General features: G+C 64.3%; 44 protein-coding genes (1 of these 44 running past the window's edge). 21 read left to right on the forward strand and 23 right to left on the reverse strand.

Annotated elements, in window-relative coordinates:
* Both WD006_RS15880 and WD006_RS15885 read right to left on the reverse strand, forming a co-directional pair.
* Positions 1-1,804: the 5' portion of an MFS transporter gene (locus tag WD006_RS15880; RefSeq protein ID WP_011515923.1), read on the reverse strand. It extends 101 nt beyond the left edge of the window; the window shows 1,804 of its 1,905 coding nt (coding positions 1-1,804); the start codon lies at positions 1,802-1,804; the stop codon falls past the left edge of the window.
* Positions 1,805-1,895: 91 nt separating this feature from the next.
* Complete coding sequence (locus WD006_RS15885) at positions 1,896-2,351, reverse strand: CBS domain-containing protein (RefSeq protein ID WP_011515922.1); 456 nt, start codon at positions 2,349-2,351, stop codon at positions 1,896-1,898.
* A 230-nt stretch (positions 2,352-2,581) separates the two neighbouring features.
* On the opposite strand from WD006_RS15885, the gene WD006_RS15890 reads away from it, so the two are divergent.
* From WD006_RS15890 to WD006_RS15900, 3 genes are read left to right on the forward strand one after another with little or no spacing between them, the layout of a single operon-like run.
* Entirely contained in the window at positions 2,582-3,883 is a 1,302-nt protein-coding gene (locus WD006_RS15890) for an O-acetylhomoserine aminocarboxypropyltransferase (protein ID WP_029308144.1), read from the forward strand.
* Entirely contained in the window at positions 3,883-4,698 is an 816-nt protein-coding gene (locus WD006_RS15895; protein ID WP_029308145.1) for an alpha/beta fold hydrolase, read from the forward strand. The genes WD006_RS15890 and WD006_RS15895 overlap by 1 nt, the downstream gene beginning before the upstream one ends.
* 33 nt (positions 4,699-4,731) lie before the next feature.
* Complete coding sequence (locus WD006_RS15900; RefSeq protein WP_011515919.1) at positions 4,732-5,049, forward strand: DUF962 domain-containing protein; 318 nt, start codon at positions 4,732-4,734, stop codon at positions 5,047-5,049.
* A gap of 138 nt (positions 5,050-5,187) precedes the next feature.
* Here WD006_RS15900 and WD006_RS15905 read toward each other — a convergent pair whose 3' ends face one another.
* The gene (locus tag WD006_RS15905) at positions 5,188-6,531 is read right to left on the reverse strand and encodes a YihY family inner membrane protein (protein WP_011515918.1); all 1,344 of its coding nucleotides are present in this window, start codon (positions 6,529-6,531) and stop codon (positions 5,188-5,190) included.
* 93 nt (positions 6,532-6,624) lie between these two features.
* On the opposite strand from WD006_RS15905, the gene wrbA reads away from it, so the two are divergent.
* Genes wrbA through WD006_RS15920 form a run of 3 tightly spaced genes read left to right on the forward strand, consistent with a single transcriptional unit; the run spans position 6,625 to position 9,085 of the window.
* Entirely contained in the window at positions 6,625-7,218 is a 594-nt protein-coding gene (gene wrbA, locus WD006_RS15910) for an NAD(P)H:quinone oxidoreductase (RefSeq protein ID WP_029308146.1), read from the forward strand.
* Positions 7,215-7,655 carry a DUF2069 domain-containing protein gene (locus WD006_RS15915; RefSeq protein WP_035832864.1) on the forward strand — a complete coding sequence of 147 codons (441 nt, stop codon included), beginning with the start codon at positions 7,215-7,217 and terminating at the stop codon, positions 7,653-7,655. Before wrbA ends, WD006_RS15915 begins: the two co-directional genes overlap by 4 nt.
* Before the next feature lie 5 nt (positions 7,656-7,660).
* Positions 7,661-9,085, forward strand: coding sequence for an FAD-binding oxidoreductase (locus WD006_RS15920; protein ID WP_011515915.1), 1,425 nt, complete (start codon positions 7,661-7,663; stop codon positions 9,083-9,085).
* A gap of 52 nt (positions 9,086-9,137) precedes the next feature.
* On the opposite strand, the gene WD006_RS15925 is transcribed toward WD006_RS15920, so the two are convergent.
* The 6 genes from WD006_RS15925 to WD006_RS15950 form a co-directional block, all read right to left on the reverse strand.
* Entirely contained in the window at positions 9,138-9,419 is a 282-nt protein-coding gene (locus WD006_RS15925; protein ID WP_231138490.1) for an ArsR family transcriptional regulator, read from the reverse strand.
* A gap of 8 nt (positions 9,420-9,427) precedes the next feature.
* Positions 9,428-10,855 carry a PLP-dependent aminotransferase family protein gene (locus WD006_RS15930; protein ID WP_029308148.1) on the reverse strand — a complete coding sequence of 476 codons (1,428 nt, stop codon included), beginning with the start codon at positions 10,853-10,855 and terminating at the stop codon, positions 9,428-9,430.
* Positions 10,856-10,910: 55 nt separating this feature from the next.
* Positions 10,911-11,783: a formate dehydrogenase accessory sulfurtransferase FdhD gene (gene fdhD / locus WD006_RS15935; RefSeq protein ID WP_029308149.1), complete on the reverse strand. Its 873-nt coding sequence runs from the start codon at positions 11,781-11,783 to the stop codon at positions 10,911-10,913.
* 14 nt (positions 11,784-11,797) lie between these two features.
* The gene (locus tag WD006_RS15940) at positions 11,798-14,104 is read right to left on the reverse strand and encodes an FdhF/YdeP family oxidoreductase (RefSeq protein WP_029308150.1); all 2,307 of its coding nucleotides are present in this window, start codon (positions 14,102-14,104) and stop codon (positions 11,798-11,800) included.
* 165 nt (positions 14,105-14,269) lie between these two features.
* Positions 14,270-15,181, reverse strand: coding sequence for an amino acid ABC transporter substrate-binding protein (locus WD006_RS15945; RefSeq protein WP_029308151.1), 912 nt, complete (start codon positions 15,179-15,181; stop codon positions 14,270-14,272).
* Positions 15,182-15,185: 4 nt separating this feature from the next.
* A complete protein-coding gene (locus WD006_RS15950) occupies positions 15,186-16,478 on the reverse strand; it encodes a dicarboxylate/amino acid:cation symporter (protein ID WP_011515909.1) in 1,293 nt (430 codons plus the stop codon).
* Positions 16,479-16,927: 449 nt separating this feature from the next.
* On the opposite strand from WD006_RS15950, the gene WD006_RS15955 reads away from it, so the two are divergent.
* The 13 genes from WD006_RS15955 to WD006_RS16015 all read left to right on the forward strand — a co-directional run bounded on the left by WD006_RS15955 (position 16,928) and on the right by WD006_RS16015 (position 35,751).
* Positions 16,928-20,062: a multidrug efflux RND transporter permease subunit gene (locus WD006_RS15955; protein WP_029308152.1), complete on the forward strand. Its 3,135-nt coding sequence runs from the start codon at positions 16,928-16,930 to the stop codon at positions 20,060-20,062.
* Between the two features lie 139 nt (positions 20,063-20,201).
* Complete coding sequence (locus tag WD006_RS15960; protein ID WP_011515907.1) at positions 20,202-20,702, forward strand: sigma-70 family RNA polymerase sigma factor; 501 nt, start codon at positions 20,202-20,204, stop codon at positions 20,700-20,702.
* Between the two features lie 96 nt (positions 20,703-20,798).
* Positions 20,799-21,815: a FecR family protein gene (locus WD006_RS15965; RefSeq protein ID WP_029308153.1), complete on the forward strand. Its 1,017-nt coding sequence runs from the start codon at positions 20,799-20,801 to the stop codon at positions 21,813-21,815.
* A 164-nt stretch (positions 21,816-21,979) separates the two neighbouring features.
* The gene (locus tag WD006_RS15970; protein WP_029308154.1) at positions 21,980-24,427 is read left to right on the forward strand and encodes a TonB-dependent receptor; all 2,448 of its coding nucleotides are present in this window, start codon (positions 21,980-21,982) and stop codon (positions 24,425-24,427) included.
* 99 nt (positions 24,428-24,526) lie between these two features.
* A complete protein-coding gene (gene sbnA, locus WD006_RS15975; RefSeq protein WP_011515904.1) occupies positions 24,527-25,552 on the forward strand; it encodes a 2,3-diaminopropionate biosynthesis protein SbnA in 1,026 nt (341 codons plus the stop codon).
* Positions 25,549-26,616, forward strand: coding sequence for a 2,3-diaminopropionate biosynthesis protein SbnB (sbnB, locus tag WD006_RS15980; RefSeq protein ID WP_011515903.1), 1,068 nt, complete (start codon positions 25,549-25,551; stop codon positions 26,614-26,616). The genes sbnA and sbnB overlap by 4 nt, the downstream gene beginning before the upstream one ends.
* Entirely contained in the window at positions 26,613-28,382 is a 1,770-nt protein-coding gene (locus tag WD006_RS15985; protein ID WP_029308156.1) for an IucA/IucC family protein, read from the forward strand. Before sbnB ends, WD006_RS15985 begins: the two co-directional genes overlap by 4 nt.
* A gap of 2 nt (positions 28,383-28,384) precedes the next feature.
* Positions 28,385-29,572, forward strand: a complete 1,188-nt coding sequence (locus tag WD006_RS15990) for an MFS transporter (protein ID WP_011515901.1) — start codon at positions 28,385-28,387, stop codon at positions 29,570-29,572.
* Positions 29,559-31,385 carry an IucA/IucC family protein gene (locus tag WD006_RS15995; RefSeq protein WP_029308157.1) on the forward strand — a complete coding sequence of 609 codons (1,827 nt, stop codon included), beginning with the start codon at positions 29,559-29,561 and terminating at the stop codon, positions 31,383-31,385. The genes WD006_RS15990 and WD006_RS15995 overlap by 14 nt, the downstream gene beginning before the upstream one ends.
* A 5-nt stretch (positions 31,386-31,390) precedes the next feature.
* Positions 31,391-33,244 (forward strand): IucA/IucC family protein, encoded by a 1,854-nt coding sequence (locus tag WD006_RS16000; RefSeq protein ID WP_029308158.1) that lies wholly within the window; start codon positions 31,391-31,393, stop codon positions 33,242-33,244.
* The gene (locus WD006_RS16005) at positions 33,232-33,996 is read left to right on the forward strand and encodes an HpcH/HpaI aldolase family protein (RefSeq protein WP_029308159.1); all 765 of its coding nucleotides are present in this window, start codon (positions 33,232-33,234) and stop codon (positions 33,994-33,996) included. The genes WD006_RS16000 and WD006_RS16005 overlap by 13 nt, the downstream gene beginning before the upstream one ends.
* Before the next feature lie 38 nt (positions 33,997-34,034).
* Positions 34,035-35,228, forward strand: a complete 1,194-nt coding sequence (locus WD006_RS16010) for a type III PLP-dependent enzyme (protein ID WP_011515897.1) — start codon at positions 34,035-34,037, stop codon at positions 35,226-35,228.
* A 154-nt stretch (positions 35,229-35,382) separates the two neighbouring features.
* Positions 35,383-35,751, forward strand: coding sequence for an STAS/SEC14 domain-containing protein (locus WD006_RS16015; protein ID WP_029308160.1), 369 nt, complete (start codon positions 35,383-35,385; stop codon positions 35,749-35,751).
* A gap of 58 nt (positions 35,752-35,809) precedes the next feature.
* On the opposite strand, the gene WD006_RS16020 is transcribed toward WD006_RS16015, so the two are convergent.
* The 4 genes from WD006_RS16020 to WD006_RS16035 all read right to left on the reverse strand — a co-directional run bounded on the left by WD006_RS16020 (position 35,810) and on the right by WD006_RS16035 (position 40,416).
* Positions 35,810-38,026 carry a TonB-dependent receptor gene (locus WD006_RS16020; RefSeq protein ID WP_234710852.1) on the reverse strand — a complete coding sequence of 739 codons (2,217 nt, stop codon included), beginning with the start codon at positions 38,024-38,026 and terminating at the stop codon, positions 35,810-35,812.
* A 103-nt stretch (positions 38,027-38,129) separates the two neighbouring features.
* Positions 38,130-38,492, reverse strand: coding sequence for a DUF3325 domain-containing protein (locus WD006_RS16025; protein ID WP_029308162.1), 363 nt, complete (start codon positions 38,490-38,492; stop codon positions 38,130-38,132).
* Entirely contained in the window at positions 38,489-40,117 is a 1,629-nt protein-coding gene (locus WD006_RS16030; RefSeq protein ID WP_029308163.1) for a PepSY-associated TM helix domain-containing protein, read from the reverse strand. Before WD006_RS16030 ends, WD006_RS16025 begins: the two co-directional genes overlap by 4 nt.
* Positions 40,117-40,416, reverse strand: a complete 300-nt coding sequence (locus tag WD006_RS16035) for a DUF3649 domain-containing protein (protein ID WP_029308164.1) — start codon at positions 40,414-40,416, stop codon at positions 40,117-40,119. The genes WD006_RS16030 and WD006_RS16035 overlap by 1 nt, the downstream gene beginning before the upstream one ends.
* Before the next feature lie 358 nt (positions 40,417-40,774).
* Between WD006_RS16035 and WD006_RS16040 the strand changes: the two genes are divergently transcribed.
* The gene (locus tag WD006_RS16040; RefSeq protein WP_029308165.1) at positions 40,775-42,961 is read left to right on the forward strand and encodes a TonB-dependent siderophore receptor; all 2,187 of its coding nucleotides are present in this window, start codon (positions 40,775-40,777) and stop codon (positions 42,959-42,961) included.
* Between the two features lie 65 nt (positions 42,962-43,026).
* On the opposite strand, the gene WD006_RS16045 is transcribed toward WD006_RS16040, so the two are convergent.
* From WD006_RS16045 to zigA, 6 genes are read right to left on the reverse strand one after another with little or no spacing between them, the layout of a single operon-like run.
* Positions 43,027-44,424: a dihydroorotase gene (locus WD006_RS16045; RefSeq protein WP_051723150.1), complete on the reverse strand. Its 1,398-nt coding sequence runs from the start codon at positions 44,422-44,424 to the stop codon at positions 43,027-43,029.
* Between the two features lie 57 nt (positions 44,425-44,481).
* Complete coding sequence (locus WD006_RS16050) at positions 44,482-45,042, reverse strand: hypothetical protein (RefSeq protein ID WP_008650594.1); 561 nt, start codon at positions 45,040-45,042, stop codon at positions 44,482-44,484.
* 19 nt (positions 45,043-45,061) lie between these two features.
* Positions 45,062-45,625 (reverse strand): 6-pyruvoyl trahydropterin synthase family protein, encoded by a 564-nt coding sequence (locus tag WD006_RS16055; RefSeq protein ID WP_029308167.1) that lies wholly within the window; start codon positions 45,623-45,625, stop codon positions 45,062-45,064.
* Positions 45,626-45,652: 27 nt separating this feature from the next.
* On the reverse strand, positions 45,653-47,071 hold the full coding sequence (gene cysS / locus WD006_RS16060) for a cysteine--tRNA ligase (RefSeq protein WP_029308168.1): 1,419 nt from the start codon (positions 47,069-47,071) through the stop codon (positions 45,653-45,655).
* Entirely contained in the window at positions 47,068-47,997 is a 930-nt protein-coding gene (gene folE2 / locus WD006_RS16065; protein ID WP_029308169.1) for a GTP cyclohydrolase FolE2, read from the reverse strand. The genes cysS and folE2 overlap by 4 nt, the downstream gene beginning before the upstream one ends.
* Positions 47,998-48,057: 60 nt before the next feature.
* Entirely contained in the window at positions 48,058-49,251 is a 1,194-nt protein-coding gene (zigA, locus tag WD006_RS16070) for a zinc metallochaperone GTPase ZigA (protein ID WP_029308170.1), read from the reverse strand.
* Positions 49,252-49,593: 342 nt separating this feature from the next.
* Between zigA and WD006_RS16075 the strand changes: the two genes are divergently transcribed.
* The gene (locus WD006_RS16075; protein WP_152567231.1) at positions 49,594-49,890 is read left to right on the forward strand and encodes a hypothetical protein; all 297 of its coding nucleotides are present in this window, start codon (positions 49,594-49,596) and stop codon (positions 49,888-49,890) included.
* 30 nt (positions 49,891-49,920) lie between these two features.
* Here WD006_RS16075 and WD006_RS16080 read toward each other — a convergent pair whose 3' ends face one another.
* The 4 genes from WD006_RS16080 to adhP all read right to left on the reverse strand — a co-directional run bounded on the left by WD006_RS16080 (position 49,921) and on the right by adhP (position 54,803).
* Positions 49,921-51,072: a BamA/TamA family outer membrane protein gene (locus WD006_RS16080; RefSeq protein WP_011515883.1), complete on the reverse strand. Its 1,152-nt coding sequence runs from the start codon at positions 51,070-51,072 to the stop codon at positions 49,921-49,923.
* Between the two features lie 255 nt (positions 51,073-51,327).
* Entirely contained in the window at positions 51,328-52,488 is a 1,161-nt protein-coding gene (locus WD006_RS16085) for a BamA/TamA family outer membrane protein (RefSeq protein WP_029308171.1), read from the reverse strand.
* Positions 52,489-52,497: 9 nt separating this feature from the next.
* A complete protein-coding gene (locus WD006_RS16090) occupies positions 52,498-53,547 on the reverse strand; it encodes a hypothetical protein (protein ID WP_029308172.1) in 1,050 nt (349 codons plus the stop codon).
* Positions 53,548-53,774: 227 nt separating this feature from the next.
* A complete protein-coding gene (gene adhP, locus WD006_RS16095) occupies positions 53,775-54,803 on the reverse strand; it encodes an alcohol dehydrogenase AdhP (RefSeq protein WP_011515880.1) in 1,029 nt (342 codons plus the stop codon).
* Positions 54,804-54,937 lie beyond the last annotated feature (134 nt).

Consider the following 54,937-nt stretch of genomic DNA (forward strand, 5'->3'; position numbering starts at 1 on the left):
TCAGGATGCCGCGCCGGAACGGACGGGTCATCGCCGGCGCGCCCTTGCGCGAGAAGAAGCTGCCCCAGAGCCCGCGCAACGCCATCGGCACCACCGGCACCGGCGTTCGCTCAATGATCTGGCGCACACCGCTCTTGAACGGATTGACGTCGCCAGTGGCTGTGATCTTGCCTTCGGGGAAGATGCAGACGAGGTCGCCTTCGGCCAGCGCGGCCGCCACGGTATCGTAGGCGCGCGCCAGCATCTCCGGATCTTCGTGCGCGGGCGCAATCGGAATCGCCTTGGCCTGCCGGAAGAACCACGACAGCAGCGGCACCTTGAAGATGTTGTGGTCCATCAAGAAGCGCACGGGTCGGGGGCTGGCCGCCATCAGCACCACCGCATCGGCAAAGCTGACATGGTTGCAAACCAGCACTGCCGCCCCCTCCTCCGGGATGCGTTCGGCGTTGATGCGGCGCAGGCGGTAGATCGTATGCACCAGCACCCAGGCGACGAAACGCAGCAGGAACTCGGGCACCAGCGTGTAGATATAGATCGCCACCACGGCGTTGAGCAGCCCCACCACCAGGAACAGTTGCGGAATGGTGTAGCCGGCCTGGGTCATGTACACACCCAGCAGCGAGGCGCCAATCATGAAGAAGCTGTTCAGGATGTTGTTGGCCGCGATGATCCGCGCGCGGTGCGTGGGCGCGGACCGGCTCTGGATCAGCGCATAGAGTGGCACGCTGTAGAAGCCACCGAACATCGCCACGCCGAACAGATCCACCAGCACACGCCAGGAGCCCGGCTGAGCCAGGAAGCCGGGGATGCCGTTCAGCGAGGCACCGGCGGCTAGCCCGTGCGACGCCAGGTACAGATCGACGGCGAACACCGTCATGCCGATCGAGCCGAACGGCACCAGGCCGATCTCCACGTGACGCCCGGACAGCCGCTCGCACAGCAGCGACCCGGTGCCGATCCCGATCGAGAACACGGCCAGCAGCAGCGTCACCACGTTCTGATCGCCGCCCAGCACGTCCTTGGCGAAGCTGAAGAACGAGGTCAGGAACGTGGCCCCGAGGAACCAGAGCCACGAAATACCGAGCAGGCTCAGGAACACCACGCGGCGCTCGCGCGCGAGCATAAGGTTGCGCCAAGTCTCCGTGAACGGGTTCCAGTTGATGCGGAGGTCCGGCTGCGGAGCGGGCGACAGGGGGATGCCCTGCGACACCGTCCGCCCCGCCACGGCGATAGCCACACAGGCGATACCGACATACAGCGGACCGATCACGGTGCCATCGCCACGCGCGATGCCGGCCATCTCGCCGCCAAGCAGCGTGCCGAACAGAATGGCCACGAACGTGCCCATTTCCACCAGACCGTTGCCGCCGACCAGTTCGGTCTGGTCCAGATGCTGCGGCAGATAGGCGAATTTGACCGGGCCGAACAGGGTCGAATGCAGCCCCATCAGGAACGTGCCGAGGTACAGCAGTGTGGCGCTGTGCAGGTAGAAGCCGGCCAGCCCGACCAGCATGATCGCGATCTCCAGCGACTTGACCAGCCGGATCAGCTTCGATTTCTCGATCTTGTCGGCAATCTGGCCGCTCGTGGCGGAAAACAGCACGAACGGCGCGATGAAGATCGCCGAAATCAGGAATGCCGCGCTGTGGGGGTCGACACCCTCGAACAGCGTGGCATGGTAGGTAACCAGGGAAGTGAAAGCGACCTTGAAGACGTTGTCGTTCATCGCCCCAAGGAACTGCGTCCAGAAGAACGGCGCAAACCGGCGCGCGCCAAGCAGGCGAAACTGGCTTTGTTGGCTCATGAGCAGCGTTTCTTATTGACCCCGGTTACCCGCCGGGGCATCAGGCCGCCGCCATCATACCTGCAGGGGGCGCCAGGACTGCCGGGTGGGCTCAGCTGGCGCGCTCTTCCTTCTCTTCGGGCCAGTCGCGGATATAGGCCTTGAGCATCTTGTTCTCGAAGCTCTGCTCTTCCACCACGGATTTGGCTACGTCGTAGAACGAGATCACGCCCATCAGTGTGCGATTGTCGAGTACCGGCAGATAACGGGTGTGGCGCTCCAGCATCATGCGGCGCACTTCGTTGACGTCGGTCTCGGGGGTGCAGGTCAGCGGCGCGTCGTCCATGACCTTGCGGATGCTGTGGGTGCCCAGCGTGCCGTTGTTGGCCGCCATCGTCTCGATGATCTCGCGGAAGGTCAGCATCCCGACGAGATCGCCGTATTCCATCACCACCAGCGAGCCAATGTCGTGTTCGGCCATCGCCTGGACGGCCTGCATCAGTGGCGTATCCGGCGTGACGGTAAAGAGCGTGTTGCCCTTGAGCTGCAGGATATCGCTGACTTTCATGATGGTGTCTCCGCTGCTTTGCGTATTGCTGTGCCTGATGGTATTCAGGCTGGTTTCGTGAGGGGCGCGCCCGATGGTCGATCCTAGCCCAAACCGCCGTCTCAAGTAAAGCGAGCGCGGCTTCCAGCGCCCGTCCCGCCGTGGATTCCCGGGTTACGCATGTGGCGTATGGTGCTACGATGCCGGACGGAGACAACCACCCATGGCTCGGCAAACCGAGCCTTTTCACCATGTCCGGTACCCGCTTTGACACGCTGGCCCTGCACGCCGGCGCCGCGCCCGACCCCACCACCGGGGCCCGCGCCACACCGATCCATCTGACCACATCCTTCGTATTCCGCGACAGCGAGCACGCCGCATCGCTGTTCAATATGGAACGCGCCGGACACGTCTATTCGCGCATCAGCAACCCCACGGTCGCCGTGTTCGAGGAGCGCGTGGCCGCTCTGGAGAACGGCGCGGGCGCCATCGCCACGGCCTCGGGCCAGGCCGCCCTGCACCTGGCCGTGGCCACGCTGATGGGCGCCGGCTCCCATATCGTGGCGTCCACCGCGCTCTATGGCGGGTCTCACAACCTGCTGCACTACACGCTGCGCCGCTTCGGCATCGAGACCACCTTCGTCAATCCGCGCGACATCGACGCCTGGCGCGCCGCGATCCGCCCCGAGACGAAGCTGCTCTTCGGTGAAACACTGGGCAACCCCGGCCTGGACGTGCTCGACATCGCCACCGTGGCCCAGATCGGCCAGGAACACGGCATTCCGCTGCTGGTGGATTCGACGTTCACCACGCCCTACCTGCTGCGCCCGTTCGACCACGGCGCCGGGCTGCTCTACCACTCGGCCACCAAGTTCCTGGGCGGCCATGGCACGACGATCGGCGGCGTGCTTTCAGAAGGCGGCACGTTCGATTTCCAGGCCTCGGGCCGCTTCCCGGAACTGTCCGAGCCGTACGAGGGCTTCCACAACATGGTGTTCACCGAGGAAAGCACGGTAGCGCCATTTCTGCTGCGCGCGCGGCGCGAGGGCCTGCGCGACTTCGGCGCCTGCATGAATCCGATGGCTGCCTGGCAGTTGCTGCAGGGCATCGAGACGCTGCCGCTGCGCATGAGTCGCCACGTCGACAACACGCGGCGTGTGGTGCAGTTCCTGGCCAGCCACCCGATGGTCGAGTCGGTGGCGTATCCGGAGCTCGAATCTCACCCTGACTACGAACTGGCCAAGCGCCTGCTGCCGCGCGGCTGCGGCGCGGTGTTCAGCTTCAACCTCAAGGCCGACCGCACCGCCGGCCAGCGCTTCATCGAAAGCCTGTCGCTGTTCTCGCACCTGGCCAACGTGGGCGATGCACGCTCCCTGGTGATCCATCCGGCGTCCACCACCCACTTCCGCATGGACGCCGCAGCGCTGCGCGCGGCCGGCATCGGCGAAGGCACGATCCGCCTGTCGATCGGCCTGGAGGATCCGGACGACCTGATCGACGACCTGAAACGCGGCCTCAAGGCCGCCGAGAAGGCCATGGGAGGGAAAGCCTGATGGAACTGAAACTCTCCGGCCACAAGGCCTACGCCTACACCGGCGGCAAGCCGTTCGACCCCGCCCTGCCCTGCGCCGTCTTCGTGCACGGTGCGCAGAACGATCACAGCGTCTGGGGGCTGCAGACGCGCTGGTTCGCCAATCACGGCTTCTCGGTGCTGGCCGTCGACCTGCCCGGACACAATCGCAGCGAAGGCGCGCCGCTGACGTCGGTCGAGGACATGGCCGACTGGGTGATGGCGCTGGTCGCGGCAGCCGGCGTGAAGGCGCCGGCACTGGTGTTCGGCCACAGCATGGGCTCCCTGATCGCGCTCGAATGCGCGGCGCGGCACCCCCAGGCGGTGCGCGCGATCGGCCTGCTGGCCACCGCCTATCCGATGAAGGTGTCCGACGCCCTGCTCGACGCCGCCCTGAACCGCGAGGGCGATGCCATCGCGATGGTCAACCAGTGGTCGATCTCGAGCCTTGCCAGCAAGCCCTCCTCCCCCGGCCCGGGCGCGTGGATGCACGGCGGCAGCCAGCGTCTGATGGAGCGGATCTCGGCGCGCAATCCCGGGGCGCATGTGTTCCATACCGACTTCTCGGCGTGCAACGGCTACGCGCATGGTGAGGAAGCCGCAGCGGCGGTGGCATGTCCGGCGCTGTTCGTGGTGGGGACCAAGGACATGATGACGTCGCCCAAGGCAGCCCAGGCCCTGGCCGGCAAGATGAAGAACGCCAGGATCGTCACGGTGCCGAGCGGACACGCCATGATGGGAGAAAAGCCCGACGAGGTGCTGGACGCGCTGGCGGGATTCGCGAAGACCGCCCGCTAGGAAACACTAGAAAGAAAAAAACAGGAGACTGCCATGGCCCATGCCCACACCAAGGAATTCACCAGCTTTTCCGATTTCTACCCGTTCTACCTGAACGAGCACCGGAACCGCACCTGCCGCCGCCTGCATTTCGTCGGATCGACGGTCGCGCTGGCCTGCCTCGTGACGCTGCTGGCCACCGGCAATGCGTGGTGGCTGCTGGCGGCCCTGGTGTCGGGCTATGCGTTTGCCTGGGTCGGGCACTTCGGCTTCGAGAAGAACCGCCCGGCCACGTTCAAGCACCCGTTCTACAGCCTGATGGGCGACTGGGTCATGTACGCGGACATCCTGCGCGGCAAGATCAGGTTCTGAACGGCTGTCCTGCCACCCAAAAACGGAAGCCGTATAGGGATGAAGCGCAGCCGTTCTGGCTTGACGCGGGGCCGCAAACAGTACCGGTGGTACGGCAAGGCCCCGCAACGACGCCAGAATCAATCTGAAAACGGTTTCCTAGACCTGTCCGTGCCAGCCCGGCGGGACGACTTCCACCACCTTGCGATCGCGGTGGCCCGTTTCCTCGTTCGCGGCCGCCCCGGCCGTCTGCTGGCGGAACACCGCGTCCAGCGTCTGCTCGAGTTGCGGATTCTCCAGGATCGACCGCAATGCCTCCGCCCCCTGCATCTGTTGGGCCAGCGCCGTGCGCGGCAGGCGTGCCATGTTCAGCACCAGCCTGTCGTGCAGCGTGCGCAGCGTGACCTGCGACGGATCGCAGAGCAACGCCCAATGCGCCTGACCCCGATCCTGCTGGAGCTTGCCCACCAGATGCATGGCCTTGAGCTTGGTCAGCAGGCCGGAGAGATAGTCGGCCTCCATCCGCAGCTTGCGACCCATATCCAGTTCGCCAACGCTGCGCGGCACCTCGTCCCGCGCGCGGTACAGCAGATACAGGATGCCAAGCGCGTCGAAGAATTCGCTACCCGCGAACGTCCGCCGACGCCAGTGTCCCTCGCGGATCACCGGCAGGTTGGCCGCAATCGTCGCGCCGAGCAGCGTCACCAGCCAGCTCACATACATCCACAGCAGGAACAGCGGCAGCACGGCGAAGGTGCCATACACGGCCGTGTAGGTGGGGATATGGGTGATGAAGTAGCCGAAGCCGCGCTTGGCCACTTCAAAAGCGACGGCCGCCACGATGCCGGCGACAATCGCATCGCGCCACTCCACGTAGGCATTGGGCACCGCCATGTAAAGAAAGGCAAAGGCGAGCGCAGAGAGCAGCACCGGCACCAGGCTGATCACGAACCCGACGCCAAACGGCAGGTTGCCGACGTAACCCATCGAGACCGACATCAGGTACGAACTGACGGAAAGGCTCGCGCCGATCAGCACCGGCCCGAGCGTCAGCACGGCCCAGAACACCAGCACCCGTTGCGCGAATGGCCGGCGCCGCCTGACGCGCCAGATCGCGTTGAGCGCGTCCTCGACGGTCAGCATTGTCAGCACGGAAGTCACCATCAGCCCGGCCAGGCCCAATGCCGTCAGGCCACGCGCGCTGCGGGAGAACTGTCCGATATAACGCGACACCGAATCGCTGATATTGCCGCCCGGAATCAGGTTCTGGAACAGGAACATCTCGATCTGGCCGCGAAAATCCCGGAACACCGGAAACGCGGCAAGCAGCGCGAAAGCAACGGTCAGCACCGGTACCACGGCCAGCACGGTCGTGAATGTCAGGCTGGCCGATACCTGGGGCAGGCGGTCCTCGCCGGCGCGGCGCAACGCATAGCGGGCAAGTGCACGCACTTTCTGCAGGTTCCACTCCCTGCGCAGGCGGGCGATGCGTACAGCGGTCATGCGGGGGCTTTCTCCTCGATGGGATGATGGCAAACTCTCGCAAATATAATACGCGCAATGCACTTGCGCCGACCGCGCCCCGCCAATCCATCCATGACCGACATTCTCGTCCTTTACTACAGCCGCCACGGCGCCACCCGCAAACTCGCCGAACTGATCGCCCGCGGCATCGACAGTGTGCCCGGCGCCCAATCCCGCCTGCGCACCGTCCCGCCGGTTTCCACGGTCTGCGAGGCCACTGCGCCGGACATCCCGCCCGAAGGCGCCCCGTATGCCGAACTGCGCGACCTCGAGGAATGCGCCGGCCTGGCGCTGGGCAGCCCGACGCGCTTCGGCAACATGGCCGCGCCGATGAAGTACTTTCTCGACGGCACCGTCGCCCAGTGGCTTTCCGGCGCGCTGACTGGCAAGCCCGCCTGCGTGTTCACGTCGACGGGCAGCCTGCACGGCGGCCAGGAGACCACACTGCTCTCGATGATGCTGCCGCTGCTGCACCACGGCATGTTGATCGTCGGCCTGCCCTACGCCGAGTCCGGCCTGATGACCACCACGGCGGGCGGCACGCCCTACGGCCCGAGCCATTACGCCCACGTGGACAATCAAGGCCCGATCACCGAGCAGGAAGCATCGCTCGCCACCGCGATGGGCCGCCGCCTGGCAGAAACCGCACTGAAGCTGGCGCGATGAACTCACCGGACACCCATCGGGACGGCTCCCCCGACGCCCTGCACAACCCGGCGCTCTGGAGCCTGAGCCTGGCCAGCCTGATCGCCCTGATGCTGCTCTGCATCGCATGGGAGTGGTTCCTGGCGCCGTTGCGTCCGGGTGGTTCCTGGCTGGTCTTGAAATTCGTGCTGCTGCTGCCGGTGCTGCGTGGCGTGCTCGCACGCAACCGCTATACGATGCAGTGGTCGTCGATGCTGATCCTGCTCTACTTCACCGAGGGCATCGTCCGCGCGACCAGCGACCGAGCCCCGTCTTCCTGGCTGGCCTGGGGCGAGGTGGCGCTGACGCTGCTGTTCTTTTTCAGCACGATCCTCTACCTGCGGCCCTTCAAGCGGCGCGCCAAGGCATTGGCCAAAACAGCGACCAAGACGGCAACCAAAACGCAATCCAACCACTGACTGCCATGCACTCCGATTCCTTCCTCGATCTTTGCCGCGCAGCCATCGGTTCGCAGAACGTGCTGACCGACCCGGCCGACAAGGCACCCTACCTGACCGACTGGCGCCGCCGCTACACCGGTGACGCGCTGGCCGTGCTGCGTCCCGGCTCGACCGAGGAAGTCGCGGCGGTGATGCGTGCCTGCCATGCGCACAAGCTGGCCGTGGTGCCCCAGGGTGGCAACACAGGCCTGTGCGGCGGCGCCACCCCCGAACCCGGCGATGCTGCCGCGCGTGGCACGGTGGTGCTGTCCCTGCAGCGCATGAACCGCGTGCGGCAGGTCGACCCGCTCAATAACACGATCACCGTCGAGGCCGGCGTGATCCTGCAGCAACTGCAGGAGGCCGCGCAGACACACGGCCGGCTGTTCCCGCTCTCGCTGGCGGCCGAAGGCAGCTGCACGATCGGCGGCAACCTGTCGACGAACGCCGGCGGCACCGCCGTGCTGCGCTACGGCAACACGCGCGAACTCTGCCTGGGGCTCGAGGTCGTGAACATCAAGGGCGAGGTCTGGGATGGCCTGCGCGGCCTGCGCAAGGACAATACCGGCTATGACCTGCGCGACCTGTTCATCGGCGCCGAAGGCACGCTCGGCATCATCACCGCCGCGGTCATGAAGCTGTTTCCGGCGCCGCGCGCGCGGGTCACCGCGCTGGCCGCCGTTGAAAGCCCACGCGCCGCGCTGGCGCTGCTGGCCATCGCGCAATCGCACGCGGGCGCCATGCTGACCGGTTTCGAGTTGATGTCCGCGATGTGCATGGATCTGGTGACGAAGCACTACCCGCAGTTGCGCTACCCGTTCACCGCCCATCATCCGCAACTCGTTCTGCTGGAACTGTCCGACAGCGAGAGCGAAGAACACGCGCGGACGATCTTCGAAAAAATGATGGAGGTAGCGTTCGAAGCCGGCGTGGTCAAGGATGCCGTGGTGGCCGAATCGGTACAGCAGTCACGCGATTTCTGGAACCTGCGCGAACACATTCCGCTGGCGCAGGTCGAGGAAGGCAAGAACATCAAGCACGATATCGCCGTGCCGATCTCGCGCGTGGCGGACTTCATCGAGACCACCGACACGCTGCTGCAAGACGCCTTCCCCGGCGCGCGCATGGTCACGTTCGGCCATCTTGGCGATGGCAACTTGCACTACAACGTGTCGCCGCCGGTCGGCGTGGATCATGATCAGTTCCTGTCGCACCAGGATGCGATCAACCTGATCGTCCACAACAGCGTGCATGTCCACAACGGCTCGATCTCGGCCGAACACGGCCTTGGCCAACTCAAGCGCGAGGAGAACCGCCGCTACAAGAGCGAGGTGGAACTGGCAATGATGCGGGCCATCAAACAGGCGCTGGATCCGCAAGGGTTGATGAACCCCGGAAAGGTGGTTTGAGGGTTCGGGCGGGGCATGGCAACCACATGCCCCACATGCCCCACATGCCCCGTCAGTGCGGCATCCCCCCGTCATCCCCCTCGAACAACGCCCCGCACAACGCCTCGCCCTCCTCCGTCAGCCGCGCCGCGCCCCGGCCATCCTCTTCCAGCGTCATCACCGCCAGTCCCGCGTCGGACAGTTGCGTCAGCACCCGCCTCAGCACGCTCATCTGCGCCTCGGCCCGCTTGCTGAGTCGCGCCAGCGACAGGTCGCCGCCGGCTTCCCGTGCATGTTCCCAAAGCGCGCGGAGGATCGCCTCCAGCACCGGGTCGATGCCATTCTGTTCGTTCACGTCATCGCTCATATTGCCTCCCGCGCCTGCAATGTTGCCACCAGCTTGCCGAGCGTAACGACGGCCGCCTCCATGTCTGGCGTCCATGCGCTGCTGTAGTTAAGTCGGATGCAGTTGGCATAGGTCGGCACCGGCGAGAAGATGTGGCCGGGCGCCACCGTGATGCGTCGCTCCAGCGCCGCGTGATAAAGGGCCATCGCGTCCACCTCCTCCGGCAACTCCACCCACAGCACATACCCGCCAGCAGGGCGCGATACGCGCGTGCCCGGCGGAAAGAAGCGACGCACCGCCGCCGCCATGATGTTGGCCTGCTGCGCATAGGCCTTGCGCACGCGCCGCAGATGAAAGTCATAGCCGTCCTTGCGCAGGAACTCGGCGATGGCCAATTGCGGAATCGTCGAGGTGGTCAGCGTGTTCAGGAACTTGAGCCGCTCCACCCTCTCCCGGTACCGTCCCGGCAGCGCCCAGCCGATGCGGTACGAATTGGTCAACGTCTTCGAGAACGACGAGCAATGCAGCACGATGCCGGCCCTATCGTAGGACTTGAGCGAGGTCGGATGCACGTCACCGTAAAACAGCTCGCCATAGACGTCGTTCTCGATCACCGGAATATCGCGCGCAGTCAGCAATTCCACCAGCGCCTGCTTGCGTTCGTCCGGCATCTGGAAGCCAAGCGGATTCTGGAAATTCGGCATCACCATGCACGCGGCCACGGGGCGCTCGTCGAGCAGCTTCGCCAACGCCTGCACATCGATGCCTTCCACGGGATCGGTCGCCACTTCCACGGCACGCATCCCCAGCCGCTCGATCGCGTGCAGCATCGCGTAGTACGTTGGCGATTCCACGGCGATGGTGTCGCCCGGCTTTGCCACGGCCTGCAGGCACAGGTTGATGGCCTCGGTGGCGCCGATCGTAACGATCACCTCGTTCGGATCGACAGCCAGCCCGTTCTCCAGATAACGGCGCGTGATCTGGCGAATCAGTGGCGGCGCGCCCGGCGGCAGGTCGTCGAGCACGCTCCACGTGTCGTAGCGCTTGGCGATGGCATTGGCGTACTGCGTGATGCGCTGCCACGGGTAGAGCCGGGGGTCGGGATATGGCGAGCCGAGCGGCACCGCGTCATCGACACGAATCGAGCGCAGCGTCGACAGCACGAGCGCGCTCACATCCACCGCCGAAGGGCGTGCCGCGGGTCGGGTCGGGAGCAGGTCGATCGGTGGCTCGCCGGGCCGGGCACGCACGAAGTAGCCCGATTGCGGCCGGCTCTCCAGAATGCCGCGCGATTCCAGCAGCAGATACGCACGCACGACCGTGGTGATGCTCAGGCGATGATGCTGCGCCGCCTGCCGCACCGAGGGGATCTTCTCGCCCGGAAGCAGTACGCCTTGCTGGACCAGCGCCTCGATATCGGCCGCAAGTTTTTCGTAGAGAGTCACACCGCCAACCTTTCGCCAGTAATTTCCGATCTGGCTGGCGGTGCCCGGCCGGGCGTCAGCCCGGTACCGCCAGCGGCTCAGATCGTAATACGAAACCCTCGTTCTCTGCTGGCGCCGTGTACTCGACGAAACCGTCCTCGCGGCAGAAACTCAGCAGGCGCAGGCCGGCCTGCGCGGCAATGCGGATGGCCAGCGACGTCGGCGCGGAAATCGTGGCCAGCATCTGGATGCGCATTCGCGCGGTCTTGCGCACGAGTTCATAGCTGGCGCGGCTGGACAGCAGGACAAAACCGTCGCCGAACGTCGTGCGGGTACGGGCCAGATGGCCGATCAGCTTGTCCAGCGCATTGTGGCGACCCACGTCCTCGAACACGGCAACGACGTCGCCCTGCGCGTCGCACCATGCAGCCGCGTGAACGCCTCCGGTGGCGGCCATCAGCACCTGTCGCGCCTGCAATGCGTCGGTGGCGCGACGGAGCATCGCAGGCGTCGGTTCAATCCGTCGCGCGGGCACGCCAACCGGCGTCGGCTCCAGATCGAGCAGCGCCAGGCTTTCGGTTCCGCACACGCCGCAGCCAGTACGCCCGGCCAGCGTGCGTCGGTGCGCGCGCAACGCCATGAACGCACGCTGGCCGATCTCGATACGCACCTCGATGCCGTCGCAACCCGGCTCGATCTCGATGTCGCGGATCTCGGCAACGCTGTCGACGATCCCCTCGGTCAGCGAGAAGCCAATCGCGAACGCCTCCAGATCAAGCGGCGTGGCCATCATCACGGCGTGCGAGATGCCGTTGTAGACCAGCGCGACCGGCACTTCTTCCGCCACGTCATCGATCTCGGGAACGGTGTGGCCACCGGTGTGGCGCCCGGTGTGGCGCCGGATCTCGCGCTCGACGTAGCCGGCCTGCCCATACTCGCCTTCCACCATGCTCCTGCCTCCGGTCAGCCCGCGCGCCGCAACAGCACGGGGATCGATTTCGAAGTCGGGGTGCCGGATCGGTCGCCAATGCTCTCCAGCGGCACCAGTGGATTGGTCTCCGGATAGTACGCGCCGAGGCAACCCTCTGGAATGTCGTAATCGACCAGACGGAAATCCTGCACGTGGCGCGTCACGCCGTCTTCCCAGACGCTCGTGATATCGACGTGCTCGCCTTCCGCGAAGCCCAGCCGCGCGCGGTCCGCGGGATGGATGAACACCACGCGGCGCAGCCCGTACACGCCGCGATAGCGATCATCGAGCCCGTAGATGGTGGTGTTGTACTGGTCGTGCGAACGCGTGGTCATCATGACCATCATGTCGTCGCCGTAGCGGGCGCGGGCGCGCTTGATCGGCGTGTCCTTGTCGATGGCATGCACCAGGAACTGGGCCTTGCCCGACGCGGTCTTCCAGACGCGGTTGCGCGATGCCGGGGTCAGATGAAAGCCACCCGGATGCGCCACGCGCTCGTTGAAGCGCTCGAAGCCCGGAATCACCTTTTCGATCGCGTCGCGGATGCGTGCATAGTCCTGCGCGTACCAGCGCCAGTCGACCTTGTCCGAGCCGAGCGTGGCGTCGGCCATGCGCGCCACGATGGCGGTCTCCGACAGCAGGTGCGGCGATGCCGGCTTGTTCATGCCGTACGAGAGGTGAACCATGCACACCGAGTCCTCGACTGTCACGCCCTGCGGCACGCCGTTCTGCTCGTCGATCTCGGTGCGGCCCAGCGTCGGCAGCAACAGCGAATCCTTCCCGATCACCAGATGGCTGCGGTTGAGCTTGGTGGCGATATTGACCGTGAGATCGCACTGGCGCAGCGCCTCCCACGTGCGGGGCGTATCGGGTGTGGCGATCGAAAAATTCCCGCCCAGACCCACGAACACCTTGACCTTGCCAGCCAGCATCGCGTTGATCGCGGCCACCACGTCCTGCCCGTGGGCGCGCGGCGGCTCGAAATCGAACGCGGCGCCAAGGCGGTCCAGGAAAGCGTCGTCGGGCTGCTCCTCGATGCCCATCGTGCGGTCGCCCTGCACGTTCGAGTGGCCGCGTACCGGCATCAGGCCCGCGCCGGGCCGGCCGATGTTCCCACGCAGCATCATCACGTTCGACAGCAACTGGATCGTGCGCACCGATTCCTTGTGCTGCGTCAGTCCCATGCCCCAGCAGGCAATCGTGCGTTCGCTGTGGACATAGACGTCGGCCAGCGCATCGATGTCCGCGCGCGTCACGCCGGACTCCGCGACGATATCGGCCCAACTCTCGGCGCGCAGATCCGCAGCGAAGGCATCGAAATCGGCGGTGTGCTCGCGGATGAAATCCACGTCAACCACACGCTTGCCGCCCGTGGCGATGGCCGCGTCGTCGAGCTCGATCACACGCTTGCCCAGGCCCTTGAGCAGCGCGAAGTCACCAGCCAGCTTCGGGCGAACGAACATCGTGGCGATCTTCGTACTGCCGCCGGTGAGCATCTCGCTGACGTGCTGAGGACTCGTAAAGCGCTGCAGGCCGCGCTCCTTGAGCGGGTTGATCGAGACGATCGTGGCGCCGCGCTTCGCCGCATCGCGCAACTCGTTGAGCATGCGCGGATGGTTGGTGGCGGGATTCTGGCCGAACACCATGATCGTGTCGGCAAGCTGGAAGTCGTCGAGCACCACCGTGGCCTTGCCCACGCCAACCGTCACCGGCAGGCCACGGCTGGTGGCCTCGTGGCACATGTTCGAGCAATCCGGGAAGTTGTTCGTCCCGTACATCCGCACGAACAACTGGAACAGGAAGGCGGCCTCGTTGCTGGCACGGCCCGAGGTATAGAACGTGGCACGGTCGGGGTCGTCCAGCCGGCGCAGATGATCGGCGATCAGGCGAAATGCTTCGTCCCAGTCCACCGGCACGTACTTGTCGGTGGCGGCGTCATAGCGCACCGGGTGCGTCAGGCGACCATGCTGCTCGAGCTCGTAGTCGGACTGCCGCATCAGCTCGGTAACCGTGTATTGCGCGAAGAACGCATTGGTCACGCGTTTGCTGGTGGCCTCGGCCGCCACGGCCTTGACGCCGTTCTCGCAGAATTCGAAGGTCGACGCGTGCTGACGGTCCGGCCAGGCGCAGCCTGGACAGTCGAAGCCGTCCGGCTGGTTCTGCTTGAACAGCGTCTTGTACTTGCCGCCGGCAACCTTCTCCTTGACGAGGTTGATGGCGACCTGCTTGAGCGCGCCCCAGCCGGCGGCCGGGTGCGTATAGGGGGCAACATGGCCCTTTTCGGGCGTCGGGGTAGTCATCGGGGGGGGGCGACTTTTGCTGCAATGCACGAGAGACTAGGCCCTCGATGTGACGCCCGTGACGTACAGAATTACCCCACCAGGAAGAGTACAGTTTGCGCCATCGCGCCGCACCAATCTAGAACTGTGCTTATCAAAACCGCATAAGTGCGCAAATCCGCATATTTATTCCGGTCGCTCCGGTGTAGCGTCGATAATGCCCTCCAGCTCCGCGCTCATCGGAATACCCAGCCGCTCCCCGGTCGGCAACTTGTTCATGAACCATTGCTTGTAGAGCCGCTCCATGTCGCCCGAGGTGATCACGTCGCGCACGGCCTTGCCCACCAGCGTCGCGAACTGCGGATCGTTCTTGCGCAGCATGATCCCGTACGGGTCATACGAAATGAAGTCGCGCGTGATGATGAACTTCTTGCCGGCGCCGTAATGGGCCAGAAAGCCATACAGCAGCACATCGTCGCCGGCGTAGGCATCGGCGCCGCCTCGACTCAACACCGCGAATGCGTCGGCATGGTCGCGCACGCGGATCAGGTTGATGTTCAGGTCGAAGCGCTTCGACAACTGCGCGACGGCCTGCTCGTTGGTCGTGCCCGCCGTGACCACCACGGTCTTGCCCTTCAGGTCGCGAAACGACTTGATCGGTGACGCGCGCGGCACCATCAGCTTGGTGCCAGCGATAAAGATCACCGGGGAGAACGCCACGGTCTGCATGCGCTCGGCGTTGCGCGTGGTCGATCCGCATTCGAGATCAATCTTGCCCGAGGTAATCGCCTCGAATCGGTTCTCCGATGTCACCGGCACCCACTTCACGGCCAGTTCGCGGCCCACCTCTTCGCTAGCGGCCTGCACGATCTCCGTGCAGATGTCGATCGAGTAGCCGATGGGCCGGCTGGCCTGGTTCAGGTACGAAAACGGCAGCGACGACTCGCGATAGCCGATCACCAGCGTGCCGGTGTCCTTGGCTTTCTTGAGCGTGCCGCTCAACACGGTGGCGTCCTGGGCCACGGCCAGCGTCGCGCCAAACGTCGCGACCAGCCCCAGCCACAGTGCGGCCAGCATTCCCGGCAAACGCGCCGCCATGATGTCAGGCCTCCGCCGTGCTCGCATCGTCCGCGGCGATCGCGCTCTCGGTCTCGGCAACCGGCCCGGATGACAGCTGCCCTTCCCACTTGGCCACCACAGCGGCGGCGATCGAATTGCCGACCGCGTTGGTCGCCGACCTGCCCATGTCGAGGAACTGGTCCACGCCCATAATCAGCAGCAAACCCGCCTCCGGAATGCCGAACTGGTTCAGCGTGGCGGCGATCACCACCAGCGAGGCGCGCGGCACGCCGGCCATTCCCTTCGAAGTCAGCATCAGCAGCAGCAGCATCGTGATCTGCGTGCCCAGCGGCAGGTGGATGTCATACGCCTGCGCAATGAACAGCACAGCGAACGTGCAGTACATCATTGAACCGTCAAGGTTGAACGAATAGCCGAGCGGCAGCACGAAGCTCGAGATCTTGCGATCGACACCGAAACGGTCGAGCGAATCGAGCAGCTTCGGATAGGCCGCTTCGGAGCTCGCCGTCGAAAACGAAATCAGGAACGGCTCGCGGATGAGCCGGATCAGCGTGAAGACGCGGCTACCGAGGAAAATGTAGCCGGCCAGCGCCAGTAGCGCCCAGAGCACGAACAGCGACAGGTAGAAGCTGCCCATGAACTTGGCGAAGGTCACCAGGATGCCGAGCCCCTGCGTGGTCACCGTGGACGCAATCGCCGCAAACACCGCGATCGGTGCCAGCCACATCACCGCGCCGGTGATCTTGAGCATGATCTGCGCGAGGTCGTCGATCACGCCGGCCATGCGCGCGCCACGTTCGCCGAGCATCGAGATCGCGGTGCCGAAGAAGATCGAGAACACCACGATCTGCAGGATCTCGTTGTTCGCCATCGCCTCGCCCACCGATTTGGGCACCAGATGGGTGACGAAGTCCTTCAGCGTGAAGGCGTTGGTTTTGAGGTTGGTCGCGGAGCCCACGTCGGGCAACGGCAGGCCGATGTTGTGGCCCGGCGCCAGCACCGTCGCCATGATCAGGCCAAGGGTCAGCGACACCAGCGACGCGGTAATGAACCACGCCATCGCCTTGCCGCCCACCCGCCCCACAGTGCCCGCATCCCCCATATGGGCGATGCCGATCACCAGCGTAGAGAACACAAGTGGCGCGATGATCATCTTGATCAGCCGCAGGAACACATCCGTGATGAGCGAGATGTACCCGGCCACTTCCTTGGCCATCTTCGGGTCGGGAAACGCGATGTAGCACGCATAGCCAACGGCGGCGCCCAGGATCATCGCAATCAGAATCCAGGTCGTGATATGGGACTTCGTGCTCATGACATCTCCTTTGGGGGGGCGGCCATACGGATGTCCTGCGTGTCCTGCGTGTCATACATGCCGTGCCAGCCTGCATGTCCTGCGTCTGCGCCAGCACTCTAGGTAACGATAGGACGTGCCGGTGCAATTCCGCAAACCCGGAAAACACCTGCGCGTCCAGATGACCCATCGCGCGTCATGGCTCGATTGCGACGCCCATGCGCCATGTATATAATCCGCCACACTCGCCCCCGCATCCATCGTTGCCGGAGCGTCATACCGACAAGCGCGCGCAGCGCCACCCGGCTGAGCCACCGGGCCGCGCGGACCGTGCCCCCGGGCCTTGCCGGCCCGCGTGCCGCCTATTTCTTCCGGCGGCCGATTTACATACCTACCTAACCCACGCCGAACCTCGGTGCGCCGCCGCATAGGCGGAGCAATGACCCGGCGTCAGCAGTCGCACGTCATACATGGCGCAATTCTTCCTTCGCCGACCCGCCTTCGCGTGGGTGCTGGCAATTCTGACCATGGTTGCGGGGCTCGTTGCCCTGAACAGCATTCCGGTGGCCCAGTACCCGGCGGTGGCCCCACCGACGGTCATTCTCTACGCCGACTACCCGGGCGCCACCGCGCGCACGGTGGAAGACCGCGTCACGGCCGTGCTTGAACAGCAGATGCATGGGATACCGGGGCTGCTCTATATCGACTCGAGCAGCGAGGCCGGCACGGCCACGGTCACCATCGGCTTCCGGCAAGGCACCGATCCGCAACTCGCGCAGGTGAACGTGCGCAACCGCGTGTCCCAGGCCGAGCCGCTGCTGCCCGAAGTGGTGCGGCGCGGCGGGGTCTATGTCGATCAGGCCAGCGCCAGCCCGTTCATGTACGTATCGCTGATCTCGAAGACAGGCACGATGTCCGAGACCGCGCTGGCCGACTATGCCGCCGGCACGGTCCTGCCCATGCTGCGGCGGCTGCCCGGCATCGGCAAGGTGGAGGCATACAGCGCCGAGTACGCGCTGCGCGTCTGGTTCAATCCCGACCAGCTCAATGCCTATGGCCTGACCACGGCCGATGTGGAAGCCGCAATTCGCGCGCGCAACGGCAGCGTCACGCCGGGCCAGCTTGGCGGCGCGCCATCGAAGCCCGGGCAGTCCTACCAGGCGGTCGTGCGTCCGCCTGCGCCGTTGGCTGACCCCGAAGCGTTCGGCCGCATCGTGCTGCGCTCGGCCGCCGATGGCTCCGCCGTGTTGCTGCGCGACGTGGCGCGCGTGGAGATGGCCGCAGCCGACTATCGCTACAGCTCCACGCTCAATGGCCGCGAGGCCGCCTCGATGGGCCTGAAGCTCGCGGACGGCGCCAACGTGCTGGCCACTTCGCGCACGGTCCGGGACGCGCTCGACGAGGCCGCCAAGGCCTTCCCGGCTGGCGTGGCGTATGACATCTCGTACGACACCGCGCACTTTGTTCAGAGCTCGATTTCGCGCGTGCTGATGACGCTGGCCGAGGCCACGGTGCTGGTGTTCCTGATCCTGTACCTGTTCCTCGGCAACCTGCGGGCCACGCTGATCCCGTGCATCGTCGTGCCGGTGTCGCTGCTCGGCACGGTGGCATGTCTCTACGCGTTCGGGCTGTCGCTGAACGTGATCACGCTGTTCGGCGTGGTGTTGGCTATCGGCATCCTGGTGGACGATGCGATCGTTGTGGTCGAGAACGTCGAGCGGATCATGCGCGAGGAAGGCGTCGATGCCTTTACCGCCGCGTCGCGTTCGATGCGCGAGGTCTCGGGCGCGCTGCTCGCGGTGACGGTGGTGCTCTGCGCCGTGTTCGTGCCGATGGCCTTCCTGGGCAGCGCCGTGGGGGTGATCTATCGCCACTTCGCCATGACACTAGCCATCTCGATCGCGTTCTCGCTGTTCTTCGCGCTGTCGCTGGCGCCTGCGATGTGTGCTTCGCTGCTACGCCACGGCGCCCAGCCCGCACGCGGGCCGCTAGCGTGGTTCGAGCATCGCTTCACCGCGTTCACCACGCGCTATGCCGGCTGGGTGCAGCGGCTTCACCAACGCCGCCTGCGGTGGCTGGCGGTCTATCTGGCCATGGCCGCGGTCTGCGCGGTTGGGCTCTGGCAACTGCCGAGCGGCTTTCTGCCCGAAGAGGACACTGGTGAACTCGTGATCGACGTGGAACTGCCGCCGGGCAGCACCCAGGCGCAGACGCGGGAGACCATCGCGCAACTGGAACAGTGGATGAAACAGGAGCGCCTGCCGGTCAAGACGTCGTTCGCGCTGCTCGGCTGGAACAGCGGCGGCTCTGGCGAGCAACGCGCCAGCGTGTTCCTGTCGCTCGACGACTGGAAGCTGCGCGGTCGCGAGAACGCGGCGGACGTCGTGCTGGCACGGCTGACCAAGGGCCTCGAGGAATGGCCCGGACGCGGCGATGCCCAGCTCTACCCGTACAACGGCACTGCGCTACCGGAACTGGGCAGCACCAGCGGGCTGGACATGCGGCTCGTCACGCGACTGGAAGGCGGACGTCCGAGCCTCTACGCCGCGCGCGACAAGCTGATCGAACGCGCCAAGGCCGACCCCGTGTTCGCCGAAGTCCGCGCCACGGCGGGCCAGCCCGTGCCCGCGCTCGACCTGGCGATCGACTACCGCAAGGCCGAGAGCTTCGGCGTCGATACCGAGTCGATCCACCACGCGCTGGCGGCCACGCTCGGCTCCCGCTACATCGACGAACTGGCCCGCGACGGTCGCGTGCGGCGTGTGATCCTGCAGGCGGATGCGCCGTTCCGAATGCAGCCGGAGGATCTGGCACGCCTGCACGTGCGCAACGCGCAGGGCCAGATGGTGTCGCTCGGCGCGTTCGCCACGCTGGAATGGGGCAACGGCGAGGCCACGCTCGAACGCTACAACGGCTTGATCTCGGTACGCATCAATGCCGACGTGGCGCCGGGCACCAGTACCGGTACCGCGATGGCGCGGCTCGAATCGCTGGTGCGTGAACTCGGCCCCGACTACGAGGTGCGGTGGAGCGGCCGCGCGTTCGAGCAGCAGCAAAGCGGCACGCAGGCGCCGTGGCTGTTCGCGCTGTCGATGCTGTTCATCTTCCTGTGCCTGGTGGCGTTGTACGAAAGCTGGACGCTGCCGCTGGCGGTGCTGGCGATCGTGCCGGCCGGCCTGGTCGGCGCCGCGTCGGCCGTCTGGCTACGGGGGCTGCCCAACGATGTCTACTTCAAGGTCGGCGTGATCGTGATCATGGGGCTCGCGGCCAAGAACGCGATTCTCGTGGTCGAGTACGCCGAGCAACTGCGGCGCAATGGACTGGAGCGCGTGCAGGCCGCCACCCAGGCGGCACGTCAGCGGCTACGTCCGGTGGTGATGACCTCGCTCGCGTTCATCCTTGGCGTGGTGCCGCTGGCGATCAGCACCGGCCCCGGCGCCGGCGCCCAACGTGCGGTGGGCACGGGCGTGCTGGGCGGCATGCTCGGCGCGACGATCCTCGGCACGCTGGTCATCCCGCTGCTCTATGCCTGGATCGCCCGCTGGTCGAAAGCGCGCGCCACCACCGAACCCGCCAAGGCTCCGGCCTCTGAACCCGGCGCCTGAAAGCTCCGCACAAGCCACAACCGCCACATCCGCGACGTGCTGCCACACATTGCATGTCGCGGTTGACGCCTTCATCACCTACAAATGATAATAGGTCGCATTTGCATCAAAACGCTTACTCTTAGCTGACACTCCATCCATGGCCTCGACGCGCCTGCGTGCCCTCGGTCTGTACGTGCACTACCAGGAGCTGGTCGGTACCTGGACGCGCAGGCTCAGCAATCGGCACGAGGCCGAGGACCTGTCGCAAGAAGCCATGCTGCGCGTGCTGGAAGCCCGGGTAACGCCCGAACAGCCACGCGCCTATCTGCACCAGACCGCCCGCAATATCGCGATCGACACCTTCCGCAAACGAGACGGGCACGAGCACCTGCCGCTTGACAGCATCGAGTCGATTCACGCACCCTCCGGAAATCCCGAGGCGGACCTGCATGCCGTGCAAGTGGTCGCGGGGCTGGAGCGCGCGCTGGCCGAACTGCCCTTGAAGTGCCGCCAGGTCTTTATCTGGCAGCGGCTGGACGGGTGCTCCCAGCAGGAAATCGCCGAGCGGCTGAATATCTCGAAGAACATGGTCGAGAAATACATGATTCGCGCGATGCGACACCTGCGCGACCAACTGGGCCAACTCTCACCTCACTAGAACAATCTTGTCGATGCCTGCCCCATATCCGTCTGGCGGCGTCTGCTCCCCCCCAAGCAGCCCATGCAGCGGTCTTGCGCCCCGGTCGAGAATCCGATGAGCCAATCCGTCGATGTCCGCGAAGCAGCGGCGCGCTGGTTCTCGCGCAATCAGGCCCCGGCGCTCAGCCCGGCCGAGCGACAGGCATTTGCCGCATGGCTGGCGGCCAGTGCCGAGCATCGCGCCGAGTACGCGGCGCTCGAACGCGTCTGGCAAGCCGCGGCAGCCATCGATCCGGACAGGCTGCGCAAGCTGGCCGTGGATGAATGCGCCTGCCCGACACCCCCACTATCGCCCCCAATATCGCGCCGGGTATCGGCCGGCTGGCGCCCCGCCCTGCTCGGGCTGTGCGCGGCACTGGCCATCGGCATTGGCTGGATCGGCTGGCAGCATGACGCGGCGGTTGCCACCAACGGTGAATACCAGACCGCACCGGGCGAACGCAGGACGCTGACGCTCGACGACGGATCGCGCATCGAACTCAATACCCGCTCGCGCCTGGAGATTCATTACAGCGCCGGCACCCGTCGCGTGACCTTGCGCGAAGGTGAGGCGATGTTCGAGGTGTCACACGACGCCGCACGCCCGTTCGTGGTTGATGCGGGCATGGGCACCGTTACCGTAACCGGCACCCGTTTCGACGTCCGACGTGACACATCGGGCGTGGACGTATCGGTCGAATCCGGCTCGGTAGACGTGAGAGGCAGCGCAAAAGACAGCGTGAAAGGCAACGCCGGCCGGACACCCGACACGCGCCTGTCCGCAGGGCTCGGCGCGCGCATCGCCAGCGACGGTACCGTGACCGGCGCGGCCTCGATCGACCTGCCCGGCGTCCTGGCCTGGCGCGAAGGCAAGCTCGTCTTCAACGACGCGCCGCTCTCGGCCGTGGCGGCCGAAGTCTCCCGCTATCGGCAACAGCCCGTGCGCGTGGCAGATGCCGCGACGGGCAGCCTGCGCGTCAGCAGCGTGTTCAGCGCCGACGACACGTCGGGCCTGCTGGCCGCGTTGCCGCAGATGCTGCCGGTGGGCGTGCGCAACCTGCCAGACGGCAGCACCGAAATTTTTTCGCACTAAGCATTCAGGTTTTTCTTCCGGATTTCGTCTTCTTCCCGATAGCCAGCGAAGCCGCGGCTGTCGTGTTCTGAAGTAATCCAAGAAAACCTGACGTGACACATTCATATTCGACTACGGGGAACCGGGCCGGCGCCGCCGCCCGAGATTACGGACGGCGTGGGTCCATGGCCGCGCTTGCGGCCGCCGTCCTGATGAGCATGGCCGTGGCACCCGTCGCTGCCCAAACGCCGCGCGGTGACGTGCCAATCCACATCGAAGCACAGCCGCTGGCCGATGCCCTGCTGCAACTCGGCCGCCAGACATCGCTGCAACTGTACTTCCCGCCCGAACTGGTGACGGGCAAACGGGCGCCCGCCGTGAACGGCACCATGCGTCCAGAGGCAGCGCTGGACTCGCTGCTCAAAGGCAGCGGCATACAGTACCAGCGCAGCGGCAACCAGGGCTTCGTGCTGCGTCCGGTCTCCGCGGCACCAGCCGCTGCACCGCCGGTGCCATCCAATACGCTCCACGCCACGGCCCAGCCCACCACCGTGCTGGCCGCGGTGGAGGTCACCGCGTCGCGGACATCGAGCGATCTGGTCCGCCCGACGCGGCAATCGACGGTGCTGGAACGCACCGAACTCGAGGAACTGAAAACGGGCTCGGACAGCCTGGCCACGGTGCTGTCCAAGGTGATCCCCGGCATGGCCGACTCCAGCCACACGGTGACAGACTTCGGCCAGACACTGCGCGGGCGCGGCATGCTGGTGCTGCTCGACGGCATTCCGCTGAACACCAATCGAGACTCCGCGCGCAATCTGGCCAATATCGATCCGGCACTGGTGGAGCGCGTGGAGGTGCTGCGAGGCAGTAGCGCGATCTACGGCGGCGGCGCCACGGGCGGCATCGTCTCGATCACCACCCGGCCAGCCGGCGGCGAGCCCAAGGCCGATACCACGGTGACGATGTCCACGCCGCTCTCCCGCCTGCGCGCGGACGGCTTGAGCGCCAACGTGCAGCAGCACTTTTCGGGCAGCAGCGGGATGCTCGACTATGCGTTCGACCTAGGCGCGCGCCATATCGGCAATTCGTATGATGCGAAGGGCCAGCGCATTGCGCCGGAGCCAAGCCAGGGCGACCTGTTCGACTCGAACAACTACAACGTCGGCGGCAAGCTCGGCCTGCGCTTCGCGCCCGACCAGCGCATCCAGCTAGCCTTCAGCCATTTTGACGCCAAGCAGGACACGCGCTGGGCGTCGGATCCGAGCGTGGCCAAACTGCCGCCGGGCAGCGTGCCCGCGCGCGCGCTCGACGGGCTGCAACTTGCCGACCAGAACCAGATCCGCAACACGCTCGTCAATCTCGAATACGAACACCGCGACCTGCTCGGCAGCCAGTTGTCGGCGCAGTTCTACTACCGGAACTACTACAGCCGCTTCACGCCGTTCGACGCCCGCGCCGTGCCCGTGCGCGGCGGCAACGTCGACCAGGCGATGCAGGATTCCGAGGTCTTCGGCAGCCGCCTGACCGTCAAGACGCCGCTCGGCGCGGACAAGCGCACCCGCGTGATCTGGGGCATGGACTTCGAGCAGGAGACCAGCGACATGCCGATCGACATCTTCGACCTGAAGGCCTATGACGCCAGCGGCGGCCGGATCTTCAACAAGATTGGCACGCTGACCTACATGCCGCCGATCACCACGCGCAGCATCGGCGGCTTTGCCCAGTTGCAGCACAAGTTCAACGAGCAGTGGTCGACCGAGGGCGGCCTGCGCTACCAGTACGCGCGGGCGAGCTTCAGCGACTTCGTGCCGCTTTCGCAATCGCGCGTGACCAATCCCGCCACCGTCAGCGGCGGCGCGGTCGACTACAGTGCCGTGCTCGGCAATATCGGCGTGGCCTACAAGCCGGTGAAAGACCACGAGTTCTATGCCGCGTTCAGCCAGGGTTTCAACCTGCCCGATATCGGCCTGCAGGTGCGCAATGCGCGCGCGGGTTTCGATATCGGCTCGTCCGACCTGCAGCCGGTCAAGACCAACAACTACGAACTGGGCTGGCGTGGCGCGTTCGGCAACACGCTCGGCTCGCTGGCGATCTTCTACACCACGTCGGACCTCGGCGACGTGCAGAGCTTCAACAACGGCCTGATCCTGACGCGCACCGCGGAAAAGATCTATGGCGTGGAAGCATCGGCCGACTATCTGTCCACCGACGAACGCTGGGGCGCGGGTGGCACCTTCACCTGGATGCAAGGCCGCGAAACCCCGCAAGGCCGTGATAGCCAACAGATGACCGGCTACCGCATCCCGCCGCTCAAGCTGACCGGCTACGTGCAATACCGTCCCGTGCCGCAATGGAACAACCGGCTGCAAGCCACATTCTTCGCCGGGTACGACTACCGACTGAACGGCGTGACGAGCTTCGGCCGCCGCGACGTGAGCAGCTACACCACGCTCGATCTGATCAGCAGCTATCAGGTCACGAAGAAGGACACGCTCACCGTTGGCATCCAGAACCTGTTGAACCGCTACTACTACCCGCTCTACAGCCAGCTTCTGCGCAACAGCAACAACACAAGCCATCTCCCGGCGGCCGGCATCACGCTCACCGCCACCTACCAGCACCGCTGGTAACGGCGTGACAAGGCATTTTCGGGCCTTGTCACGGCCAGAATTAGTAATGCTTCTCATTGCCATGCACTACAGCGCCCTATCAGCAAGGAGATTTGCACCATGGTCTGCAACAGCATCATCGAGAGTATCGGCAACACGCCATTGGTCCAGCTACGCCGGCTCTTCGGCCGCGCGGACGCGGAGGTCTTCGCCAAACTGGAACTGCTCAATCCGGCCGGCAGCGTCAAGGACCGGCCCGCGCGCTACATCGTGGAGAAAGGCCTGACCGAAGGAGCGATCGGGCCGCACTCCCATGTCATCGAAAGCTCGTCGGGCAACCTCGCCATCGCCCTGGCGATGATCTGCGGCCTCAAGGGGCTGCGCTTCACGGCGGTGGTCGATCCCAAGATCTCGCCCACCAACCTGAAGATCCTGCGTTGCTACGGCGCGGGCATCGAGCAGGTGACCGCGAAGGACAGCCAGGGCGGATACCTGGAAACGCGTATCGAGCGGGTGCGTCAGATGTTGCGCGAACAGCGCGATGCGATCTGGATCAACCAGTACGCCAATCCGCTCAACTGGGAAAGCCACTACTACGGCGAGGCCGCCGAGATATTGGCGCAGCTTGCCCAGCCGGCAGATGTGCTGGTGCTCGGCGTCAGCACGTCCGGCACCGTGCATGGTATTGCGCGACGGCTGCGCAAGGCATGGCCGTCGATGCGCGTGGTAGGCGTCGACGCAGTCGGTTCCGTGCTGTTCGGCCAACCGTCGCAAGCGCGCGAGCTGCCGGGCATTGGCGCCAGCCGCGTGCCGGAATTGCTGTGCCGGGACGAGATCGACGAAGTGATCCATATCGACGACTACACCGCCGCCACGGCGTGCCGGCGCCTGCTGGCGCGCGAAGGCATCTTCGCGGGCGGATCTTCCGGCGCGGTCGTCGCTGCCATCGAGCAGGTCCTACACGCCACGCCGGTCAGCCATCGACCGCTGCGCATTCTCACCCTGTTCCCAGATCGCGGCGAACGCTATCTGGACACCGTTTATGACGACGCCTGGCTCGCACGCATCGCCGCGCGTCGCGCCGTGCCGAACCTCGCCGCTCTTCCTACCGTTGCCTCATTGATCCCCGCCGGAGTGTCCGCATGACCAACTCGCCCACGCTCACAGCCACCACCTTGCCCTCTGCATCGAACCCCTCCCACACCAAGCCCGAACTACGCTACCTGAGCCGCGACGACCTGATCGCGCTGGGCGCGGGCCACTCCGATGCCTTCGTGCAAGCCATTACCGAAGGGCTCGCCATCCACGCGCGCGGCGAGCATGTGCAGCCACTCAAGCCCTATCTGCGCTGGTCCGGCGCCGACCATATCGCCGACCGCATCATCGCGATGCCCTGCTACATCGGCGGCGACAACCCAATCGCCGGCATCAAGTGGATCGGCAGCCGCCAGCACAACCCCGCGCGATTCGGCCTGGAGCGCGCCAGCGCGGTGATCGTGCTCAACGACGCCACCACCAACTACCCGGTGGCGATCATGGAAGGCGGCCTGATCAGCGGCATGCGCACCGCCGCCATCACGGCAGTGGCCACGCGGCATCTGGCGCGTAGCGGCTTCACCGATGTCGCCTGCATCGGCTGCGGCCCGATCGCACAGATGCAGATGCAGACGCTCCTCGAGCAATTCCCGCAGATCCGCGCCGTGCACCTGTTCGATCTCTCGCGCGACGCCATGCATGCAATGCGGTCGATGCTCGGCAGCCGCTTTCCCGCCGTGGGCTGGGAACTGTGCGGCAGCGCCGAACTGGCCGTACGCGCCGCCGACGTGGTGGTGACCTGCACGGTCACCGATACGCCATACCTCGAACACGCCTGGCTCAAGACCGGCGCCTTCGTCTGCAACGTGTCGATCATGGACGTGCACAAGGATGTTTACGAGAAGGTCGACAAGGTGATCGTCGACGACTGGGACCAGTCCAACCGCGAAAAGAAAATCATCAACCAGCTTGTGCTCGAAGGCCGCTTCAGCCGCGAGCAATTGCACGCGGAACTGGGCGAGATCGTGATCGGCAGGAAGCCCGGCCGCGAGCGCGACGACGAGATCATCCTGCTCAATCCGATGGGCATGGCGCTCGACGACATGGTCTGCGCGCGCCACTTCTACCACCTGGCGCTGGAACGCAACGCCGGCACGCGCCTGCCGCTGCTATGAGTGGCGGCTTCCACGAACGCCTGCTGGTGCAGGACCTGATCGACGCGCTGTGGCTGGAGGACCTGCATGGATTCCGCAACCACGCGCGTATCGTGGATCACGACGCCGGGCAAGGCGCGTCGCTCGTCATCGCGCTCGGTCGGGCGGGAGAGCTTCATGCACGCGGGCGGCGCTTGCACGGCATTCGCCCGTTGGCCGTGAAGGATGCCACGTTGACACTGCGGCGCGATGGCGCGGAGACCACGGTCGATGGCGCGGCTGCATTGGCGGCGCTACAAGCCGCCGACTGGTGGCCGCAGTGCAGCGAGCGTTTGCGCGCACTGTTCGAACTGGCTCGCGCCCAATCCGCCCACACATTCGCCCACGAGGACACCATCGTGGAGAAAGCGCGCGCCGCCCCCGAAGCACTGATGCATTGGGAAGCACTGACTTGCCTCCGTGACCGACCCTTCCACCCCCTCGCGCGCGCCAAGGCTTGGGGGAACAAGGGGCGCCCCGACACGCCCGGGTATCACGCCGAAACGGGCCAACCGCTGCAGCTGCGATGGGTGGCGCTACCGCGCAATCAGGTGCGCGGCAGCGTACGCGTGCCGGAAACCGGCCAACCCATCGCCAAAGCCTTGTTAAGCCCGCACGCCTTCGAGCGGCTGCATACCTGGGCGGAGACGGCCCGGACCGATGCCTCTCACCTCTGGTTCCCGATGCATCCGTGGCAGCGGCGTCATCTGTCCGGCATGTCGTGGATTGATCTGGGCAACCACGGCGATGCGTGGCCTACCGCGTCGCTTCGTTCGATGGCCGTCCCGGACTCGTCTGAGCCATATCCCTTGCACGTGAAGCTTTCGCTCAGCGTGCAAGCCCTGGGCGCAACGCGGACACTGCCACCCCGGTATCTCCAGAACGGCGTGCTCGCGCAGGCATGCCTTGCCCGGCTACAGGCGCGTGATGCGTGGCTGGACCAACACCTGTTCCTGTGCGACGAGCAGGACTGGTGGTCCTTGCGGCAGCATGACGTCCTGACGCGCGAGCCCGGCGAACTGGCTTGCCTGTTGCGCCGCTATCCCGCGCCAGAGCAGCTGCCGCCCGGTAGCTGGTTGATGCCAATGGCAGCCTGCGCCGCTGTCACCAGCGACGGCGAACTCCCCGCGTTGCGTGCGCTGGGTGCCAACGACTCTGAACAGGCATGGGACTGGTTCCGGCATATCTCCCACCTGTTACTGGAAGCCAGCCTGCGTTGCTTCGCACACGGCGTCATGCCCGAGTTGCATGGCCAGAACGTGCTGCTGGTGATCGCCCCGACAGAAAACGGTCCTGGCCTGCACGGCCTCGTGCTGCGCGATCACGACACGCTGCGCATCTGCCCGGCGTTGATGGCCGACGTGGGTGTACCGGCACCCGACTACGCCATCGATCGCTCCACGCCCAACACGCTGATCCTGGACGCGCCCGATGCCTTGCTTGCTTACCTGCAGACGCTAGGCATTGGCGTGAACCTGTTCGCAATGGCGGTGGCCATTGCCGACGCGTATGGCGCCGACGAGAACATCGGCTGGCGCATCGTGCGTGAACAGATCGACGCCCTGCTACGCGAAGGCGTCATCGCCAGACCTCACGTTGCGGCCATCGCCCGGCATGCGCTGCTGGAAGCCGACACGTGGCCGTTCAAGCAAGTGCTCGCGCCATTGCTCGCCCGCGAAGCGATCGGCACGGGAATGCCCAGTGCGATGGGCAGCCTGCCGAATCCGCTACGCCAGCCGGAGCCATAGTCATGCGTCCCAATCGCCCCCAAACGCTGACAGTGCTGCTGACCACACAGGCGGTGGTCACCACGGGTCTGATGACGCTCGTGCCGATTCTGCCGCTCTACCTGCAAGCCATGCCGGGCACGCATGGCACCGACTGGAGCAGTGTCGCGCTGGCCGCGCCCGCGGTCGGGGCGCTCGCGGTGGCGCCGTTCACCGGCATCTGGTGCGATCGCGTCGGTCATCGCCCGGTCTTGCTCGTGTCACTGGTCGTCTTCACGGTCAGCGTGCTGATCCTGGCCACTTCGCAGCATGTCGCCGGATTCATCGTCGGTCGGGTATTGCAAGGCGCCAGCGCCATCGGCGTGATGCTGACCGCATGCATCGGACACGTTAGCGCGCCCGCCTCGCGCAACTGGGCGTTTGGCCTTCAGGAGTCGGCGGTGGCAGCCGGCGCACTGCTGGGCCCGGTGCTCGGCGGCGTGTTGCAGGATGTCTGGTCACCACGTCCGATGCTGTTTGCGGTGGCGGCGCTCAATGCCTTGCTGACGTTAGCGCTGTCGACCCTGTTGCGCGACATGCCTGCGCACACCGCGCCGGTGCCTTCCACTGGCAAGCGTCGGCCCATCCGCGATGTGCTGATGCTGCGCCGCTGGCTGGCCGCCGCCTGTCTGTCGCAGGCGGGCGCGTTCGCGCTCGTCAACGTGTTCGTGCTCTACCTGCAGCAGCGCGCGCCGCACGATGCGCTGCTAGCCAGCAAAGCGGGCACGCTCCACGCGCTCGGCTGGCTCGCGGCGATGTTCGCCAGCCCCTGGTGGGGCGCGCGCAATGATCGCGTGGCGTCCGGGCGGCATTTTCTCCTTGCCGCATCCGGATGCGCGGCGGCCATTGCACTGCTGCCGCTGGCCACCGCGCTCTGGCAGATCGCGCTGCTCCGCGTGATTCACGGCGCGCTGTTTGCCGCACTGGCGCTGTCCGTGCTCGCCCATTGCCATCGGGTGCTTCCCGCAGCGCTGCACGGCACCGCCACGGGCGTGGCGCGAAGCGCGATGACGGCCGGCCAACTCGTCGGACCGCTGGCCGTGATGGTCAGTCTGCCGCTCGGTGGCCCGAACGCCGCGCTCTGGGTAACGGCCGCCATGTTTGCCGTATCTGCCCTGCTGATCCTGCCAGACCGTTCTCCTTCATTCGCCCCTGTCCATGATGCGAGGTAACACCGTGTCAATACTCTCAGTCGAACCTGCAGTCTCCGTGCTGTACGCCAAACGTGCTTTCTCCGCGACAACCCCATCTGTCGATCCGGTGGAGCGGCGCCTGATCGAACAGTTTTTCAACACCTACTGCCGCGAAAACGGCATCCACGATCCCTGCGGCCGCGCTCACCTGTCGGCCGATCATCCTGTTCCCGCAGCGCTCGACCCAACGCTGTCGGTATGGCAGGCGTCGGGCCGCCGTACTGCCGTGATCGCACTGCCCCACTCGGGTGGCAACCACCGATGGCTCGCGGCCGCGCTCGACTACGTGTCGCCGATCGGATACCACCAGGTCGCCCACGCCGCTATGCTCGATCCCGAGGATGGCCAGCCCACGCCACTGGTCCAGGCGGAGCCCCTCGTCGACGCCATCGTCGATGCATTGGCCACCAGCTTTCCTGCTGCAGCCACGGACGAATGGCCCGCGCGTTTTGCCGCGTTGATGCGCAACAGTGCGCAGAAGGCCCGGCTCTATCACGCCGATGCGCCCGCGTCTTCCGCGCCGTCGACCTTCATCGCTGCCGAGCAGCGGTTGCGCTTCGGCCATGCCTTCCATGGAACATCGAAGGCATCCGAAGGATTCACGCAAGACGACCTGCGCCGATACGCGCCAGAGTTCGGCACCGCATTTCCGCTGCACTACCTGGCGGTAGCCAACGAGCACTTCGCGTCCCACAGCGCCGGTCACGGACCATTGCCGATTGATCCGGAGGTCATGGCGTTCGCCGCCCCCCTGCTGCGCGACGGCGAGTATCGGCTGCTGCCCTGCCACCCGTGGCAAGCTCGGCACTTGCTGCAGCAACCCGCCATCCGCGCACTGATCGCGCGTGGCGCGCTGCTGTCGCTCGGACAACGGGGCGAACTCGCCTGGCCAACGTCCTCGGTACGTACCGTATGGCTGCCACGCCAGCGCCTGTTCCTGAAGCTCGCGATCGATGTGCGGATCACCAATTTCGTCCGCAACAATCCTCCCGAGCACGTGCTGCGCGCACTCGATGCAAGTCGTGCCATCGCGCGAGTACCGGCATCGGCCCGCGCCAACGATCGCTTCACGGTACTGACCGAGCTTGGCGGCGCAGTGCTGGCCGTCGACGACCCCGGACTCCGTGCCAGCACCGCGGTCATCTTTCGTCAGGGCCTGCCCGAGCGACATGGCGATTCCGCCCAAGTGCTGGCGACTGTGCTGGAAGACCCACCGCATGGCACGAGTCTGCTTGCGACCCACTTGCGCCAGGCGCTGGGCGCATCACCGACGGTGGAAGACGTCAGCCGCTGGTGGGCGCGCTATCTGGAAGTCACCCTGCTGCCGCTAACGCGCCTGTTCGGTGACTATGGCATCAGCCTCGAAGCGCATCTGCAGAACAGCATGGTTTCCTTCCACGAAGGCTGGCCCGCGCACGGCTATGTGCGTGACATGGAGGGCGTCAGCATCAGCCGAGACCGGTATCCCTGGGCGGACGACCTCGACAGCAGCCCGGCGCTCTACGACGACGACGCAGCGCTGCACCGTTTTGCCTATTACGTGATGGTGAACCACATCGGCCATTGCATCGCGTGCATCGCCCGTACCGGCCATGGCAACGAGGCAACGCTGTGGCAACAGACCGCCCGCGCCCTGCATGACGACGGCCCCACCGCCCGAACGGTACTGGCACAGCTCGCAGCCATGCCCACGCTGCCCGCCAAAGCCAACCTGCTGAGCTGCTTCGGACGGCACGGCGAAACACCAGCCTGGGTAGCCATCGCCAACCCGCTTCATCACCCGCACGCGTGACCGCCATGCAGATCGACGACTATCAAGCCCTGATCCAGAGCGATCACTATCGCCGTGCCACGCAACGCGTGATCCGCCAACTCATGGAGGCGCTGCTGTTCGAGGACGTGTTTCGCGACACCCACTGGACCACCGGGTCCGTCACGCTCCCAGCCGTTGCAGCCGATGGCCAACCGGTGCGGTACCGCTGCGCGGTCAGGCGCATCGATGCATTTGGCCGCATCCGCCTGGGCAACGTGATACGCGCGCACGGTGGCGACGAGACGGCGGCGGACGATGTATCGCGCCTGCTGCACGAACTCGCCGGCCAGTTCGACGCCGATCCCCAGCGCATTCAGCAGTTCGCGATGGAACTGCTATCCACGCAGCTCAAGGATGCGCACTCGCACCACGCGAACGGCGCCAGCGGCCAACTGCTGCGCGACGCCGACTACGACACCGTCGAGGCACGCCTGACTGGCGCGCATCCCTACCACCCGTCCTACAAGTCGCGCCTTGGCTTCACCATGATCGACAACGCGCGTTTCGCCCCGGAATGCGCCTCGGCAGTACATCCCGTGCTGCTGGCCGCGCGACGGGATCGTTGCCGCACGTCGGCCAGCGCCACCGTGCCCGGGCAGAGCGCTGGCGCCTTGCTGAGTGATGCCGCGCGTCAGCGCTTTGACGCGGCGCTTGCCCGATACGGCGCTGACCCGGCCGACTACCTGCCGCTACCGGTCCACCCTTGGCAATGGGCGGAGGTTGCCGCGCCGACGTTCCACGCCGCCTTCGCGCAAGGTGATCTGATCGCCATCGGCACACTTCCCGAGCGCTACCTGCCCCAGCAATCGATTCGTACGCTGGCCAGTCTGGATCACCCCGGAGCGCCATCGCTGAAACTGGCCATGAACATGGTGAACACGTCGACGTCGCGCGTGCTGGCGCCGCATACGGTCTGCAACGCCGCGCCGCTGAGCGACTGGCTGGCCAGCCTGGTGGGAGGCACGACGTGGACGCCCCCGATAGCCGCGCCGATCCTGTTGCGCGAGGTGGCGGGCGTCAGCTACATGCCGGCGGCACCCGCTCAGGGACAGTACGGCGCGTTGTCGTGCATCTGGCGCGAAAGCATCCACGGCCATCTCGCCCCGGGAGAGCGCGCGCTGCCGATGACCGCCCTCGCCCACCGCGACAGCGATGGCGAGCCCCTGCTTGCGCCTTGGCTCGATCGGTACGGTGCCGCCACATGGGTGCGTCGGCTGATCGAACGCGCATGGCTGCCGGTGCTGCACCTGCTGTGGGTTCATGGAATCGCCCTGGAATCCCATGCGCAGAACATGCTGCTGATCCACGTGGATGGACTGCCCGAGCGCGTCGCGCTCAAGGACTTCCACGACGGCGTGCGTTTCTCGCGCCAATGGCTGTCGGCGGAGCCGCCCACGCTGACGGCCCCGCCGCCGGAGCACGCGCTGGTCAATCCAAACTCGTTTATCGAGACCGACGATGCCGACGAACTGCGCGACTTCACCTGCGACGCCCTGTTCTTCGTCAATCTGGCCGAGTTCGGCGCGATGCTGGCCGACCATGGCTATCTGGAAGAACCTGAGTTCTGGCGTATCGTCGCCGGCGTGATCCGCGATTACCAGGCCGATCATCCGGAGCTGGCCGAACGATTTGCGCGCTTCGATTGCTTTGCGCCGACCATTGCCATCGAGCTGCTGGCGAGCCGCCGCTTTCTGCCGGAAGTCCGCCTGCGCACACGCGACGCACCGAACCCGCTCGCAAGTGCGCCCACATCAGCGCTCACCGGCTCGCCCACAGCCGCGCCCGCAACCAGGCTTACGACAGCCCACGCACCGACGGAGGCATCGTGCAATCGTTGAAGCAGCGCTTGCTCACACCAGGCAGCGAACCCATCGTCGGCCTGTTCTGCTCGACACCGGCACCGCTCACGGTGGAACTGATCGCCGCCGCTGGCTACGACTTCGCGGTGATCGATCTGGAGCACACGCTGATCGATGGCGCATTGCTTGGCGCGATGCTGCTGGCGGCGCGTGCCAGTGGCATCGCTCCGCTGGTGCGCGTGGCAGCGTTGCATCAGGTGGCACCGGCGCTGGACGCCGGCGCGCAAGGGATTGTCTTCCCGCGCATTACCGGTGCAGCGCGGGCAAGCGAAGCGGTGGCATACTGCCACCACACCTGCGGCATCCCGGCAGGCAAGCGCGGCCTCAATGCCACCTGGCACAGCGGCTACGGCCGGGACGATCTGTGCGAAGCCGCCGAGGACGCCGCACGGCACACGCTCGTTGTGGCGATGATCGAAGACGCCGCGGGCTTGCGCAACGCCGATGACATCGCGGCGCAACGGGGCGTCGACGTGCTGCTCGAAGGTGCGGCCGATCTCTCCCAGTCGCTGGGCGTGCCGTGGCAAACCCGCCATCCGCACGTGCGCGACGCCGTGGATACGATCGCCGCCGCCGCGTTGCGTCATGACAAACACTTCTGCGCCCTGCCCCGTACACCCGCTGACGCCGCCGCATGGCGTGCACGGGGCACCCGGATGATGGTGCTTGGCGACGATCGCGGCATCGCCCGCCGTGCGATGGCCGCCCACCGGCAGGCGTGCATTGCCTAGCAGCAGCAGGACATAAGCTGCCTCGAACAGGAACAACCATGGATCTGACACACGTTACCCGCTACATCGCCGGGCGGGATACTCGCGAGCCGGTCTGCGCCTATCTCTACGATCTCGACGATCTGCGCCTGCGCACGACACGCTTGCGGGCGGCGCTGCCGGAGCAATGCGCACTGTATTACGCCGTGAAGGCCAACAGCGACGCGCCCGTCCTTCGGGCCTTGCTCGGTGTGGCCGATGGTTTCGAAGTGGCCTCGTTCGGCGAGATCGAGCGCGTCCGCGGCGTCGATGCCGAAGTACCCATCGCATTCGGCGGCCCGGGCAAGACCGATGCCGAGCTCGAAGGCGCGCTGCGTCTTGGCGTCGGCCTGATTCACGTGGAAAGCACGCTGCAGCTAAGTCGGCTGGATGCCGTAGCACGACGGCAAGGCCGCTGCGCCGATGTGCTGCTTCGCGCGAACCCCGCCTACGGTCTGCCCGGCGCCACGCTCCAGATGGGCGGCGGCGCCACGCAGTTCGGCATCGACGAGGCCCTGCTACCCGATGTGCTGGCGCAGTCCCGCACGATGCCCAATGTGCGCGTGGTTGGCCTGCATGTGCACGCCGGGTCCAACAGTCTCGATGCCGACACCCATCTGGCCCTGATCGACCGCCATATCGCGCTGGCCAAGCGCCTGCGCGACCTGCACGGCCTGACACTCGAATGGCTGAACGTCGGTGGTGGCATCGGCATCGACTATCAGAATCCGGAGCGCCACTTCGACTGGGACCGTTTTTGCCATGGACTGGCTGCCCTGCTGCGGGAGACAGCGCCGAGTACGCGCATCGTCTTCGAGTGCGGCCGCTTTATCAGCGCGGGCTGTGGCTGCTATGTTGCCGAGGTCATCGACCTGAAGCGGAATCACGACAAATGGTTCGCGGTGCTGCGCGGTGGCACGCACCACTTCCGGCTGCCCGTGTCATGGCAGCACAACCATCCGTTCCAGGTGCTGCCGAATGACCACTGGGACTATCCGTTTCCGAGGCCCGTGGTAGAGCGGCAGCCAGTGACGCTGTGTGGCGAACTCTGTACGCCGAAGGATGTGCTGGCGCGCGAGGTGCCAGTGGATCGGCTGCGTGTCGGAGATCGCATCGCTTTCACCATGGCTGGCGCGTACGGCTGGCATATCTCGCACCACGACTTCCTGAGCCATCCGCACCCCGAGCGCGTCTTCATCGGCGGTCAACCTTGATCCTACCGGGACGATTCGCAAGGAATGCTTGCCCCGGGGGCTAGCCCGATATACGGTGAAACCGGACGGTCCGGTGGTGTGTCGTGCTCACCGGCCGGTCCGGTAACGATCGGGAGCGCGTGCCACGGCGCGCCGTTCCGCAAGGAGAACAACCATGATGGAAATTCTGGACGGCTTTCCCGCAAACGTCGTCGCGGTGCACGGCAACGGCAAGCTGACGCGGGATGACTACGAGAAGGTGCTGATTCCCGCCATCGATGCCGTGCTGACCGGCCGCGAGAAGGTGCGCCTCTACTACGAGCTGGGGCCCGACTTCACGATAACGAGTATGGAGCCCGGCGCCCTGTGGGACGATTTCAAGCTCGGCGTGTCGCACTACCTGAAATGGGAGTCCGTTGCGGTGGTCACGGACCATGACTGGGTCCGGCACTCGATCAATGTGTTCCGGTTCCTGGTGCCCGGGCAAATCCGCACGTTCCCAATGAGCCAGTCCCGCGAAGCCCGCGAGTGGATCGTGGGGTAGATGCCCGGGCCGTTGTCATGCCGGGTGGCACATCGCCGCCCGGCATGACGAGGCACGCTTAGTAGTCCACGGTCATGGACAGCTTGAACGTGCGAGGTTGGCCAACCACCAGATAGCCGCCATACGACGAGGCCCAGTAATCCTTGTCCGCAAGGTTTTCCACCGACGCACGCATCGTGTAGCGCATCTGCGCGGCCTTGAACATGTATCGCGCGCCCAGATCGAAACGGTTCCAGGACGGCAGGCTGATCGTGTTGGTCGCATTGGCTTGCTGGCTGCCCGTCTGGATGTATCGACCCGAGACGGTCAGCCCCGGCACGAAAGGCAGGTCGTATTCGGCACTCGCCGTCAGCGTGTAGTTCGGCACGCCGATCGCTTCCTTGCCCTCGGTCGCGGCATTGCCGGTGTTCGACATCTTCGTATCGATATAGCCAACGCCGCCCAGCAGCCGGAGCCCGCGCACCGGCTCGCCAAACACGCTCCACTCGACGCCACGGTTGCGCTGCTCGCCGGCCACCGAGAATATGTTCCCTTGCGTAATGCCGTTGGGCTGCTTGATCTGGAAGAACGCAAGCGTTGTGCCGTACTTGCCCGCATCGAATTTGACGCCGGCCTCATCCTGCTTCGACTTGATCGGCGGGAATACGTCGTTTCGGTTTGTCGCGCTCGACGGCGGCGTCGGCCCGGCGGCCAGTCCCTCGATGTGGTTGTAGTACACCGACAGGTTCTGGAGCGGCTTGATCACGATGCCGAACATGGGCGACGTTGCCGAGTCGCCATATGGGGTGACCGCGTTGGTGTTGTAGGCGTAACCACGCGTGTTGATCACTTGATGCCGGACGCCTGCTGTAAGCAGCACGCGGTCGTCCAGGAACGACATCGTGTCAGCCACCGACACGCCGTTCAGGTTCGTACGGCCCGTCACCTGTGGATCGGTCATGCTGCTGCCCGAATATGCCGTGGCTGGACGCGCAACGACAGGGGCATCGTAAAGGTTGGTCGCGTACGTGCGGGACATCTCGTAGGCCGATCGCTTTTCCTGCTCCAATCCGGACCACCCCAGATTCACGCTGTGCTTGACTGGACCCGTCACGAAGCGACCCCGAATCCCGACCTCTCCGGTGGTTGTGTCCTGCTTGAACGGCACGCTGAGCCGCTGCGAGGTGCCGAAACCGTCGTTGCCGACGGTGGCACCGCCGTAGTTGCCGATCTCGTTGCTGTGATGCATGCCGAAGGCCGCATACGCCGTCCAGTCCTTCGCAAAGTCGTACTCGGCGCGAATCGTCCCCCACGTATCCTCGAGCATCGAGTTCGTCCAGGGTTGCGCGAAATTCGAACTCGCCGACGGCACGGGCGGCAGGGCCGTCGTTCCCGAAGCCAGCTGGATTGTGCTTCTTCCCTGATTCACCGTCTGCTTCTGATAGCCAAAATCGGCATTGACGCGAAACGCCTCGCCCTGGTAATCGAGTCCGAGCGTCAGCAGGCGCTGCTGGCGGCTCTCGGCGTCGACCGGGGTATCGCCCCCACGCGCCATCGCGTTGATCCGCGCCCCAAACTCCTTGGCGCTGCCAAAGCGGCGGCCGACATCGACTGCGCCACCCACTTGGGCATCACTGGTGTAGTCGATCGTTGCCTGCGTGATCGGCGCCACCGTGGCGTACTTCGGGACGAGGTTGATACCCCCGCCAATGCCGGTACCGGTTGGCGATACGCCGTTGAGGAACGCGCTGGCGCCCCGGAACGTTTCCACCCGATCGACCGCTTCCGCCGCCACGAGCTGACGCGGCGCGATGCCGAACAGGCCGTTCCAGCCCAGGTCGTCGCCTGTCAGCTGGAAACCGCGCACCATGTACGTCTCGGAGAAGTTGCCGAAGCCGTAGCTGGTGCGGATGAACGGATCGTCAGCCAGCACGCCGGCAATACTTCGTGCCTGCTGATTCTGGATGGCCTGCGACGTGTATGTCGTCATGCTGAACGGCACATCCATGAAGTCCTGATTGCCAAGCACGCCAAGCCGGCTACCGCGCGCGACCTGCCCGCCCGCATAGGGCGGCGGCAATTGATCGGGAGTTGCGTCGCCGTGCACGGTCACGGTGGGCAACGTCGCCGCGGCTTGCGGCGCGCCCGACGATTGGGAAGGCTGCGCATCTTCCTGTGCCAGCGCCACGGACGGCAATACGCCGGCGGCCGCCAGCGCCACGACCAGATGGCGCAGGTAAATCGGGGATGGCCGCAAGGCACGCGGTTGAACACTACGCTCTACAGCAAGAGACAAGATAAGACTCCAAAAGGAAATAACCCCCTTGCGCCACGGCCGATCCAAAAACCGTAGGGGCAAGGCATAACCCGTGTCCGCGAATGTTTTTTCCACCCGTTCGCTACTGAAAGCAGATCAATGCGAGGGCGGTCGTAACGCCAATGCCAATCGCCACGCGTGCAAGACGTGGCGTGGCACGAGGCGCCCAGGTAAATGCGCCGATCGCAGTCAGCGCACCGATTGTCAGAAGTCCAGTCCAGTAGATGACGCCGAAAGCCCAGCCCTCGGCAAACACACATGCGGCCAGCGCTGCCAGTAGCGCCAGCGTGCCGAGCACGCGCAGCTGTACGACACGCGCGGGGGATGGCGCGCTGCCGCGCCCGAACATGTCGGCGTGATGGCGCTCGATGGCCTGGGCTAGCCAGGTAAAGCCGCCCACGGCAAAGGCAAGGCCGGCGACACTCGCGGTTGGCTCGAGGCTCATGGCGACACCTCCGCCGCGCGGTGCCTGACTGCAAGAGCTGCGCGTTTTTCGGGGCCCCGCTTGCCAAGCATCCATGCGGCGGCACCGATACCAATGCCGATGGCAAGCACGGTCAGATCGAAACCGGCGACGGCAATCGGGCCGTGGCGCAGCGTCACCCCGAGGTGCGAGGCAGTGGTGATGGCGTTGAGCACCGGGAGTCCCGCGAACAAACCCGCGCCGGTCCACAGCAGCACGCGCCACATCTCCCGCGTGGGTTTCCATTGCGCCAGCAGCGCCGCCACCGCCCAGGCGCTGAAGAAGGCCCGGATCTCCATGCCGGAGCGCTGGGCCATGTCGGCCGGAAGCAGCCGGTTCGCCCAGAAGTAGGCAGCGAAGGCAATCGGCAAACCAGCGATGACACCGAGGTTGAGCGCCTCGACGAGCCGCAGCCCGAACGGCACGCGCCCGATGGCGGCGATACGCTTTGCATGGCTCTGGCGCGTCTTGACCGCCCACAGCAATGCGCCAGTGGCCACCATCAGCGCGCCGGCCAGCCCGGAGACAAAAAACAGCGCGCGCAGTAACGGCGGTGCGAAATGCGCCACGTGCAGGCCGACCATCGTGCTGCGTGTGGCGCTGGCCGCGGCCACGCTCTCGCCAAGCGCGGCCTGAACGGCACCAGTGGCGCCCGAAAACACCATGACCGGCAGCGTGGTGCCGATATTGCGGCTCTCCGCACGCGTCAGGGAGACGGTGGCATTGGCATTGTTGGGCTGCTCCACCGCTATCCGCTGCGGCGGCGTGCCGTGCCAGCGCGCCATGGCCTGCTCCACCATCGGCGCGATCGGCGCCAGCACCGCTGCTTCGTTCGCCGCCTTGACGCGCGGCGCGCGAGCCGCGAGTTCGGCCGTGAACGTCTTCTCGTCGCCCTTGTAGACGGCCTGGATGCCCCACGGCATGTACATGAACAGGAGAGTCACCAGGCCCGTATAGGTGATCATCAGATGGAATGGCAGCGCCAGTACCGCCAGGGCGTTGTGCGCGTCGAGCCAGGAGCGCGGGCCCTTGCGCGGACGGAACGTGAAGAAGTCCGTGAAGATGCGCCGATGTGTGATCACGCCGCTGATGATCGCCACGAGCATGAACATCGCGCAGATGCCCACGATCCAGCGTGCCTGGACCGCAGGTATGTAGTGCAGGTCGAAATGAAGCCGATAGAGAAATTCGCCACCACGCGTATCGCGGGCGCCGGGAATTGGCATACCGGTGCGGGCATCAAGCGTGCGTGATTCGAGGCGCGCGCGATTGCCCTTGCCGGCATCGGCCGGACCGGGCTTGCGCAGCCAGAATACGGAGATCGCGGGACGCCGGGCATCCGGCAGATTGATGAACCAGCGCTCGGCGCCAGGCGCCTCGCGTTGCAGGTATGCGTAGGCACGCTGCGCGACGTCAGCGGCGGATACGTCTCCCTCCCACGACGCGTGCAGCTCCGGCTTCATCCATAGCGAGATCTCGTCCTTGACGTAGCTTGCCGTGCCGCCGCAGAACACCAGGAAAAGGACCCAGCACACCAACAGCCCCGACCACGTATGCAGCCAGGCCATCGACTGCCTCAACCCCGGCCCCTTCTTCAGCTCAGCCATCACGCACCGCGCAGGATCAACCACCCGGCGGCCATCAGCACGCCAGGCACACACAAGCCGATCCAGGCGCGCCAGGCGGTACTGGCCGCGAACACCCAGATCACGGCCAACGCAAACCAGAGGAACGACATCAACGTCGCCGTCATCACGGATTCCGCCCGGGCGACATCGGTCCACCGCACCAGTGCCAGCGACAGGCAGCCAGTACAAAGGGCAGCCACCGCATAGCCACCAACAACGGCGGCAATCACCCGCGAGCCGATTGCCATGCGATATCCGACCGACACACGCTGCTTCATGATTCGACGACTTCCGTTCAGGCCCAACAAACACAAACGCATATGATAATGGTTTGCATTACGGATTTGAGTCGGGAACGATGAACGAGGGTTGTACGTTGGGTAAGACATTGGCAGACATGTTGCTTTCTCGACGAATCGGCACCGCGCACACAGCACAAAGATAACCAAAGATCACTTATATAGTGGATCGGACGCCACCTGCTGGAAACGACCTGAACATCGTCCCCCGTTTGACCTTCATCCAAACATTGTTATAAATATTAATCATTTGCATTCGCATTAGTATTTCAGTCGAATTCAGCCACGTCCAGGTGCTGAGCCACGCACCAGAACAACAACAATCCAGGAAGTCCGTATGTCCATGCTTGATTCATCCAACAGACACGCCAGCTTGCGTGCGCGCAATTCGACGCGCTCGGCACGCCCGCTGCCGATCCTGTCGCCGGTAGCCATTGCCGTGCTGGGCTTCAGCCTTTCGCAGCCAGCGCAGGCACAGTCGCAGGACACAGCCGACGCGACCATGCTGCCGGCTGCTACCGTGGTGGCGGACCGCTCGGGGGAGGCCGTCAAGGTGGAACGGGTCAATGGCGGCGCGCTGGGCGACCGCAAGCCCGTGGATACCCCCTTCTCCGTGGTGGCCGTATCGGGCGACGAGATCCAGCAACGCCTGGCGCAGACGGCCAACGACGTGTTCAAGTACGACCCGGCCGTGTCGGTGCTGGGCGATAACGCGCGGACCGAGAACTCCTACTTCGCTGTGCGCGGCATGCGCGTGGACATGCTCAATGGCACCAAGGTGGATGGGCAGAACTTCGTCACGTGGGATGCCGACATTCCGCTCGAGCCATTCGAACAGGTGGAACTGCTCAAGGGGCTGTCAGGCTTCATGTACGGCTTCGGCTCGCCCGGCGGCATCATCAACTATGTGGTGAAACGTCCGACGGACAAGCCGTTGCGTGAAGTCACGGTCGGCTACCAGGCCAACAGCGTCTGGAGCGAGAAAGTCGACCTCGGCGGCCGCTTCGGCGTGGATGATCGCTTCGGCTATCGGATCAATGCGGTCAACGAGGATGGCAACACCAACGAGCCGAACGTGCATGTGCGGCGCCAGGCCTTCTCGCTGGCCACGGATTTCCGCATCACCCCGGACCTCACATGGAATGCCGACGTCATGTACTGGAAGCGCAAGTCGCAGGGCACGATCTTCGGCCTGTCGTTCGCGTCGGACCTGTCCATCCCGCCCGCCAGCAGCGTGGCCCGGAATCTGGCACAGCCGTGGTCGTCGCACGAGACCGACACGCTTACCGTAGGCACCGGCGTGGACTACCGTATCAACGATGCCTGGCAGGCCAGCTTCAAGTATCGATTCGCACGCCAGAACCGGCTTAACGCCGACAGCTTCCTGTACGTCACCAATAGTGCCGGGGATTTCTCCGACACCAACTACCGCTGGAAAACCGCCTACTACTACCAGGCGTACGACGCAATGGTGCAGGGCAAGTTCGAGACGGGTGCGATCAAGCACGATATCGTTGCCGGCATCGGCTACCTGTCGCAGGTGCGCGAACTCGACAACGGTCTTGGCGGCAATGGCATACCCATGGGCTCCAGCAATCTGTATAACCCGGTGCCGCTGCCCGAGCAGCCGGACGTGGGCAAGGACTACATCCCGTACCGCGACTACAGGATTCAGCAGAAGTCGGTCTACCTGAGCGACACGATCCAGTTCACGCCACGTTTTTCGGTACTGGCCGGCGTTCGCTACAACGACTTCACGCAGGACAACTACGATCCGTCGCAAGTCAAAACCTCGCACTACAGCGCCAATCCGTTCACCCCAACCGTTGCGCTGATGTACAAGACCGACGACTTCTCCACGGCCTATTTCAGCTACGTGGAGTCGCTGGAGCAAGGAGGCTCGGCGGGCGTCACCAATGTCAACGCCGGGCAGACCTTTGGTCCGCTCAAGAGCCGGCAATACGAACTGGGATTCAAGACCGACCGCGACAAGTGGGGCGCCAATGTCGCGCTGTTCCGCGTCGAAAAGGGCTACGAGTACACCAACTCGGCCAACTACTTCGTGCAGGACGGCAGCCAGCGTTTCACCGGTCTGGACACAAGCGGCTGGTTGCGCGTAGCACGCGATGTACGGCTGATGGGCGGTGTGCTTTGGCTCGACACGAAGACCTCTGGCGTCGACGATCCCCAGGTCAATGGCAAGCGCGTGTTTGCCACGCCGAGCTACATCGTGACGGGCCGCATCGAGTACGACACCCCGTTCGCCCCCGGCCTGACGCTGTGGACCGGCGCCAAGGTAACCGGCGATATGTATGTCAACTCGGCCAACACACAGCACATACCGTCATACACCACCGCCGATGTCGGCGCGCGCTACACCACGCGCATGGCTGGCAAGACGCTGACGGTGCGCGCTGTGGTCAACAATGTGTTTGGACGGCGGTACTGGACGACCACGTACGATGGCTTTGTCCTGCCAGCGTCAACACGCACGTTCCTGGCGAACGCGTCGCTGCAGTTCTGACGACCACGCGCACCATCAGCATTCATTGGCTGCCCCGAGCTGGCCCGGCCCCCTGCCGCCTGATTTCAGACTCCGGCTGGCACTCGCGGTGGCGCTTCGAGGAAGCGCAACGGTCGTCCCAGAGGGGTCGTCCCGACGAGCGCTTCGTCCCGCACGACGATGTGGCCACGCACCACGGTATGGATCGGCCAGCCCGTAACGCCGATGCCGTCATAGGGTGTCCACCCACTGACACTCGCGATCCAGTCGTTGCGAATGGTCCGGCGAGCCGCCAGATCGACCAGCGTCAAGTCGGCGTCGTAGCCAAGCGCGATACGGCCTTTCCCTTCGACACCGAAGATCCGGGCCGGTCCGGCGCTTGTCAGGTCGACGAATCGCTGAAGACTCAATTGGCCACGATGCACATGGTCGAGCATCACCGGCACCAGTGTCTGCACACCGGTCATGCCGCTGGGCGAAGCTGGATATGGACGACTCTTTTCCTTAAGCGTGTGAGGCGCATGGTCACTACCGATGACATCGACGACGCCCTCGCGAATCGCCTGCCATAGTGCGTTCCGGTGGCAACGTTCACGGACTGGTGGATTCATTTGAGCCAGCGTCCCCAGTCGCTCGTAGCATTCTGGCGCCTCCAGGGTCAGGTGGTGCGGCGTCACTTCAACTGTCACGCGATCCTTCCGATCCGCCAGGAAGGCAATCTCTTCGGCAGTCGAAACATGCAGGATATGAAGGCGCCGGCCAGTATCCCCAGCAAGCTTCACGATGCGCTGCGTGGCCAGCAATGCGCTGCGGGCGTCTCGCCAGACCGGGTGCTGGCGCACGTCGCCGCTCGACTCAGCGATGATCCTGCGTTCGCGCAGCCGGGCCTCATCCTCAGCATGCACGGCCATCCTGCGGCGACCGTGCGCCAGGATCCGGCATAGCACCTCGTCGTCATCCGCCAGCAGGTCGCCGAACGAGCTGCCCATGAAGATCTTCACGCCAGCACAGCCAGGCAGACTCTCCAGGTACTCCAGGTGCTCGGCATTCACCGACGACCCGCCGATGTAGAACGCGTGGTCGCACCACGCACGGCCTTGTGCCGCATCAAGCTTGGCCCGGAGATCCTCCGCACGCAATGTGAGCGGTTGCGTGTTCGGCATCTCGAATACCGCCGTGACGCCGCCCAGCACCGCACCGCGCGTGCCGGCCTCCAACGTTTCCTTGTGCGTCAAACCGGGCTCGCGGAAATGCACCTGACTATCGATAACCCCCGGCAGTACGTGCAGACCCTTCGCGTCGAGCGTGGCATCGGCCGTCCACGAGCACTGGAGGTCTCCAAGCGCCACGATGCGACCGGCCGCACATGCGACATCGGCGCGATCGACACCGTTGGGGGTGACGAGGGCCCCGCCGATCACCAGCAAGTCCGCATGGCGGCGTGCCGATGGCAGCCCAACGCCGGGGACTGTTCCATCCGTCACGCTGTGTCCTCCACGATTGCGCGTGGCAGCGTGGAGCGTGGGAGCAACTGACATGTTTCAGAACTCGTTCTGGATGGCTTTGTATCCGCGCACCAACGCGTTGTTGGTCAGCGCGACATCTTCGGAAAACTCGCTGGCGTCGACGGACACCTTGGGGAGTGTGGCAAGGTCGGTGGACCGTCCAATGCGCATCGTCGACGGAACATGGAAGCCGGCCGGCAGGTGGCAGCCATCGACCACGGCGTTGAAGCGCACCACGCAGCCGTCTTCCACAACGCAGTCGAACAGCACACTGTTGAACCCGATAAACACCCCATTGCCGACCCGGCACGGACCGTGGACGATGGCACGATGCGCGATCGAGGTACGTTCCCCGATCGATACACGCGCGCCAGACTTGGAATGGATGACGACGCCGTCCTGGATGTTGGAATGCGCGCCAATCAGGATCGGCTCAAGCTGGCCGTTGGCATCTACCTCGTCGGCACGAATCACCGCGTAGGGACCGATAAATACGTTCTCGGCAACAACGACCTTGCCGCACAGGACGGCCGTCGGGTCAACGAAGGCGCTCGGATGAATCTGCGGCAGATCGCCGCTCGGATTCTTTCTGATCATGTTGCGGATTCCTGGCGTGCTAATCCGCACGCGCGCGTTTTAACCGTTCGAACAACGCCGGGTCGCTCCATTGCGCCGTGATGGCTGGGGCGAAGACGATGGATTCAAGATCGATGCGTCCCATGCGGGGATTCTCGGCGTCCTCACGGAAACACTGCGCATAGCCGGTCTCCGTTTCATGGACGATGACGGAGTGCAATCGCACGTCCCCCTCGCCATTTCGCAAGGCGGTTGTGGCTAGCACCGCATCCACCAGCAGGAAGAACAACCTTGAAAATTGTTCGGCGCTTGGCGACACCGGTATCAACACCCAACGCTCTGAATGCTGGCGCATGGCCGCCAGATACGCTGGGTCGTCGCCGGTCCATAGCGTGACCGTATGGTCGAAGGCGTCGAGCAACGTAAACGCGCCGCCTTTGAGCAGGCCGAAGTCATAGACCATCTGTCCATGGTCGAGTGAGTGTGCCTCCAGCAGTAATTCGATCTTGTACGAGTGCCCGTGGATGGAGTGCGAGCAGCGCCTCGTGCTGCATCCGCGCACGATATGGGCGTTCTCGAAGCGGAAGAGCTTGCGAATCAGCATGGCTTCGTCACATGACACCCGCCGCCCTTATGCTGGAGTTCCATCGACAAGGGTCCAGGTACTCCCATTGGGCGTGTCGTGAACCAGGACACCGGCCGCGCCAAGTTCCTCACGCAGTGCGTCTGCCCGTGCGAAGTCGCGGCGCTTGCGGGCCTGCTCGCGCTCCGCGACCAGATGGTCGATCCGTGCCGCGTCCGCAGTAGTGGCGAGTCCATGGGTGACTGCTGCCCCGGCCAGTCCCCGGAGCGCGGAGTTTGGATCCTGCTGGAACAATCCGAGCAACCGTCCCGACGCCATCATCCGTGCCTTGGCCACGGATCGGCTGGCATCAGCACCTGCCTTTTCCAGCTCGGCGAGCAACACGTGGAGTCGCGCCAGCGCACCCGGAATGTTCAGATCATTGTTGAGAGCCGCGATTACCTCCTCGTCGGGCTCTTCGCCGGGCGAGATCTCGATGTGTTCGGCCATCTTCAGCCCCCGGTAGAAGCGCAACAGCGTCTGGCGCGCCGTCAACAGACGCTGCGCGTTCCAGTCGAGAGGATGCCGGTAATGCGCCGAAAGCAGCGCCAGTCGTATCGCTTCCCCCGGCGCCTGACCCAGCAGATCGCGCAGCAGCAGAACGTTGCCGAGCGACTTGGACATCTTCTGACCGTCCACGGTAACGAAGCTGTTGTGAACCCAGGTGCGGCAGTACAACTCGCCATTCGCGCAAGTGCCCTGGGCAATCTCATTCTCGTGATGCGGGAATATCAGATCCTGACCACCCCCGTGGATGTCGATCGTGCTTCCCAGGTGTTGCCCGATCATCGCTGAGCATTCGATATGCCAACCTGGTCGCCCGCGTCCCCACGGACTCGGCCAGCCCGGAAGCTCGGCAGTGGACGGCTTCCAGAGGACAAAGTCCAGCGGATCGCGCTTGTACGGTGCGACCTCGACGCGCGCGCCGGCGAGCATGTCCTGTGGTCGGCGACCCGAAAGTTGACCATACGCGGGAAAGGACGGCACGTGAAACAGGACATGATCCTGTTCGACATAGGCATTCCCATTTGCGATCAGCCGCTGTATCAACGCAATGATCGCGGGGATGTGCTCGGTGACGCGCGGCTCCAGGTCAGGAATCAACACGCCCAGCGCGCGCATGTCTTCGTGGTAGGCATCGATATAGCGCGCTGTAATGGTGCCGATAGGTACGCCCTCCGCCGCCGCGCTGGCGTTGATCTTGTCATCCACATCGGTGAAGTTGCGGGCGTAGACCACTTCTGCGTACTGCTCGCGCAGTAGCCGCGCCAGCACGTCGAAGACAACGGCCGGCCTGGCATTGCCGATATGTGCGAAGTTGTAGACCGTTGGCCCGCAGACATACATCGCGACGCGGCCCGGCTGCCCGGTCCGCAAGGGCTCCTTCTTGCGGGTCAGCGAGTTGTAGAGGCTGAGCGCGGAAGTCATGCAGCCACCTCCCGTGCGTGCTTCATCTGCAACGGCGCAGCCCAAGCCACCGCATCATGAGGATGGAGACTCTCAAGGTGCCGAACGTGAACTCTGGGATTCGCGAAACGTCCGTCCAACGCAACCTGAATGCGGCGCGCCGCGTCTTCAACGAACATGAGATTCTGGCCATTCAGCGCAGCGAATGCCTGCTCATCGGCGCGCTTGACGGCAGTCTGTACCGGCGTGCCCAGCGCGCGCTCGATGTGGTCGACGAGGTCGAGAAGCCCCAGTTTCGGCAAGTTAATTGCAATGTCCACGGTGATCGACGCCTCACTGCGCTGGCTGTGTGGCGTCGCCAGCGTGCCGTGTTGCCGCAACCAGGCTGAGACTCTGGCGACGTCGACTTGACGCTCATGCGCGAACGCCTTCGTAAACCCTTGCTCTACCAGTTGCCGGGTCAACGCCGCGGAGCACGGGCAAGTCGACGAGTAGCCTGCAGTGATCCGGGCCGTCAGCGCGAAGACATTGCCGACCAGCGATGCGTCCAGCCGCACCGGGTACGACTTCCATCCTGCAATGCCTTCCGTGACCAATGCGGGGCGACGAACTAACAGATCAAAACTCAGGCGTAGTCGCGCGCTGCCTGTCTCGCAATCGCGATGACTGTCCACCACCGCTTCGAGCAACCGCCGTATGCGGATGGGCGAAAGCCCCTCGCCGTCGTCCGGCGCATCCAGCAGCGCGTACAGGCGAGACATATGGATCCCCTTGACCCTGGGCGCGGGCAGGTCGACATGAATGTCCGCGCGGGCGTGCAACTGACGCCGATAGCCAGGCTCGACAAGCCTGATTGGCAGGTCAATGCCCTGCATGCCGACCCACTCGAGCGGGGTGAAGGTCGGGGAGGCTTCGGTCAGGGAAACGTCGGGAAGGGCTGCGCTCATGCTTTCGTTCGGATTGGGAAGGCATCCCCAATGTCCTGGGCGCATGGGGAGCCCAAAGTGTCAGGGCCAGTCAGGAAAGGGGTTGTGCCAGGTGGTCCACACATCGGGACCCTGCGCCATCTCGTCGTCCGTCAACAGGCAGGCGTCCAGACATCTGCGAAGCTCGAATTCGTCCATGTCGACACCAATCAGCACGATTTCCTGACGCGCATCGCCGACGCTGTCGTCCCATTTGGCGCGAATCAAGGCAACGGACTCCGGGTCGTCCGGCCAGCGCTCGGGCGGCACCGCGGCCCACCAGTAACCGGCCGGGCCGTGCCTGGCAACGGCGCCAGCCTGTGACCAGGTTCCAGCGAGCGTCGGATGGCTTGCCAGCCAGAAGAACCCCTTTGATCGCACCACACCCGGCCATTCGGCCGCGACAAACGCGTGGAAGCGTTGAGGATGAAATGGTCGACGGGCGCCGTAGACGAAGCTGCGAATGCCGTATTCCTCGGTCTCAGGCACGTGCTGGCCGCGCATTTCCTGTAACCAGCCGGGCGCTTTCGATGCTTCCTCGAAATCGAACAAGCCCGTGCCGAGCACCCGCTCGAGTGGCACCCGGCCAAACTCGGCGATCTCGATGCGTGCCCTGGGGTTGAGGGCGCGCAGAATGGCCAGGAGGCGCTCGCGGTCCGCGTCGGCGATCAGATCGACCTTGTTCAAGACCAGCACATCGCAGAATTCGACCTGATCGATCAGGAGGTCCACGACGGTACGCGCGTCCTCCTCGCCCAGTGACTCGCCGCGCGATTGCAGACTGTCGCGCGAGCCGTAGTCCCGGAGGAAATTGAAGGCGTCGACCACTGTGACCATGGTGTCCAGATGAGCCACCTCATTGAGACTGCGGCCATCTTCGCCTTCGAACGTAAAGGTCTCCGCCACCGGCAGGGGCTCCGAGATCCCGGTCGATTCGATAACCAGTTGGTCGAATCGCCCTTCCCTGGCCAGCCGTTCGACTTCCAGCAGCAGATCTTCGCGCAGCGTGCAGCAGATGCACCCGTTGCTCATCTCGACCAATGTCTCTTCCGTCCGCGAAAGATTGGCGCCGCCATCCCGGACAAGCGCCGCATCAATATTGACGTCGGACATGTCGTTGACGATCACCGCGACGCGACGACCCTCACGGTTATGGAGGATGTGATTAAGCAAGGTGGTCTTGCCCGCGCCGAGGAAGCCCGAGAGCACGGTGACAGGAAGCTTGGCTGGAAGCATGGGGATTTGGTTTGCCCGCAAGGCATCCTGCCAAATGCGGGCGATCGGTTAATGCAACATTGTTGCAAACAGATCTTAAATGCAACCTTGTTGCATTTCAAGCCAAATCTTCAAAGTCCCCAAAGGGACGAGCGTGGCAACACCAACAGCGCCGTCGGAGTCAGAGCCAGCTTGTAGCGATCGAAATCGACATGCGGGCCCCACTGCCTCCGTCTATCTGCGTTGCCTGAATGCAACTTGGGCTGACGTCCCGTACAGCCAGGCGATCTGCTACAGCATCGTGGCACGAAATGCGAAGACCGAGGCATCAGATGTCAACTGCATGGGGAAAAAGGCTGCAGCATGGATCCTCCCGTCATCGATCACGTATCCGAAGTGGGTAACTCCATTCTTCAGCGCAGAATCATTGGTCTGATGGCAGCGGGCCATCGCCTCGTTACGGTGCGATCACCGATTACCCGGCATGTTGTGCACGTTGCCGTAATGCCCCCAGAGAACGCCTCCATCATCGATCGCATCCCACTCTGGCGAACCAAGCGACTCATCCACGCAGGCGCGATCGTTCCCGACACCGGCAACCTCGATTCAGCAGATGAGTTGCTGCTGTCGAGAACTGCAAATCGAGATCGATTTGGCTAGTTCGGGTGCTGCCTGGTCCCATGGTCACTCTCAATGCCAGGCGGTCCCCACCTGGACATATATGGCGTTCTGATCCTTGCTGTGCGCGACATCGAGTCCCATAGCAAGTCCAAGCCTTCTGGCTATCAGGTATCGGAAGCCCATCCCTACGCTGACCACGTTTTCCGCATCCGAGAAAGATTGCCGGCCGTAAGCCTTGCCGAGTCCCGAAAACCCAAGGACAGACCAACGCGGCTTGATATCCCAACGCAACTCGACCTCCGTTGCAATGGCATTGCGGTCCTGGTAACGCGCCTTCTTTACGCCACGAAGGTCAATATAGGGCTGAACGAAGAACGGTACGTCTCCTGTCGAGAAACGCGTGTCCGCTCTCAGTCCCAGGACAAATGACTTGCCAAGAGGTAGCCAGGTGTAGCCGCGCGCCGCATACATGTTGTAGTTCTGCGTGCTACCTATACCGTCGCGAGCGAATTGGGTTTCGATTTCGGCAAAGCTGCCGCGGTTAGGGAAGAAAATGTTGTCCCGAGAATCGTAGTCGATCACAAGGCTCGCCGCACTGATACGCTGATCCCGACCTTGACCGGTCACGTCAGACGGGTTTTGTCCGAACTTGAATATCGCGTTGGCATCGAAAAAGATATAGCGTGGTCCAGCGAACCATCGGCTGTTTCCAATGCGGACCAGTAGCTGCTGGAAGAGTCCGACCCCATCCAGTTCATACGCACGCGCCTGATTTGCCACGCCAAAGTAATCCAGATTCGCATCGACTTTGGCGACGCCACCAAGATAGCGGTATCTGTCGTTGTCCCAGCTATGGAAGTGCCCGACGACGCCTGCCCACGTACCGTTTTCGGTGTAAGCACCACCGAGCACCGTGATGTTCGGCGGCACCCGCTCCTGCCCAAGCTCTTTCGCTCGTGCCTCGCTTTCCGCGATGGACTCGGAGAAAAACAGGAGCCCGATACCGACACCGTATCCGACCGCCGGCTCGGTAATCACAAACGGGACGGGCAACGCACCCTTGTGTTCGAGCAGATAGTTGCTGAGATCAAACGCCCCGTCTTCCGGGTCGCGAAAGCTCGGCGAGCTCGATTGCGCACTCGCACAAATCGGGATGAACGGGAGCAGCAGGGATATGGCTGCCAGCAGTAAGGAACTTCGCCTGAAAGCGATACCTCTCATACGCCCACCCAGATCCGTAGTTCGCTTCAATTTTCGCGTGTCCTCAACATAGAAATCCGATCAATTCCTTTCGTCTATTGGACCAAGGACCATTGCCGGCCGCGTGCGTCCAACCTGTATGTGCGTCAATGGCTCGCGTCTGGCTGGAGGGCCCGTCTCAAGTGCTGAAGCGGCCATCGGCAAGGCGCAGCCTGGCGGGACAATGCCACGCGCGAGAAGTACGGCTGAAGCATGGTCGGCGCTAGCGCGACAACATCAAAACGCTTCGTTGATCTGAAAATAGACGCCCTTCGTGTTGCGGCCAACACCTGCGTCAAAGCGAACGTTCACGCGCGGCTTGAATTCGAAACGGTATCCGACACCAGCATTCGGCAGCCAGTGCGCGGAAGTGAGCGCACCCGGATTGGGAGCCACGGCCCCTGTACCGACCCAGAACACCATGCCCTGCCGCCCAACGATGTGCCATCTGTACTCCGCCTGAACGCCTGCCATGACCTTGTCCCGAAATTGGCCAAGAAAGTAACCGCGCATGCGCTTGTTGTTACCGAGCGTCGCCATCATGTCCCACGGCACATCCCCAAAATTGAAGTTCCCGTAGAGATCGAACGCCAGCACATCGCGCTCGCGCATCCGGAAATACTTGTTGGCGGTGATCTCGAGATTCTCCATGTCCGTATCGCTGCCCAGTGCACGCCGATACACCGTGGCATTGGCCAGCAGCGACTCGCCACGGTAGGGATTCGGGATGAAGTCGCGGGTGTCATAGGAGAAGTGCGCGCTGATCCCGGAACTCAACACACGCGGACCGTGTGGATCTGTCGCCAGCGCGCTTTCCGCGCCACGTTCGAGTTTGGTGGCGTCGTCGTACTGCAGGCTATATCCAGCCCCTATATAGACGTTCGGCGCGACCCGGAACAGGATCTTCGGCTGTAGCGCCACGGTTTGGCGCGTATAAGCTTCCTTGTTGGCGCTGTCGATGGCGTTGCTGTAGCCGATACCCCAATATGCCGTCGGCATATTGATAAGGTCCGCTTCAATCGTGACGCGGTAACTGTCGTCCGCAAAGAAGGTATTGTTTTCGATCGATACGCCGTAAGCCCCCTTGACCGTGCCGAAGCCGCGGATCGACAGCGTGGAGAGCTGTGTCTCGGCCTCCGCACTCTTGGGCTTGTAGAGTCCGATCGCTGCCGCCCCTATTCCGAACCCCATCTCCGGGTTATAGAACGGCCCTGGCAGGACGCCCCAGTCGATGCCCTTGCTTACGTCCACCTCCTTGGAAGCGCCGAGCTTGTTGAGAACCCTGTCAATCCACCCTTGCTTCTCACTGTCGTCTGGTTGATTGACCTCGGCCGAGATGGCCGTAGCGCACCACAGGCCGATCACGAGTATGCAGATGGTCTGTGGATGCGCGCGCATGAAGTCTTTCTAGAAGCGGAAGAAGCCGGTCGCAATAATATTGTTCCGGTTGTATCCGTAGCCGAACTCCATGATGAACCCCAGACTGCGGTTGACTGCCCAGCTTACGCCTGCCGATCCGCTCCAGGCCCCGACCACACTCTGATTGATTTCGTAGTTCAGGCGCGCTGTCTGGCCGCCAGCATCTTGGATCGGGACGTCAAAATGGCCGGTGATCTTGGCATGAGTCCTGAAATAGGTCACACCGACAAATGGCGTCAACAGACCGAGGCCCGGACCAAGGCGAAAATTCCAGCCGATGCGTGGGCCGATGTTGATGGACTGCACAGGCGTCTCTGACATCGTAATGTCCGAAACGGTATAGGTTACGGGCAAGGAGAAAAAAAGCTGCTTGTACGTGCCAACCAGCGTAAAGCCACCACCGAAGGTGTGGCCGCTATAGTTCGCGAATTGCGTGGGCAGCTTGATGGGGTTGGAACACTCCGGACGGGGCCGACTGCCGCCGCAGCCGATATTGATGCCGAAGAACTGCTGCAAGTCCGTTTTGGACGAGAACGAAATATCGATCGCCCCATTCCCCTCGATCGTGCCGATCATCCCATAGACGTTCAAGAACGGAAATATCCACGCCCCGAGCTGGAACTGGTTTGAGACGTTATGAAGTTTGGATTGCTGAAACTGGACGAAATCCGCTGCGCGTAGAGGATTGCTCCCTGCGGAAACCGCGAGTTCGCTAAGCTGATATCGCTGGTATCCGTTGTAATAGGAATAGCCGATGTTGTATGGATTCGGAAGGTTGTAGCCTTTATCGATTACGCGCTGCGCAAAGAACGGTAGTGCTCTGTCCCACTCCTTCGGTGCTTCTGGTGCGGGCTCCGCCGTACCTACCGGTCCCACGATGCCCCGATAGGGTCCAGACTCCGTGTCGGGGCTGGCCGTAGCCGCTCCGGCACCGCCGTCGCTGCCGGCAGTCCAGGCGTGCGCCGCGAATGCACTAGCGGCAAACGCCAAGAAGACAAGGTAGCGTGGGAGCACTCCGCGCAATACTGATCTGCCCATGTGACATTTCCGTCCGGTCGCCAACTCCGCGTTACGTCTGCGCCCCCGTGTGGGGTTCGATCGTGTAGCCCTTTGGAGCAGTCGAGCCGCTTGAGGCGGTGCTGGCGCACATCCTGGTCTGCAGATGAACGTTGCACGCAGCACAAGACGTCGGGTGAATATCGTCTGACAGGACGACAGAACGCGAAACCCGACGTCCCCGGCACCAGTAGCGCGAGTGGCTTTTGTCAGCGGCTGAAGTCCAGCACAATGCGGCCTTCGATCTGGCCGGCCTTCATGCGGTCGAAGATACTATTGATCGAGTCCAGTTTTTCCGTGGATACCGTGGCTTTCACCACACCGCTGGCGGCAAATTCGAGCGCTTCCTGCAGATCGCTACGCGTGCCGACAATGGAGCCACGGATAGTGATGGCCTTCAGCACCACGTCGAAGATCGGGGTGGGGAAGTCTCCCGGAGGCAGGCCGTTCAGCGAGATCGTGCCACCGCGTCGCACCATGCCGATAGCCTGCGAGAACGCCTGCGGCGAGACTGCGGTGACCAATACACCGTGCGCGCCGCCAATTTCCTTCTGCAAGAAAGCAGCAGGGTCGGTAGTGCGAGCATTGATTGCAACTTCGGCACCGAGCTTGCGCGCGAAAGCGAGCTTCGCGTCGTCAATGTCGACGGCGGCCACGCGCAGGCCCATTGCCCTCGCATACTGTACGGCCACGTGGCCCAGACCACCGATTCCCGAGATCACCACCCACTGCCCCGGCCGTGTGTCGGTGACCTTGAGACCCTTGTAGACCGTCACCCCAGCGCACAGGATCGGCGCGATTTCGATGAAGTCGACATTCTTCGGCAGCAGACCGACATAGTTCGGATCGGCCACCACGAACTCGCCGTAGCCACCGTTGACGGAGTAACCGGTGTTCTGCTGCTTCTCACACAGCGTTTCCCAGCCCTGGAGGCAGTGTTCGCAGTAACCGCAGGCGCTGTAGAGCCACGGCACGCCGACGCGATCCCCTTCCTTCACGCGTTTGACATTGGCACCAACTGCCGACACGAATCCCACGCCTTCATGGCCGGGAATGAATGGCAGCGACGGCTTGACCGGCCAGTCGCCCTGCGCCGCATGCAGATCGGTGTGGCAAACGCCGGACGCTTCGATCTTGACCTGGATCTGGCCAGGGCCAGGCTGCGGCACGGGCACCTCGTCGATAGTCAGAGGTGCGCCGAACGCGCGCACGACTGCGGCTTTCATCATGGCTGGCATATGTGGCTCCTTCTACAGGTGGCGCGTCGTCAACAGCGGGAAACATGCCATAGTCACGCGGCGTCGGACGCCAGAGTCATGATATGAATCAGGATCCGGATGGTCCAGAACTGAACACGGACTGTGGATCGAGA

The organism is Cupriavidus sp. Met-2, assembly GCF_049843575.1.
GTDB classification, from domain to species: Bacteria; Pseudomonadota; Gammaproteobacteria; order Burkholderiales; family Burkholderiaceae; genus Cupriavidus; species Cupriavidus metallidurans.

Coding starts and splice junctions, on each gene's coding strand:
- folE2 (WP_029308169.1), bottom strand. CDS start 47,997: ATGAGCGCAGCCCTTCCCGACGTTTCCCTGACCGAAGCCTCCCCGACC.
- wrbA (WP_029308146.1), top strand. CDS start 6,625: ATGACCGACATTCTCGTCCTTTACTACAGCCGCCACGGCGCCACCCGC.
- WD006_RS16040 (WP_029308165.1), top strand. CDS start 40,775: ATGTCCATGCTTGATTCATCCAACAGACACGCCAGCTTGCGTGCGCGC.
- sbnB (WP_011515903.1), top strand. CDS start 25,549: ATGACCAACTCGCCCACGCTCACAGCCACCACCTTGCCCTCTGCATCG.
- WD006_RS16030 (WP_029308163.1), bottom strand. CDS start 40,117: ATGGCTGAGCTGAAGAAGGGGCCGGGGTTGAGGCAGTCGATGGCCTGG.
- WD006_RS16015 (WP_029308160.1), top strand. CDS start 35,383: ATGATGGAAATTCTGGACGGCTTTCCCGCAAACGTCGTCGCGGTGCAC.
- WD006_RS15940 (WP_029308150.1), bottom strand. CDS start 14,104: ATGACTACCCCGACGCCCGAAAAGGGCCATGTTGCCCCCTATACGCAC.
- WD006_RS15965 (WP_029308153.1), top strand. CDS start 20,799: ATGAGCCAATCCGTCGATGTCCGCGAAGCAGCGGCGCGCTGGTTCTCG.
- WD006_RS15900 (WP_011515919.1), top strand. CDS start 4,732: ATGGCCCATGCCCACACCAAGGAATTCACCAGCTTTTCCGATTTCTAC.
- WD006_RS15950 (WP_011515909.1), bottom strand. CDS start 16,478: ATGAGCACGAAGTCCCATATCACGACCTGGATTCTGATTGCGATGATC.
- WD006_RS15890 (WP_029308144.1), top strand. CDS start 2,582: ATGTCCGGTACCCGCTTTGACACGCTGGCCCTGCACGCCGGCGCCGCG.
- WD006_RS15990 (WP_011515901.1), top strand. CDS start 28,385: ATGCGTCCCAATCGCCCCCAAACGCTGACAGTGCTGCTGACCACACAG.
- WD006_RS16085 (WP_029308171.1), bottom strand. CDS start 52,488: ATGCGCGCGCATCCACAGACCATCTGCATACTCGTGATCGGCCTGTGG.
- WD006_RS16010 (WP_011515897.1), top strand. CDS start 34,035: ATGGATCTGACACACGTTACCCGCTACATCGCCGGGCGGGATACTCGC.
- adhP (WP_011515880.1), bottom strand. CDS start 54,803: ATGCCAGCCATGATGAAAGCCGCAGTCGTGCGCGCGTTCGGCGCACCT.
- WD006_RS16080 (WP_011515883.1), bottom strand. CDS start 51,072: ATGAGAGGTATCGCTTTCAGGCGAAGTTCCTTACTGCTGGCAGCCATA.
- WD006_RS15905 (WP_011515918.1), bottom strand. CDS start 6,531: ATGACCGCTGTACGCATCGCCCGCCTGCGCAGGGAGTGGAACCTGCAG.
- zigA (WP_029308170.1), bottom strand. CDS start 49,251: ATGCTTCCAGCCAAGCTTCCTGTCACCGTGCTCTCGGGCTTCCTCGGC.
- WD006_RS16050 (WP_008650594.1), bottom strand. CDS start 45,042: ATGATCAGAAAGAATCCGAGCGGCGATCTGCCGCAGATTCATCCGAGC.
- fdhD (WP_029308149.1), bottom strand. CDS start 11,783: ATGGTGGAAGGCGAGTATGGGCAGGCCGGCTACGTCGAGCGCGAGATC.
- WD006_RS15895 (WP_029308145.1), top strand. CDS start 3,883: ATGGAACTGAAACTCTCCGGCCACAAGGCCTACGCCTACACCGGCGGC.
- WD006_RS16025 (WP_029308162.1), bottom strand. CDS start 38,492: ATGAGCCTCGAGCCAACCGCGAGTGTCGCCGGCCTTGCCTTTGCCGTG.
- WD006_RS15960 (WP_011515907.1), top strand. CDS start 20,202: ATGGCCTCGACGCGCCTGCGTGCCCTCGGTCTGTACGTGCACTACCAG.
- WD006_RS15945 (WP_029308151.1), bottom strand. CDS start 15,181: ATGGCGGCGCGTTTGCCGGGAATGCTGGCCGCACTGTGGCTGGGGCTG.
- WD006_RS15970 (WP_029308154.1), top strand. CDS start 21,980: ATGGCCGCGCTTGCGGCCGCCGTCCTGATGAGCATGGCCGTGGCACCC.
- WD006_RS16075 (WP_152567231.1), top strand. CDS start 49,594: ATGGATCCTCCCGTCATCGATCACGTATCCGAAGTGGGTAACTCCATT.
- WD006_RS16000 (WP_029308158.1), top strand. CDS start 31,391: ATGCAGATCGACGACTATCAAGCCCTGATCCAGAGCGATCACTATCGC.
- WD006_RS15885 (WP_011515922.1), bottom strand. CDS start 2,351: ATGAAAGTCAGCGATATCCTGCAGCTCAAGGGCAACACGCTCTTTACC.
- sbnA (WP_011515904.1), top strand. CDS start 24,527: ATGGTCTGCAACAGCATCATCGAGAGTATCGGCAACACGCCATTGGTC.
- WD006_RS16055 (WP_029308167.1), bottom strand. CDS start 45,625: ATGCTGATTCGCAAGCTCTTCCGCTTCGAGAACGCCCATATCGTGCGC.
- WD006_RS15920 (WP_011515915.1), top strand. CDS start 7,661: ATGCACTCCGATTCCTTCCTCGATCTTTGCCGCGCAGCCATCGGTTCG.
- cysS (WP_029308168.1), bottom strand. CDS start 47,071: ATGACTTCCGCGCTCAGCCTCTACAACTCGCTGACCCGCAAGAAGGAG.
- WD006_RS15985 (WP_029308156.1), top strand. CDS start 26,613: ATGAGTGGCGGCTTCCACGAACGCCTGCTGGTGCAGGACCTGATCGAC.
- WD006_RS16035 (WP_029308164.1), bottom strand. CDS start 40,416: ATGAAGCAGCGTGTGTCGGTCGGATATCGCATGGCAATCGGCTCGCGG.
- WD006_RS16090 (WP_029308172.1), bottom strand. CDS start 53,547: ATGGGCAGATCAGTATTGCGCGGAGTGCTCCCACGCTACCTTGTCTTC.
- WD006_RS15995 (WP_029308157.1), top strand. CDS start 29,559: ATGATGCGAGGTAACACCGTGTCAATACTCTCAGTCGAACCTGCAGTC.
- WD006_RS15955 (WP_029308152.1), top strand. CDS start 16,928: ATGGCGCAATTCTTCCTTCGCCGACCCGCCTTCGCGTGGGTGCTGGCA.
- WD006_RS15915 (WP_035832864.1), top strand. CDS start 7,215: ATGAACTCACCGGACACCCATCGGGACGGCTCCCCCGACGCCCTGCAC.